The 57,671-nt window shown below is 60.5% G+C and carries 42 protein-coding genes and 2 tRNA genes; 19 read left to right on the top strand and 25 right to left on the bottom strand.

The window, feature by feature from the left end; all coding sequences use genetic code 11:
* Positions 1–184: 184 nt before the first annotated feature.
* Positions 185–2,059 carry an MFS transporter gene (locus BMY73_RS21410; protein WP_092409556.1) on the top strand — a complete coding sequence of 625 codons (1,875 nt, stop codon included), beginning with the start codon at positions 185–187 and terminating at the stop codon, positions 2,057–2,059.
* 214 nt (positions 2,060–2,273) lie between these two features.
* On the opposite strand, the gene BMY73_RS21405 is transcribed toward BMY73_RS21410, so the two are convergent.
* Together BMY73_RS21405 and rdgC are read right to left on the bottom strand one after the other, a co-directional pair.
* Complete coding sequence (locus BMY73_RS21405) at positions 2,274–3,236, bottom strand: bile acid:sodium symporter family protein (RefSeq protein WP_092409554.1); 963 nt, start codon at positions 3,234–3,236, stop codon at positions 2,274–2,276.
* Between the two features lie 142 nt (positions 3,237–3,378).
* Entirely contained in the window at positions 3,379–4,299 is a 921-nt protein-coding gene (gene rdgC, locus BMY73_RS21400; RefSeq protein ID WP_092409552.1) for a recombination-associated protein RdgC, read from the bottom strand.
* Between the two features lie 159 nt (positions 4,300–4,458).
* On the opposite strand from rdgC, the gene BMY73_RS21395 reads away from it, so the two are divergent.
* Positions 4,459–4,534, top strand: a tRNA-Val gene (locus BMY73_RS21395).
* Positions 4,535–4,553: 19 nt separating this feature from the next.
* Positions 4,554–4,630: transfer RNA gene (locus BMY73_RS21390), tRNA-Asp, on the top strand.
* A 496-nt stretch (positions 4,631–5,126) separates the two neighbouring features.
* Here the strand turns inward: BMY73_RS21390 and nirD are convergent.
* Complete coding sequence (nirD, locus tag BMY73_RS21385) at positions 5,127–5,504, bottom strand: nitrite reductase small subunit NirD (RefSeq protein ID WP_092409550.1); 378 nt, start codon at positions 5,502–5,504, stop codon at positions 5,127–5,129.
* Positions 5,501–8,059: a nitrite reductase large subunit NirB gene (gene nirB / locus BMY73_RS21380; RefSeq protein WP_092409548.1), complete on the bottom strand. Its 2,559-nt coding sequence runs from the start codon at positions 8,057–8,059 to the stop codon at positions 5,501–5,503. Before nirB ends, nirD begins: the two co-directional genes overlap by 4 nt.
* A 685-nt stretch (positions 8,060–8,744) precedes the next feature.
* Between nirB and BMY73_RS21375 the strand changes: the two genes are divergently transcribed.
* On the top strand, positions 8,745–12,521 hold the full coding sequence (locus BMY73_RS21375) for a bifunctional nitrate reductase/sulfite reductase flavoprotein subunit alpha (protein WP_092409546.1): 3,777 nt from the start codon (positions 8,745–8,747) through the stop codon (positions 12,519–12,521).
* A 47-nt stretch (positions 12,522–12,568) separates the two neighbouring features.
* Here BMY73_RS21375 and BMY73_RS21370 read toward each other — a convergent pair whose 3' ends face one another.
* Together BMY73_RS21370 and BMY73_RS21365 are read right to left on the bottom strand one after the other, a co-directional pair.
* Complete coding sequence (locus tag BMY73_RS21370) at positions 12,569–13,495, bottom strand: 2-hydroxyacid dehydrogenase (RefSeq protein ID WP_092409544.1); 927 nt, start codon at positions 13,493–13,495, stop codon at positions 12,569–12,571.
* Between the two features lie 106 nt (positions 13,496–13,601).
* A complete protein-coding gene (locus BMY73_RS21365; RefSeq protein WP_092409542.1) occupies positions 13,602–14,681 on the bottom strand; it encodes a tartrate dehydrogenase in 1,080 nt (359 codons plus the stop codon).
* 109 nt (positions 14,682–14,790) lie between these two features.
* On the opposite strand from BMY73_RS21365, the gene BMY73_RS21360 reads away from it, so the two are divergent.
* The 3 genes from BMY73_RS21360 (at position 14,791) to BMY73_RS21350 (ending at position 18,735) form a co-directional block, all read left to right on the top strand.
* The gene (locus BMY73_RS21360) at positions 14,791–15,702 is read left to right on the top strand and encodes a LysR substrate-binding domain-containing protein (RefSeq protein ID WP_092409540.1); all 912 of its coding nucleotides are present in this window, start codon (positions 14,791–14,793) and stop codon (positions 15,700–15,702) included.
* Positions 15,703–15,921: 219 nt separating this feature from the next.
* Positions 15,922–16,971: an ABC transporter substrate-binding protein gene (locus BMY73_RS21355; RefSeq protein ID WP_062390407.1), complete on the top strand. Its 1,050-nt coding sequence runs from the start codon at positions 15,922–15,924 to the stop codon at positions 16,969–16,971.
* 15 nt (positions 16,972–16,986) lie between these two features.
* The gene (locus BMY73_RS21350) at positions 16,987–18,735 is read left to right on the top strand and encodes a GMC family oxidoreductase (RefSeq protein ID WP_092409538.1); all 1,749 of its coding nucleotides are present in this window, start codon (positions 16,987–16,989) and stop codon (positions 18,733–18,735) included.
* A 74-nt stretch (positions 18,736–18,809) separates the two neighbouring features.
* On the opposite strand, the gene BMY73_RS21345 is transcribed toward BMY73_RS21350, so the two are convergent.
* On the bottom strand, positions 18,810–20,237 hold the full coding sequence (locus BMY73_RS21345) for an aldehyde dehydrogenase family protein (RefSeq protein ID WP_092409562.1): 1,428 nt from the start codon (positions 20,235–20,237) through the stop codon (positions 18,810–18,812).
* Positions 20,238–20,386: 149 nt separating this feature from the next.
* Here BMY73_RS21345 and BMY73_RS21340 point away from each other — a divergent pair, with 149 nt between their 5' ends.
* The 4 genes from BMY73_RS21340 (at position 20,387) to BMY73_RS21325 (ending at position 24,262) form a co-directional block, all read left to right on the top strand.
* The gene (locus BMY73_RS21340; protein ID WP_062390403.1) at positions 20,387–21,334 is read left to right on the top strand and encodes a LysR family transcriptional regulator; all 948 of its coding nucleotides are present in this window, start codon (positions 20,387–20,389) and stop codon (positions 21,332–21,334) included.
* A 142-nt stretch (positions 21,335–21,476) separates the two neighbouring features.
* Entirely contained in the window at positions 21,477–22,181 is a 705-nt protein-coding gene (locus tag BMY73_RS21335; protein ID WP_092409536.1) for an HAD-IA family hydrolase, read from the top strand.
* A gap of 71 nt (positions 22,182–22,252) precedes the next feature.
* Positions 22,253–23,536 (top strand): NAD(P)/FAD-dependent oxidoreductase, encoded by a 1,284-nt coding sequence (locus BMY73_RS21330; protein ID WP_175500226.1) that lies wholly within the window; start codon positions 22,253–22,255, stop codon positions 23,534–23,536.
* A gap of 15 nt (positions 23,537–23,551) precedes the next feature.
* Positions 23,552–24,262, top strand: coding sequence for a cupin domain-containing protein (locus BMY73_RS21325; protein ID WP_092409534.1), 711 nt, complete (start codon positions 23,552–23,554; stop codon positions 24,260–24,262).
* 344 nt (positions 24,263–24,606) lie between these two features.
* On the opposite strand, the gene BMY73_RS21320 is transcribed toward BMY73_RS21325, so the two are convergent.
* From BMY73_RS21320 to BMY73_RS21285, 8 genes are all read right to left on the bottom strand, one after another.
* On the bottom strand, positions 24,607–25,098 hold the full coding sequence (locus BMY73_RS21320; protein WP_062390390.1) for an Lrp/AsnC family transcriptional regulator: 492 nt from the start codon (positions 25,096–25,098) through the stop codon (positions 24,607–24,609).
* Between the two features lie 38 nt (positions 25,099–25,136).
* On the bottom strand, positions 25,137–25,823 hold the full coding sequence (locus BMY73_RS21315; RefSeq protein ID WP_092409532.1) for an HAD family hydrolase: 687 nt from the start codon (positions 25,821–25,823) through the stop codon (positions 25,137–25,139).
* A gap of 89 nt (positions 25,824–25,912) precedes the next feature.
* On the bottom strand, positions 25,913–27,202 hold the full coding sequence (gene gabT / locus BMY73_RS21310) for a 4-aminobutyrate--2-oxoglutarate transaminase (RefSeq protein ID WP_092409530.1): 1,290 nt from the start codon (positions 27,200–27,202) through the stop codon (positions 25,913–25,915).
* Positions 27,203–27,426: 224 nt separating this feature from the next.
* Positions 27,427–28,515 carry an ABC transporter ATP-binding protein gene (locus BMY73_RS21305; protein WP_092409528.1) on the bottom strand — a complete coding sequence of 363 codons (1,089 nt, stop codon included), beginning with the start codon at positions 28,513–28,515 and terminating at the stop codon, positions 27,427–27,429.
* Between the two features lie 138 nt (positions 28,516–28,653).
* Positions 28,654–30,114 carry an NAD-dependent succinate-semialdehyde dehydrogenase gene (locus BMY73_RS21300; protein WP_062390381.1) on the bottom strand — a complete coding sequence of 487 codons (1,461 nt, stop codon included), beginning with the start codon at positions 30,112–30,114 and terminating at the stop codon, positions 28,654–28,656.
* A gap of 305 nt (positions 30,115–30,419) precedes the next feature.
* Positions 30,420–31,217 carry an ABC transporter permease gene (locus BMY73_RS21295; RefSeq protein ID WP_092409526.1) on the bottom strand — a complete coding sequence of 266 codons (798 nt, stop codon included), beginning with the start codon at positions 31,215–31,217 and terminating at the stop codon, positions 30,420–30,422.
* Positions 31,218–32,144 (bottom strand): ABC transporter permease, encoded by a 927-nt coding sequence (locus BMY73_RS21290; RefSeq protein WP_062390378.1) that lies wholly within the window; start codon positions 32,142–32,144, stop codon positions 31,218–31,220.
* An 11-nt stretch (positions 32,145–32,155) separates the two neighbouring features.
* Entirely contained in the window at positions 32,156–33,208 is a 1,053-nt protein-coding gene (locus BMY73_RS21285; RefSeq protein ID WP_062390376.1) for an ABC transporter substrate-binding protein, read from the bottom strand.
* A 393-nt stretch (positions 33,209–33,601) separates the two neighbouring features.
* Here BMY73_RS21285 and BMY73_RS21280 point away from each other — a divergent pair, with 393 nt between their 5' ends.
* The 4 genes from BMY73_RS21280 to BMY73_RS21265 all read left to right on the top strand — a co-directional run bounded on the left by BMY73_RS21280 (position 33,602) and on the right by BMY73_RS21265 (position 36,119).
* Positions 33,602–34,396 (top strand): BamJ family beta-barrel-assembly machinery protein, encoded by a 795-nt coding sequence (locus BMY73_RS21280; RefSeq protein WP_062390374.1) that lies wholly within the window; start codon positions 33,602–33,604, stop codon positions 34,394–34,396.
* 412 nt (positions 34,397–34,808) lie between these two features.
* The gene (locus tag BMY73_RS21275; RefSeq protein ID WP_062390373.1) at positions 34,809–35,258 is read left to right on the top strand and encodes a YkvA family protein; all 450 of its coding nucleotides are present in this window, start codon (positions 34,809–34,811) and stop codon (positions 35,256–35,258) included.
* A 139-nt stretch (positions 35,259–35,397) separates the two neighbouring features.
* Positions 35,398–35,748: a helix-turn-helix domain-containing protein gene (locus BMY73_RS21270; protein ID WP_092409524.1), complete on the top strand. Its 351-nt coding sequence runs from the start codon at positions 35,398–35,400 to the stop codon at positions 35,746–35,748.
* Positions 35,745–36,119 carry a hypothetical protein gene (locus BMY73_RS21265; RefSeq protein ID WP_092409522.1) on the top strand — a complete coding sequence of 125 codons (375 nt, stop codon included), beginning with the start codon at positions 35,745–35,747 and terminating at the stop codon, positions 36,117–36,119. Before BMY73_RS21270 ends, BMY73_RS21265 begins: the two co-directional genes overlap by 4 nt.
* A gap of 546 nt (positions 36,120–36,665) precedes the next feature.
* On the opposite strand, the gene BMY73_RS21255 is transcribed toward BMY73_RS21265, so the two are convergent.
* Both BMY73_RS21255 and BMY73_RS21250 read right to left on the bottom strand, forming a co-directional pair.
* Positions 36,666–38,450: a bifunctional diguanylate cyclase/phosphodiesterase gene (locus BMY73_RS21255; RefSeq protein ID WP_092409518.1), complete on the bottom strand. Its 1,785-nt coding sequence runs from the start codon at positions 38,448–38,450 to the stop codon at positions 36,666–36,668.
* 132 nt (positions 38,451–38,582) lie between these two features.
* Positions 38,583–40,664 (bottom strand): carboxy terminal-processing peptidase, encoded by a 2,082-nt coding sequence (locus BMY73_RS21250; protein WP_175500225.1) that lies wholly within the window; start codon positions 40,662–40,664, stop codon positions 38,583–38,585.
* 155 nt (positions 40,665–40,819) lie between these two features.
* On the opposite strand from BMY73_RS21250, the gene BMY73_RS21245 reads away from it, so the two are divergent.
* From BMY73_RS21245 to BMY73_RS21235, 3 genes are all read left to right on the top strand, one after another.
* Complete coding sequence (locus BMY73_RS21245) at positions 40,820–41,782, top strand: zinc-binding dehydrogenase (RefSeq protein WP_062390396.1); 963 nt, start codon at positions 40,820–40,822, stop codon at positions 41,780–41,782.
* 304 nt (positions 41,783–42,086) lie between these two features.
* Entirely contained in the window at positions 42,087–44,120 is a 2,034-nt protein-coding gene (locus tag BMY73_RS21240) for a hypothetical protein (RefSeq protein ID WP_092409516.1), read from the top strand.
* Positions 44,121–44,354: 234 nt separating this feature from the next.
* Positions 44,355–46,691 (top strand): autotransporter outer membrane beta-barrel domain-containing protein, encoded by a 2,337-nt coding sequence (locus BMY73_RS21235; protein ID WP_238591822.1) that lies wholly within the window; start codon positions 44,355–44,357, stop codon positions 46,689–46,691.
* Between the two features lie 56 nt (positions 46,692–46,747).
* Here the strand turns inward: BMY73_RS21235 and BMY73_RS21230 are convergent, their stop codons facing one another.
* The 6 genes from BMY73_RS21230 to BMY73_RS21205 form a co-directional block, all read right to left on the bottom strand.
* The gene (locus BMY73_RS21230; RefSeq protein ID WP_092409514.1) at positions 46,748–47,401 is read right to left on the bottom strand and encodes an HAD family hydrolase; all 654 of its coding nucleotides are present in this window, start codon (positions 47,399–47,401) and stop codon (positions 46,748–46,750) included.
* 210 nt (positions 47,402–47,611) lie between these two features.
* The gene (locus BMY73_RS21225; RefSeq protein ID WP_062390360.1) at positions 47,612–48,601 is read right to left on the bottom strand and encodes an ABC transporter ATP-binding protein; all 990 of its coding nucleotides are present in this window, start codon (positions 48,599–48,601) and stop codon (positions 47,612–47,614) included.
* A 1-nt stretch (position 48,602) separates the two neighbouring features.
* Positions 48,603–49,400 carry an ABC transporter permease gene (locus BMY73_RS21220; RefSeq protein ID WP_062390359.1) on the bottom strand — a complete coding sequence of 266 codons (798 nt, stop codon included), beginning with the start codon at positions 49,398–49,400 and terminating at the stop codon, positions 48,603–48,605.
* Positions 49,387–50,229 (bottom strand): ABC transporter permease, encoded by an 843-nt coding sequence (locus tag BMY73_RS21215; protein WP_062390356.1) that lies wholly within the window; start codon positions 50,227–50,229, stop codon positions 49,387–49,389. Before BMY73_RS21215 ends, BMY73_RS21220 begins: the two co-directional genes overlap by 14 nt.
* Positions 50,226–51,032, bottom strand: a complete 807-nt coding sequence (locus BMY73_RS21210) for an alkaline phosphatase family protein (protein ID WP_092409512.1) — start codon at positions 51,030–51,032, stop codon at positions 50,226–50,228. The genes BMY73_RS21215 and BMY73_RS21210 overlap by 4 nt, the downstream gene beginning before the upstream one ends.
* A gap of 164 nt (positions 51,033–51,196) precedes the next feature.
* Complete coding sequence (locus BMY73_RS21205) at positions 51,197–52,261, bottom strand: ABC transporter substrate-binding protein (RefSeq protein WP_092409510.1); 1,065 nt, start codon at positions 52,259–52,261, stop codon at positions 51,197–51,199.
* Between the two features lie 384 nt (positions 52,262–52,645).
* On the opposite strand from BMY73_RS21205, the gene BMY73_RS21200 reads away from it, so the two are divergent.
* Positions 52,646–53,365: a UTRA domain-containing protein gene (locus BMY73_RS21200; protein WP_092409508.1), complete on the top strand. Its 720-nt coding sequence runs from the start codon at positions 52,646–52,648 to the stop codon at positions 53,363–53,365.
* A gap of 171 nt (positions 53,366–53,536) precedes the next feature.
* Here the strand turns inward: BMY73_RS21200 and BMY73_RS21195 are convergent, their stop codons facing one another.
* Positions 53,537–55,675 carry a mechanosensitive ion channel family protein gene (locus BMY73_RS21195; RefSeq protein WP_062390392.1) on the bottom strand — a complete coding sequence of 713 codons (2,139 nt, stop codon included), beginning with the start codon at positions 55,673–55,675 and terminating at the stop codon, positions 53,537–53,539.
* Positions 55,676–55,740: 65 nt separating this feature from the next.
* A complete protein-coding gene (locus tag BMY73_RS21190) occupies positions 55,741–57,030 on the bottom strand; it encodes a M18 family aminopeptidase (RefSeq protein WP_092409506.1) in 1,290 nt (429 codons plus the stop codon).
* Positions 57,031–57,671 lie beyond the last annotated feature (641 nt).

Below are 57,671 nucleotides of genomic sequence, written 5' to 3'. Positions count from 1 at the left end.
TATTCGTCGGAATGCCGCCCAGACCAAGCTCACTCCCACAGAGGTCTTCCGTACGCATCCATCATGTGTGACGCGAATGAATGGCCGCGCTCGACATTCACGCATTCAACGTCTTCAATGTGGCTCGGACGAGAATCCCGTCATCCAATCCGAAAGCCAACCCCGGCGTCATTAAGGACGATGTTTGATGAGTCAGTCGCAGTTCAATCTGTTAGGCAAACGGCGATTCCTGCCGTTTTTCGTGACGCAGTCCCTCGGGGCGTTCAACGACAACATTTTCAAGCAATCACTGATCCTCGCCATCCTCTACAAGCTGACCATCGACGGTGACCGTTCGATCTACGTCAACCTGTGTGCACTGCTGTTCATTCTGCCGTTCTTCCTGTTCTCGGCCCTGGCCGGGCAGTTCGGCGAGAAATACCCCAAGGACACGCTGATCCGCATGATCAAGGTGCTGGAGATCGGCATCATGGTCGTGGGTGCCATCGGGTTTCTCTTCGACCACCTGTCCTTGATGCTCGCGGCGCTGTTCGCCATGGGCACACACTCCGCGCTCTTCGGCCCGGTGAAATATTCGATCCTGCCGCAGCACCTCCATGAAGACGAACTGGTGGGCGGCAATGGCCTGGTGGAAATGGGGACCTTTCTGGCCATTCTTGCCGGGACCATCGGCGCGGGGATTATGATGTCCTCGGCGCATTACGCACCGATCGTCTCCACCGCCATGGTGCTGGTCGCCTGTCTGGGTTACCTCGCCAGTCGTGGCATCCCGCCAGCCGCTGCCGCCAGCCCGGACATGCGCCTGAACTGGAACATCTTCAGCGAATCCTGGGCGACGCTGAAGCTGGGCCTGGGCCAGACGAAGGCGGTTTCACGCTCGATCGTCGGCAACTCCTGGTTCTGGTTCGTCGGCGCGATTTACCTGACGCAGATCCCGGCCTACGCGAAAGAATTCCTGTACGGCGATGAAACCGTCGTCACCCTGATCCTCACGGTATTTTCGGTCGGCATCGCTGCGGGCTCCATGCTGTGTGAGCGGCTGTCGGGACGCAAAGTCGAGATCGGCCTGGTGCCATTCGGTTCGATGGGCCTGACGGTGTTCGGCCTGTTGTTGTGGTGGCATTCGGGCGGCTTCCCGCAAAACGTTCAGGCCAACAACTGGCTGGCGGTGCTGGGTTACGGGCAGGCCTGGTGGGTGCTGTTCGACATCCTCGGCATCGGCGTCTTCGGCGGCTTTTACATCGTGCCGCTGTACGCGCTGATCCAGTCGCGCACACCCGAGAAAGAGCGCTCGCGCGTCATCGCCTCGAACAACATTCTCAACGCACTGTTCATGGTGGTGTCGGCGATCGTGTCGATCATCTTCCTGAGCGTGGTGAAACTCTCGATTCCGCAGCTGTTCCTGGTGGTCTCGCTGATGAACATCGCGGTGAACACCTACATCTTCAAGATCGTCCCCGAATTCACCATGCGTTTCATGATCTGGCTGCTCAGCCATTCCATGTACCGTGTGGAGCACCGCGACCTGGAGCAGATTCCTGACGAAGGCGCGGCGTTGCTGGTCTGCAATCACGTGTCGTTCGTGGATGCCCTGTTGATCGCCGGGTCCGTGCGCAGGCCGATCCGCTTCGTCATGTACTACAAGATCTTCAACCTGCCGGTGCTCAACTTCATCTTCCGCACCGCAGGGGCCATTCCCATCGCCGGGCGCAGCGAGGACCTGCTGATCTACGACCAGGCCTTCAAGCGGATCGCCGACTACCTGAAAGACGGTGAGCTGGTGTGCATCTTCCCCGAAGGCAAACTGACCACTACCGGTGAGATCGACGAATTCAAAGGCGGCATGACCCGCGTGCTGCAAGAAACCGACGTGCCGGTGATTCCGCTGGCGCTGCAAGGCTTGTGGGGCAGCTTCTTCAGTCGCGACCCCGACAAGGGTGTGTTTCGCAGATTGTGGTCGCGGGTGACGCTGGTGGCGGGGCCCGCGTTGGCGGGGGAGTCGTCCGAGCCGGCTCTGGTGCGTGAGCGGGTGGCGGAGTTGCGTGGGGATGTCAGGTAAATGACCTATTGATAACTGTTGGAGCTGGCTTGCTGGCCAGAGCGGCGGGGCGGCGACGATGATGGTGAATGACACCTCGCGATCGCGGCCCTCGTAACCTCGGACGGCTCCTACACGTACTGCATCTACCCGAGAACCTGCGGCAGTTATCGAACTGTAGGAGCCGGATCCTACAGATCCTGTCGTTGATACTCGACCTGTAGGATGACGCGCTTTAACCCACCACCGGCTTGTCTTCCGTAACCACGACATCCGGCGCCATCTTCCTGAAGTACGTCGAGAGCAACGCCCCCGAAATGTTGTGCCATACGCTGAACAGCGCGCTGGGCACCGCCGCCAGTGGCGAGAAGTGGGCGCTGGCCAGGGCGGCGCCGAGGCCGGAGTTCTGCATGCCGACTTCCAGTGACAGCGACTTGCGCTGTGCCAGCGGCAGTTTGAACAGCTTGCCGGTGAAGTAGCCCAACAGGAAACCGAAGCTGTTGTGCAGGATCACCACCGCCATGATCAGCAGGCCGGACTCGGCGATTTTTGCCTGGCTGGCGGCCACGACGGCGCAGACGATCATGACGATGCTCACCACCGAAATCAGCGGCAGCACGTCGACCGCGAACTGCACGCGCGCGCCAAGAAGGCGCTGCGCGATGACGCCCAGCACGATCGGCAGCATCACCAGTTGCAGGATCGACCAGAACATTTCCATGAAGGATACGGGCAACCATGCCGACGCCAGCAGCCAGATCAGGGCCGGGGTTAGCAGCGGGGCGAGGAGGGTGGTGACCGCGGCGATGGCGACCGACAGTGCCAGATCGCCTTTCGCCAGCCAGGTCATGACATTGGACGAGGTGCCGCTTGGGCAGCACCCGACCAGAATCACGCCGACGGCGATTTCCGGAGGCAGGTGAAACGCCTGGCACAGCAACCAGGCCACGCCCGGCATGATCACGAAGTGCGCGACCACACCCAGCGCCACGCGCCAGGGATGACGCACGACCTCGGAAAAATCTTCAAGCTTGAGGGTCAGGCCCATGCCGAACATGACCAGCCCCAGCAAGGGCACGATCAAGGTCTTCAGGCTGATGAACCAGGTCGGGAACAGGAACGCCAGCACGGCGAACAGCAGCACCCAGTAGGCGAAGGTATTACCGACAAAACGACTCAATGCAGCCAGCGCACGCATGGCTTGCTCCTTTTATTATGGGTGAACCCGGTACGCAAAACCGTGGGAGCCGGCTTGCTGGCGAAAGCGTCAGTCCAGACAACTCGATGTTGAATGACAGATCATATCGCCAGCAAGCCGGCTCCCACAGTTCGAGAGGTGGTCAGATCCCCTGCGGAATCTCTTCACCGCCCAGTGCGTCGAACAACTGCGGCAGGAACTCACCGAAAGTCAGCATCATCAGGGTGAAACTGGCGTCCAGTTGGCCCAGTGCGTCGTCGCCACCGTCCTGTTCCGCCTGATCCTGCAGCAGGTCTTCGAACTTCAGGCGTTTGACGCCCAGCTTGTCGTCGAGCACGAAGGACAGCTTGTCCTGCCAGGCCAGTGACAGTTGGGTCACGACCTTTCCGGTGCTCAGGTGCAACTGGATTTCGTCGCTGGTCAGGTCCTGACGCTTGCACTTCACGATGCCGCCGTCTTCGTGGGTGTCGCGCAGTTCGCACTCGTCAAGCACGAAAAAGTTTTCGGCGGTCTGACCGGTCTTGACCCATTCGGTCATCACGGCGGTCGGTGCGGTTTTCACGGTCACCGGACGAACCGGCAGCGAGCCGACGACTTCACGCAGGGTCGACAACAGGTCTTCGGCGCGTTTCGGGCTTGAGGCGTTGACCAGAATGACGCCTTGCTTGGGCGCGATGGCGGCAAACGTCATGGAGCGACGGATAAAGGCCCGTGGCAGGAAGGCCTGGATGATCTCATCCTTGAGCTGGTCGCGTTCCTTCTTATAGACCTTGCGCATCTGCTCGGTCTCGATTTCTTCGACTTTCTCTTTCAGCGCGTCGTTGACCACGCTACCCGGCAGGATGCGTTCTTCCTTACGCGCCGACACCAGCATGAAGTCGCCGCTGACATGCACCAGCGGTGCGTCTTCACCCTTGCCGAACGGGGCGATGAAACCGTAAGTGGTCAACTCCTGACTGGCACAAGCGCGTGCAGGCTTGGTCGCCAATGCGGTCTCCAGCGCCTCGGCATCAAATGGCAGGTCCTGGGTCAGGCGATAGACAAGCAGGTTTTTGAACCACATGGGGTACGTCTCTCCTTTATACAAAGGGGGGCATTATTCGCTTCCGCGACCCTGCGGCCAACCCTGACGTAACCCTTTGGTTGGAATATAAAAATTATTTAAAAAAGTGCTTGCCAGAGGTGGGATCGCTCCGTAGAATGCGCGCCACACCGAAACGAAGGGTGATTAGCTCAGCTGGGAGAGCGTCTGCCTTACAAGCAGAATGTCGGCGGTTCGATCCCGTCATCACCCACCATTCGCTTCAAGTGTTACGCGCAGCGGTAGTTCAGTCGGTTAGAATACCGGCCTGTCACGCCGGGGGTCGCGGGTTCGAGTCCCGTCCGCTGCGCCATATTGAGTTACGAGGCCCTTGAACTCCTCGTAACGACAAAAAGAGCGACCTTAGGGTCGCTTTTTTTGTGCCTGCGATTTGATGCATGGGCGACGCAATCTGCTGTTGATTCTGGCCATAGGCCGTAGCGTGGCTTGTCCCGCGATCGGTTGCGCAGCAGCCGTGAAATCTGACTGCTTGTTTTTCACCTGACACACCGCATTCAACCGTCCTGCTGCCGCTTCGCGCCAGATCGCGGGACAAGCCACGCTCCTACCGTTCTCCGTCGTGCCGTGCGCAGATGTTGCGTCATACCGCGAACATTGCAGAGGCGCGCTTGCTCTGGGCTGTATCCAGACGAAAGCGTCGTGTCCTGCGCCATTGATGTGGCTGGCGGATTCGGGTTCGCCGAGAAGATGGAGCGCCAACTCGGCGGCCTCTACAGATCCGGGGGGGGGCGACTAAGTGAATACATGTGCTTCCGATCCCGGTTCAGCCGAAAAAAACTCTCCGCGCTTCAACCCACATCAATCTCCACCACATCCCCCGCCAACCGCGCGGGCCAGGTGCGCAACTTCAAGGTCGGATCCTCAAGACAGGTCCCGTCTTCCAGCCGGTAATGCTGCTTGTACAGCGGAGACGCAATCACCAGATCGCCTCCCAGGCTGCCGACCAGTCCACGGCCGATCACATTCACCCCCGAGACCGGGTCGCGGTTTTCCACCGCGAACAGTTGAGGCGTGCCGCTGATCGACGCCACGTAGAACAGGGCCACCTGAGACGTGCCGACCAGTGCGACGACGCCGGAGTTGAGGACCAGGTCCTGACGGTCGCACACGGCGCGCCAGGCGTGGGTTTGAGGCGTGTCCATCATGAGTGCGTTGGCTGGGCTCATCGTGCGATCTCCGCGACAGGGATAAGGTTGAGTTCATGGTCCCGCGCCGGGCGGCGCTGGCTGCGTTCCTTGACGAAATGAATGTCCGGGTCGGCGCGCTTGTCGTTGACGAAGGTGCGGAAGCGCTTGAGCTTTTCCGGGCTTTTCAGCGCGTTGGCCCATTCGCATTCATAGCGGTCCACCACCCGTTGCATCTGCTCCTCCAGCTCAGTGGTCAGCCCAAGGCTGTCGTCGATGACCACGGCTTTCAGGTAATCCAGGCCGCCTTCTAGAGATTCGCGCCAGACCGACGTACGTTGCAGCTTGTCGGCGGTGCGGATGTAGAACATCAGCACGCGGTCGATGTAACGGATCAGCGTTTCGTCATCCAGGTCGGTGGCGAACAGCTCGGCGTGACGTGGGCGCATGCCGCCGTTGCCGCAGACGTACAGGTTCCAGCCGTTCTCCGTGGCGATGACGCCAATGTCCTTGCTCTGCGCTTCGGCGCATTCGCGTGTGCAACCGGACACCGAGAATTTCAGCTTGTGCGGCGAACGCAGCCCCTTGTATCGGTCTTCGATGGTCAACGCCATCTGCACGCTGTCCTGCACGCCATACCGGCACCAGGTGCTGCCGACGCAGGATTTCACCGTTCGCGTCGACTTGCCGTACGCATGCCCGGTCTCGAAACCCGCGGCGATCAGCTCGGCCCAGATGTCCGGCAACTCATGCAATTGTGCGCCGAACAGGTCGATGCGCTGGCCGCCCGTGATCTTGGTGTACAAGTCGTATTTCTTCGCCACCGCGCCGATGGCGATCAGGCCGTCGGGGGTGATTTCACCGGCCGGAATGCGCGGCACCACCGAATAGGTGCCGTTTTTCTGCATGTTCGCCATGAAGGTGTCGTTGGTGTCCTGCAAGGGCACCAGCGATGGGTCCATGATCGGCTTGTTCCAGCATGAAGCAAGAATGGAGCCGACGGTCGGTTTGCAGATGTCACAACCAACATGCCCCTTGCCGTGACGGGCGAGCATCTCCTCGAAACTCTCGATATTTTCGATGCGCGCAAAGGCGTACAGCTCCTGACGCGTAAAGGCAAAGTGCTCGCACAGACTCTTGTCGACGGCGACACCGCGCGCAGTCAGCTCGTGTTCGAAGACGCTTTTCAGCAGGGACGAGCAGCCACCGCAACCGGTCGCCGCCTTGGTGCAGGCCTTGATTCCGGCGAGGTCGGTACAGCCGCTGTCGATGGCCGAGCAGATCGCGCCTTTGCTGACGTTGTGACAGGAGCAGACGGTCGCGGTCGCAGGCAAGGCGTCGGCGCCCAGTGTCGGCGCGCCTTCGCTGTGGGGCAGGATCAGACTCGACGGATCGGCCGGGAGCTTGATGCCGTTCTGCGCGTATTGCAGCAGCGTGTCGTAATAACTGTTGTCACCGACCAGCACCGCGCCCAGTACTTGCTTACCGTCGGCGGACACCACCAGACGCCGATAGGTGGCAGTGGCCTCATCAATGAAGCGATAACTGCGCGCGCCGGTCAGTGCGCCATGGGCATCGCCGATAGAGCCGACGTCGACGCCCAGCAGCTTGAGTTTGGTCGACATGTCCGCGCCGAAGAACGGCTCGGCTTCCTGATCACACAGTTGCGCCGCAACGTTGCGCGCCATTTGATAACCCGGGGCGACGAGGCCGAAGACGCTGCCGTTCCAGGCCGCGCACTCGCCGATGGCAAAGATGTCGGCGTCGCTGGTGCGGCAGTGTTCGTCAATGGCGATCCCGCCGCGCGGACCCAGCGCCAGCTCGCACTGGCGGGCGAGGGCGTCCTGGGGTCGAATCCCGGCCGAGAACACGATCAGGTCGGTTTCAAGGCATTCGTCGCCCGCGAAGTTCATGCGGTAGCGGTATTCCTCCCCGGCGCTGATCGACTGAGTAGCGCGAGAGAGGTGTACGCCGACGCCCAGTGCCTCGATTCGCGCCTTGAGGGCCGCGCCTCCGAAATCGTCCAGCTGCACGGGCATCAGACGCGGCGCGAACTCCACCACGTGCGCTTCGAGGCCTAGGGACTTCAACGCATTGGCCGCTTCAAGGCCTAGCAGTCCGCCACCGACCACGACGCCGCGTCTGGCCTGACGGGCGGCGGCGCGAATGGTGTCCAGATCGTCCAGCGTGCGGTAGACCAGCCGCGAATGGCCTTCGGCGCCCTCGATGGGGGGCACGAACGGATAAGACCCGGTCGCCAGCACCAGTTTGTCGTAGGCGTAGCAACCTTTGGACGTGATGACTTCGCGACGGCTGCGGTCGATTTCCAGCACCGGTACGCCCAGGTGCAGCGTCAGACCGGCGTGTTCATATAAAGAAGCGTCGCTGAGGGCCAGCGACTCGGCATCGCGACCGCCGAAGTATTCGGACAGGTGGACGCGATCATAGGCGCGCTGACCTTCTTCGCCGAACACATGGATGCGATAGCGGTCCAGGGCACCGGCGGCGATCAGTTGCTCGACGCAGTGGTGACCGACCATCCCGTTGCCAACGACGATCAGTGTTTGCACATCGTGAAGTGGGGTTGTGGTGTTCATAGCGAGTCCCGGCCAAGGCCAATCAGGTTTTTTGAAAGCAAAAAAAAGGCGCCCGGAACCTTTCGGTTCCAGGCGCCTTTGCCTGTTCTTTTGAGGGTTGCCACTCGACCACAGTGTCGGCACAACCTGAAGAGCCCATCGCCGGATGGCGCGGACGATCATCGTTGACCGACCAGGGCTGCCCACCGCGCATTCGGGTTGGGCTTGAAAGGAATGAAGCAATGGGTGTGCCAGTTGCGGACGCAGCGCGATCAGTGTAGGAGCGTGGCTTGTCCCGCGATCGGCGGGGAACCCGTCGTAAAGCCTGTGGACGCGGTCAGCCCAATACACGCTATTCATCAGATTGACTGCCGCTTCGCGGCAGATCGCGGGACAAGCCACGCTCCTACACGGGATAGCGCATGGCACGCAAACGGTGCGGTTTCGTCCGGTTTGCCCCATTGCGAGGCCGAAATGTATGCGCCTTGATCGGCTTGCTTTTCAGCCAAAACACTTTCGCACACACCACCGCCAGCCAGTCGCGTCGCCTACAGGCATCCTCCCATCAGGCTGGCCTGTCCTTTGCAATCATCCCGCTATAGGCAGTCAACGCCGATTGCCCTCTTCACGACAAAGGCGCCGTGTGCTCCCCGTTTATCGACGGAGGAGAACAGGGCGTCTTTTTTTTGGGTTCGGGAAACGGGTTATGGCGAGCAACAGCGTACGAAGCGTGTGTCCTTATTGTGGTGTCGGTTGCGGCATCGTCATGCAGGTCGACAATAACCGTGTGATCAAGGTCAGCGGAGACAAGGCGCATCCGACCAATTCCGGTCGACTGTGTACCAAAGGCACCACCTGTGGCCAGGCGATCGCCGACTCCGGTCGCATGACGTCCGCTTACCTGCGGCATCAGCGTGCTCAGGACCCGGTGCGCAGCGATATGGACACGGCGATCACGGAAACCGCCAGCCGCCTGCGCCGCATTCTTGACCGTGACGGACCGGACGCGCTGGCGTTTTATGTCTCCGGCCAGATGTCCCTTGAGGCGCAGTACCTGGCCAACAAACTCGCCAAAGGGTTCGTGCGCACCCACCACATCGAATCCAACTCCCGGCTGTGCATGGCGAGCGCTGGCAGCGGTTATAAGTTGTCGCTGGGTTCGGACGGCCCACCGGGTTCCTATGACGATTTCGACAAGGCCGACCTGTTCTTTGTGATCGGCGCCAATATGGCCGACTGTCACCCGATCCTCTTCCTTCGGATGATGGATCGGGTCAATGCGGGCGCGAAACTGATCGTCGTTGACCCTCGGCGCAACGCGACAGCGGACAAAGCCAGTCTGTTCCTGCCCATCGAACCCGGCACCGACCTGGCGTTGCTCAATGGGCTGCTTTATCTGTTGCTGGAAAATGGCGATGTCGACACCGACTTCATCGACGCCTTCACCCAAGGCTGGGACGCCATGCCCGGTTTCCTGGCCGATTACACGCCAGTCCGTGTCGCACAGATAACCGGTCTGTCGGAGCCCGACATTCGGCTGGCCGCCCGGATGATCGGTCAGGCGCCCGAGTGGATGAGTTGCTGGACCATGGGGCTAAACCAGAGCACCCATGGCACCTGGAACACCAACGCGCTGTGTAACCTGCATCTGGCCACGGGCGCGATCTGCCGCCCCGGCAGCGGTCCTTTTTCGCTCACCGGACAACCCAACGCCATGGGCGGCCGGGAAATGGGTTACATGGGCCCCGGCCTTCCCGGTCAACGTTCGGTAGGGGTCGAGGCGGACCGCGACTTTATAGAAGACTTATGGTCGATCCCGCGTGGCAGTCTGAGTCAGAGGCTCGGCGGCGGCACCGTCGACCTGTTCGAACGGATGCGCGACGGCCACATCAAGGCGTGCTGGATCATGTGCACCAACCCCGTGGCCAGCGTCGCCAATCGCTCGACGGTGATCGACGCGCTGCAGACCGCCGAGCTGGTGATCACTCAGGACGCGTTTCTCGACACCGAAACCAATCGCTACGCCGATATTCTCCTGCCTGGCGCGCTGTGGGCGGAAGCCGAAGGGGTGATGATCAACTCCGAGCGCAACCTGACCCTGACGCAAAAAGCCGTCGACGCCCCGGGCGAGTCCTTGCCTGACTGGCAGATCATCGCCCGCGTGGCCTGCGAAATGGGCTTTGCCGAGGGTTTCAGCTACGCCTCGGCCGAGGACGTGTTCGAAGAAATCAAACAGGCCTGGAACCCGAAAACCGGCTACGACATTCGCGGTGCCAGCTACGCGCGTCTGCGTGACCAATCGCTGCAATGGCCTTGCGGGCCTGACGACACCGGCACGCGCCATCCGATTCGCTATCTCGACAAAAGCGGGAATCCGTCGCAACCTCCGACCCTCATTTTCGCGACGGAGCACGGCAAGGCGGTCTTTCTGCCGCGTCCGCACATGCCGCCGGCCGAGATGCCAAACGACACGTTTCCGATGGTGCTCAATACCGGCCGGCTGCAGCACCAATGGCACACGCTGACCAAGACCGGAAAAATCCCGACCCTGAACACGCTGAATCCCGGTCCCTTTGTCGAGATCCATCCCGCCGACGCGGCGAGGTTGGGCATTCGCGACAAGGACGCGGTGGAAATCCGTTCGGCGCGCGGCCACGCAGTCCTGCCCGCCGTGGTGACCGATCGGGTAAGACCGGGCAATTGCTTTGCGCCATTTCACTGGAACGATGTTTACGGTGAACAGTTGGCGATCAACGCCGTCACCAGCGATGCCGTCGACCCGATTTCACAGCAGCCCGAATTCAAGTTCTGCGCGGTGGCGCTGCGCAAGGTTGAGCTGATCGGGCATCGTTTTCTCGATGCGTCACACGACGATCCGGAAACGCTGGATGTCGGCGAAGGTCAGCCGCTGCTCACCTTGCTCTGGGCCTCGCAAACCGGTAATGCGCAGACGCTCGCCAAACGCTTCGGCGCGCACCTGCGCACGGCGGGTATCCCGGTGCAGGTGGCGGCGATGGACCGTTTTCCGGTGTCGCGCCTGAGCGATGCGAACACGGTCGCGCTGATCAGCAGCACCTTTGGGGATGGCGATTCGCCCGACAACGGTCAGAGGTTCTGGCAATCGTTGAGCGCGTCTGAGGAACGGCTGGAGTCGCTGCGTTATGCGGTGCTGGCGCTGGGGGATCCGAGTTACGACCGCTTCTGCCAGCACGGCAAGAATCTCGATCAGCGACTGCTGTCGTTGGGGGCATCGCCATTGATGCCCAGGGTCGATTGTGACAGCGATTTTCAGGGCCGCGCCGATGGCTGGTTCAGGGCGCTGCAACAGGCGCTGGACATTCCTCCCATCGAACTCGCCCCTGAAACGTCGAGCCATCAGCCATCGCGTGCGCGCCCACATCACGCCAGGCTGTCGATCAACCGACGCCTGAACGGCGAGGGCGCGAGCAAGGACACACGCCAGGTTGCGCTGACCCTGGACGACTCGGGTCTGGCCTACGAGGCGGGCGATGCGCTGGGCGTATGGCCGCGCAATTGTCCGGCGCTGATCGATGAGTTGCTCGCGTTGACGGGCCTGCAAGGCGACCAGCCCGTCAGTGTCGGCACGCTGGGTGAGATGCCGTTGTCACAGGCACTGACCTCGCAGTTCGAGATCGCGCGGCCCAGTACAGAGGTGCTGGGTTTCATTGCCGAACGCAGTGGCAGCAGCGAGCTTGAAACCTTGCTGACCGAGCCGTTCAACAGCGAGCTGAAAGACTGGTTATGGGGGAGGCAACTGGCGGACGTGCTTCGGGAGTTTCCGCTGAGCTGTTCAGCGCAGGAGTTGCTGGATCACCTCAAGCCGCTTCAGCCTCGGTTGTACTCCATCGCGTCCAGTTCGAAGGCGTACCCCGATGAAGTTCATCTCACGGTGTCCGCCGTGCGGTATGGCAAGCGCAAAGGCGTGTCTTCGACCTTTCTCGCCGACCGTGCGAGTGACGGCCAGGTGCCGATTTTCCTGCAACCGACCCGGCACTTTCGCGTACCGGACGAGGGTGATGTGCCGATGATCATGATTGGCCCTGGCACCGGCGTGGCACCGTTCAGGGCGTTCTTGCAGGAGCGACAACTGCGTGCTGATCGTGGGCGTAACTGGTTGTTCTTCGGTGAGCAGCATGCCGCCACGGATTTCTACTATCGCGAAGAACTCGAAGGCATGCAGAAGGACGGTTTGCTCACGCATCTGAGTCTGGCGTTTTCTCGCGATCAGGCCGAGAAGATTTACGTCCAGCATCGTATTCGCGAACAGGGCGCTGAACTGTGGCGGTGGTTGCAGGAAGGCGCGCGCATTTACGTGTGCGGGGATGCGACGCACATGGCCAGGGACGTCGATCAGGCACTGCGCGAGGTCATTGCTGCCCACGGCCGGTTGAGCGCCGAGCGCGCCGATGAACACCTGCGGGAGCTGGCCGGGGAAAACCGTTATGTGCGGGACGTCTATTAAAAGCAGTCAACCGGCGACCGGACGAGGAGGGCGGGCCGGTTGGCTGCTCAGTAGCCTTGATGCCGGGCAACCACGCCATTCATCGCTTCCCCTCGCTGATGGCGACGAAGGTTGTCGAGCAACACCTCGAATGCAGTGTCGGGAGAGGTATTTGCCCCAATGTGGGGTGTCAGCCAGATGTCGGGATGGTTCCAGAACGGATGATCGGGCGAGGGCGGTTCGTCCTCCAGCACGTCGACGACGGCCTCGCTCAATTGCCCGTTGTCCAGGGCTTCCAGCAGGTCGCGCTCGATCAGATGCCCGCCCCGTCCCAGATTGATCAACTGTGCGCCTTTGGGCATCGCCGCGAAGGTTCGCGCGTTCAATAGGCCACGGGTATCGTCCGTCAGCGGGAGCAGACAGATCAGAATGTCGCACTGGGCGAGAAAGGGCGTCAGTTGCTCATCGCCGGCGAAGCATTGCACGCCGTCGACCTGTTTGTGCGACCGTGCCCACCCGCGCAGTTCAAAGCCAAACGGGCGCAGGGCTTGCGTCACCGCCACGCCGAGATTGCCCAGGCCCATGACCCCGACACGCCGTCGTCTGGCGGGCGTGAGTGCATGCTCTTTCCAGACCCCGGCCTGTTGCTGCCGCAGATACAGGGGAATCTGCCGATGCAGGCTCAGCACGGCAAAACAGGCGTACTCGACGATGCCCTGGGCGATGCCGGGATCGAGCATCCGGACCACCTGGATGTGCGCTGGCAGCGCAACCAGGTCGAACTGATCGACCCCGGCCGAGGTGGCGAAGATCACTTCGAGGTTGGGGAAGCGCGCGGGCAAGTCGTGCGGAGGCTGCCAGGCGGCGAAATAACGCACGTGCGACGGGTCCCCCACGTCCGGCCACAGACGTACGTCGATGTCCGGCGCATGCTGTTCGAACAATGATTTCCAGACGCTGCCACGTGAGTCGTCAACTTTGAACAGCAGGGCCATGGGGGACTCGCACTCGTAGGAAAAGTGTTCATACGATGCCAGAGCCCGGCGCAACAATCTCCTGAATCTTGGGGAGGAGACGGGAGATTGCGCGCTGATACCGGGATCAGACAGCAGCGGCGATAGCCTTGCCCAAGGCTTCGGTGTTGCCGGTACCGCCGATGTCCGCTGTCAGAGGCGCGGCCTTTGGTCCCATGGCCAACACGGTTTCGATGGCGGTCAGCACGGCAGCGCCTGCTTCTGGATGGCCCAGGTGTTCGAGCATCATCGCGCCGCACCAGATCTGTCCGATCGGGTTGGCGATGCCTTTGCCGGCAATGTCAGGCGCCGACCCGTGTACCGGCTCGAACAGGCTCGGGAAATTGCGCTCCGGGTTGATGTTGGCTGAAGGCGCGATGCCGATCGTACCGGTGCAGGCCGGGCCCAGGTCAGACAGGATGTCGCCGAACAGGTTGCTCGCCACCACCACATCGAACCAGTCAGGGTGCAGGACGAAGTTCGCGGTGAGGATATCGATGTGGTACTTGTCGACCTTCACTTCCGGGTACTTTTTGCCCATTTCGGCAACGCGTTCATCCCAGTACGGCATGGTGATCGCGATGCCGTTGGACTTGGTCGCCGACGTCAGGTGTTTCTTCGGACGGCTCTGCGCGAGGTCGTAGGCGAACTTCAGGATACGGTCGACGCCCACGCGGGTCATGACCGTTTCCTGCAGCACGATCTCCCTGTCAGTCCCCGGGAACATCTTGCCGCCCACGCTGGAGTATTCGCCTTCGGTGTTTTCGCGTACCACCCAGAAGTCGATATCGCCGGGCTTGCGATTGGCCAGCGGTGCCTTGACGCCGGGCATCAAGCGGCAGGGGCGCAGGTTGACGTATTGATCGAATTCGCGGCGGAACTGCAGCAACGAGTCCCACAGCGAAATGTGGTCAGGCACCACGTCCGGCCAGCCGACAGCGCCGAAGTAGATGGCGTCGTATCCCTTGAGGATGTCGAACCAGTCATCCGGCATCATCTTGCCGTGGGCCAGGTAGTAATCGGCGCTGGCGAAGTCGAACCAGTCCCATTGCAGGTCCAGGTTGTGCCTGGCCGCCACGGCGTCCAGTACGCGGACGCCCTCGGGCATGACTTCCTTGCCGATGCCGTCGCCGGGGATCACTGCGATTTTGTACCGGGCTTTGCTCATGGGATTCGACTCCTGGGATTGTTGAGGATTGCTTCGCAGTGTATGGAGTGTTTCTGGATTAATAATTAGTCTTGGTCGAAAGCCATTCTTAGTTTCAAGGAAAGAATCCGTGAGCATGATCGATGACTTGAGTTTCTTTCAGCAGGTGGCCACCCGGGGCAGCCTCACGGAAGTGGCGCGTCACCTGGGGCTGTCGTTGCCGGCGGTCAGCAAGCGGCTGAGCCAACTGGAGGCGCGCCTGGGCGTGCAGTTGCTTCAACGCACGACACGACGTCTGTCGCTGACGCCGGAAGGGACGTTGTACCTGGAGGGCGGCCGTCCGATCCTGCGTCAACTGGAGGAGCTCGAAAGTGCGCTCGACAGCCGTCAACCCCTCCTGAAGGGCCGGTTACGGATCAACGGGACGCTGGGTTTCGGGCGGCAACATCTGGCGCCCGTGGTGTCCAGCTTCGCCCGTCTGCATCCGGAGCTTGAGATTTCCCTTGAGCTCACGAGCCAGCCGCTGAGCGTACTGGATGACCAGTTCGACATCGGCGTGTGCATGGGGGAACCGCCTGACTCCCGGTTGATCGGCCTCCGGCTACTGGAAAATCCGCGCATTCTCTGCGCCTCTCCGCAATACCTTGAAGCTATGCCTGCATTGACCCGAGTGGCCGATCTGGCGCAGCACAATTGCATCGTTCTGCGGCAGTTCGGCAGCGACTATGCCATCTGGCGGTTCGGCAAGGACGGCGAGGATTATTCCCACAAGGTCAGTGGGACGCTGTCGAGCAATGATGGAGAAGTCGCTCTAAGCCTGGCGCTGGATGGCCATGGGCTGATCCTGCGTTCACGCTGGAACGTCCAGCAGTATCTCGAAAATGGGCGCCTGCAGGCCGTATTGACCGATTATCAAGCGTCCTCGGCCGATATTTTTGCGGTTTACCAGCACCGTCGGCACATTCCCCAACGCATCTCGGTATTTGCCCGATACCTGGCGCAGGAGCTGGCCAGACGCTTGCCGTTCGCGGCGATCCAGTGAGTGATGGGCCGCTGCTCGCAGGAGCGCGTTTTTGCATGACACCAGGTTATGGTCGACCTGACTATTCGTGCATTGCCCCCTGACGTCCTGCTCTTGTAACGTCGAAATGTCCCGCTCGGTCGAATAATAAAATCAAACCTGAGCAAAGCACCGCGGTGCAGGGTGTTCAGTCGAGGTTTTTAACGCTGCCGAATTAATCTACGTCCAGGATGATTTGCCATGAAAACCTTGTCTGTCGCTGCAGCTTTCGGTTCCGTCATATCCCTGTTGAGTCTGGCCGTCGCGTGCGCAACGCCGGCCGTTGCCGATGAAATCACCTTTGTCTCCCAAGGGGGTTCCTACCAGGAAGCCCAGACCAAGGCCATTCTGGACCCCGCTGCAAAAAACCTGAAAATGACCATCAAGCAGGACAGCGCTCCGGATGCCTGGCCGATGGTCAAGGCGCAGGGCGAGGCGAACAAGCCGGTCTGGGACGTGATCGATACGCCGCCTTCCAATTGCGTGCGCGGGGGTAACGAAGGGCTGATCGAGCCACTCGACCTGAGCAAGATGCCCAACGTACAGGCCATGCCCGCGGCGTACCGCACACCGTACTCGGTGGCGTATGAGTTTTATTCGTCGGTGATCGGGTACAACAAGAAGTCGCTGAAAAAAATTCCGCAGACCTGGGCCGACTTCTGGGACGTGAAGAACTTCCCCGGCACCCGTGCCTTGCGCAACGATCCGATGAGCACGCTGGAAGCGGCGTTGCTGTCCGATGGTGTGCCCCGCGACAAGCTGTATCCGCTGGATGTCGACCGCGCCTACAAACGCCTGGAGCAGATCAAACCCAACATTGCGGTGTGGTGGACATCGGGTGGCCAGTCGGCCCAATTGCTCGCCGATGGCGAGGTGGACATGTTGATGATCTGGAACGGCCGCGCCAGCGCCGTGCAGAAGAGCAACCCGGACGTGGCGTTCACCTACAACGACGGTCTTCTCCAGAATACTCAGCTGTGCATCCTGAAAAACGCGCCCAACTACGCGGCGGCCGTGAAGTTCGTCAACGAAGCGCTTTCGCCTGATTTGCAAGCCAATCTGCCGCTCTACATCGATTACGGTCCGGGTAACCCTGCTGCGTTCGGCACGGGGAAAATCACCGCTGAGCGCGCCAAAGAGTTGCCCAGCTCGCCGGATAACGCCGCCAAGCAAGCATTGATGTCGGAAGCGTGGTGGGCCTCGGCGGCTGGCATTGCGGCCAAGGATCGCTGGCTGAAGTTCGTTCAGTAACGCCCGGGTGCCGAGATGATCGATTACCTGATTCTGGGAGGGGGATCGGCGGGCTGCGTGCTCGCCGCCCGGCTCTCGGAGGACCCCGACAAACAGGTGTACCTGATCGAGGCCGGACGTGATATTTCCGCGAAGACGATGCCGCCCGCGATTCGCAGTCGGTACCCCGGCCGTGCGTATCTGGACGTCAGCAACATCTGGCAGCGCCTCACTGCGCGGATGGGCCATCGCGCCCCTACGACGAGGCGGTATGAGCAGGCTCGCATTCTCGGGGGAGGGTCGGCGATCAATGCGCTGATGACCAACCGTGGCGCGCCCGCCGACTATGACGAGTGGCAGGCGTTGGGGGCCGAAGGGTGGCAGTGGGAAAACTGCCTGCCGTACTTCCGCAAGCTGGAAACCGATACCGACTTCAGTGATCCGCAGGACGCGGCGTTGCATGGCCATGACGGCCCGATGAGGATTCGACGCACGTCTGCCGAGCGACTGTCGCCCTTTGTCAAAGGCGTGATGAAGGTTCTGGGCACAAAAGGGCTGGCGCACAAACCCGATCAGAACGGGCCGTGGGAAGAAGGCGTGTTCGTCGGGGCGGTGGGTGTCAGTGAGCACGGTGAGCGTATCCCGACCTCGGTGTGTTACCTTACCGATGACGTGCGACGACGAAGCAATCTGACCATCGTGACCCATTGTGTGGTGGATCGTGTCTTGATCAACAACGGTGTGGCGATCGGGGCCCGGGTCGTCAGAGAGAACGGCGACGTCGAATCGCTGATGGCCCGGGAAGTGATTGTGTCTGCCGGCGCCATTCACAGTCCGGCGGTGTTGATGCGCAGCGGAATCGGTCCTGCGCAGGATCTGGTTTCGCTGGGCATCACGCCGGTGGTCGATCGCCCTGGCGTCGGCGCCAACCTGATGGAGCATCCGTCGATCGCGGTGTCCGCATGGCTGACTCGCAAGGGCCGGACGGCGTTTCCCGAGGAGCATCACGAGCAGGCTGTGGTGCGGTTTTCATCGGGGCTGCCCGGCACCGTTCCCTGCGACATGCACGGTGCGATTCTGTCTCGTTCGGGCTGGCATTCTGTCGGGTATCGCCTGGGCACGATCTTTTTCTGGGTCAACAAGTCGTACTCCAGAGGTCGCCTGCGATTGGCGTCTGCCGACCCTCTGGATGAGCCAGAGGTGAGCTTCAACATGCTGTCCGATGAGCGTGATCTCCAGCGCCTCAAACAGGCGTTGCGATTTGGCGCCCAGACGTTGTCGGCAGATGCGTTGGCGGGTGAACGGAGCGTGGTGTTCCCTTCCAGTTATTCGCCACGGGTGGCCAGGGTCGCTATGCCTGGTGCGTTCAACGGGTTGCAGCGTGGGGTATTGAGCCTGTTACTGGACATCGCCGGGCCGTTGCGCGGGTGGCTGGTTCATCGTCTGGTGACGCAAGGGGTGACCGTCAGCAAACTCCTGGCCGACGACACCGCATTGACCGAATTCGTGCAGCGCAATGTCGGTGGCACCTGGCACCCATCGGGCACCTGCCGCATGGGCCGCGCCGATGATCCGCTGGCCGTGACCACGGGGGATGGTCGGGTGATCGGTGTCGCTCAGTTGTGCGTGTGCGATGCATCGCTGATGCCTTCCATCCCCTGCGCCAACACCAACGTCCCGACCATCATGATGGCCGAGCGGATGGCGGACCTGATCAAGGGCGGGGCTGTTGATTCCGCCAAAGGGTTTGGCGCCGGATTGCGCGTGACATCGCCCGGCTGTTGATTCTGGCCGGCGGCCTCAAGAGGGCACCCACTGTTCAGGTCGGTGAGTGCCCAGGGTGACTCAGTCGGGGTGTCTCAAGCGCCCCAACCGACGACGCCCTTGGTTTCCAGAAAGGCTTCCAGTCCCCACTCTGCGTATTCACGGCCGTTGCCCGACTGCTTGTAACCGCCAAACGGTGCGCTGGCGTCCCAGTTCGGGTAGTTGATGTAGACGCTGCCCGCGCGCATTTGCAGCGCCACTTTTCGCGCGCGTTCCAGGTCTGCCGACTGCACGTAGGCGGCCAGACCGAAGACGCTGTCGTTGGCCATGCTCACGGCGTGGGCCAGGTCGTCGTAGGGCTGAATCGCCAGCACGGGGCCAAAGATTTCTTCCCGCGAAATGGTCATGTCCGCAGTGACGTTGGCGAAGATCGTCGGCTGGACGTAATAGCCTTTTGGCAAATGCGCCGGCCGGCCCAAACCGCCGCAGACCAGTTGTGCGCCTTCTTCGATGCCGCTGCCGATCATTTTTTGAATGGCGTTGAACTGCCGTTCGCTGATGACCGGGCCCATGCGGGTGGAAGCATCTTCCGGTGCGCCGAGGGTGTGCGCCAGCGCTGCGCGGCGAGCGATCTCGACGGCCTGATCATGCAAGGCCGCCGGCACCAGCATGCGGGTAGGGGCATTGCAGGATTGACCACTGTTGCCAAAGCAGCTGTTCACGCCGGACGTCACGGCGGCCACCAGATCCACGTCGTCGAGCAGGATGTTTGCGGACTTGCCGCCCAGCTCCTGATGCACGCGCTTGACGGTAGGCGCTGCCAGTCTTGCGATCTCGATACCGGCCCGAGTCGATCCTGTGAACGACACCATGTCCACCTGAGGATGGGCCGAGAGGGCGGCGCCGACGAGTGGGCCGTCGCCATTGATCAGGTTGAACACCCCCGGCGGAACGCCAGCGTCGTGCATCACTTCGGCAAACAGTAGCGCGTTGATCGGTGCGATCTCACTGGGCTTGAGCACCATGGTGCAGCCGGCCGCCAGGGCAGGGGCGACCTTGCAGACGATCTGATTGATCGGCCAGTTCCAGGGCGTGATCAACGCGACGACGCCCACCGGCTCCTGACGGATCAACGTCGTGCCACGGGCTTTCTGGAATTCGAAGGTTTCCACGGTTCGCAGCAACTGTTCCAGATGGCGCTTGCCGATGCCTGCCTGCCAATCATGGGCAAGGGCCTTCGGCGCGCCGACCTCTTGAAGGATGGCGTCGGCGATCTCGTCGTATCGGTCCATGAACGCGGCAAGAATACCCTGCAGCAACTGTTTGCGCTGAGCCGGTGACGTCTCTGCGAATGAGGGAAATGCGCGACGGGCCGCGGTCACGGCAGCCTCCACGTCGTCCAGATTGCCCATGGCGATTTCGCCCAGCGTTTGCTCGGTGGCAGGATTAATCACCGGCAGACGGGCATCGCCGCAGGGGTCTACCCAGCGACCATCGATATAAAACTTCAAGGCGTTTCGCATCATCGGAGCAGTCTCGTGGGGAGTATGAGGAGGGGACGCACAACGGCGGGCCGATGGCCGGAAAGCTGCGGGCGGTCGCTCGCAAGAATAGCCGCGGTTTTTTTCAGCCGACAATTTACTAATAGTTGTGGGAGGCATAAGCTCAGGTCATGTCTACTTTACGTCGAAAGCTCCCCAGTTCCAGTTCACTGTTCGTTTTTGAAGCCGCCGCGCGTTGTGGCAGCTTCACCCGGGCGGCAGATGAACTGTGCGTCAGCCAGCCGGCGGTCAGTCGCATGTTGTCGCGCCTGGAAGAGCATCTGGGCATCAGGCTTTTCGAGCGGGTTCGCGGGGGGGCGCGGCTGACCGAGAGCGGCAGCATCTTGTACCGTCGGGTGCAGGAAGGGTTCAGCACCATCGAGTCGGCCATCAGTGAAATCGAAGCGAGAGCGACAGGTATCGAAACCGTTACGCTGTCGGTTTCGACCGCGTTCACCACCCACTGGCTGATGCCGCGCATGAGCCGGTTCAGTCAGCGATTTCCCACGGTCGACATGCGCTATCAATTGATGTCCGGCAGGATCGGCGGTCCGCTGGTGGATGTCGATCTGGGCATGCGTTATCTCGAAGCAGGAACCCTGAAACCCACGGAAAGCCTGGTCATTCCCGAAATCACGCTGCCTGTTTGCAACCCCCAATACCTGGCCGATGTGTTGCACGGAAAGGGTAAGAAACAGGCGCCGACATTGATCAGCATGGACAACCAGGACCGTGAATGGGCGTCCGCTTTTGAAACGGCGGGACGCACGGTCAACACCTTGATGTTCTCCGATTACGCGGTGGTGGTTCAGGCTGCGCTGCTGGGCCAGGGGATGGCGCTGGGATGGCTGAACGTGATCTCGAACTCACTGTGCAAAGGCGAACTGGTGCCCGCGATCGAGGCGTGTCGGGTCACCGCGCGTCGCTGCTGTCTGGTGGTGCCGGCCAATCGTCCGGTGCGACCGATCGTGGAAAATGTGCGTGACTGGATCATCGAAGAAATGCGCGCGGACGTGCTGGAAATCGACGCGCTTTACCCTCATCTCGGGCTGGCATCGACCCTGGAATCGTACCGTTGAGCACAGCTGCCGCACCCCGTGTAGAAAAACAGTAGGTTATGCCTCCAGGGCAAGGCAAAACAGAATATTGCGCGAGAACGCGGGCAGATAATGGGGCCGTCCAGTCCATTTCATCCTCACGACTTTTCTTGCGGAGCGCCCTATGTCTTTCAAGCAGTTCAAAGCCCTGACGTTTGACGTCGTCGGTACCCTGATCGATTTCGAGGCCGGCATCCTCGCCCATGTGCGCGAAGTCGCGGGTGACGCGGGCAAAGCCTGCAGCGATGACGACATCCTCAAAGCCTACCGTGAGGCGCGCGCCTCGACCGATTCCGGCTGGTGGCCCGATGACCTGGAGCGGTGCTACCACGTCATCGCTTCCAAGCTCGGCCTGCCGGATAACGATGACTACGCCAAGGGCCTGGCCCAGTCGGTGAAAAACTTCCCGGCATTTCCTGACTCGGTCGAAGCGCTCAAGCGCCTGCGCAAACACTTCAAGCTGGTGGCGACCACCAACTCGCAGATTTGGGCGCTGAATTACATGGCCGAAACGCTGGATCAGCCGTTCGATGTCCGCGTGACCGTCGACGATGTACGATTCGAAAAACCTGACCCACAGTTTTTTGCCTACACCCGTGGTGTCCTGGCCACCCAAGGCATCCTGTTCGAAAACATCCTGCACGTTGCGCAGAGCCAGTACCACGACATCGGCGTCGCCATGCGTCTCGGTTACCAGACCTGCTGGATCGAGCGTCGTTTCGCTCAGAAAGGCACGGGCGGCACGCTGGAATCCGAGCGTACCGAACCGCATTACCACTTCACTTCGCTGGCGCAACTGGCCGACGCAGTCGAGAAAGAACTGGGTTGATCCCCTCGGTGCTCCGGGCTTGCTCACTGCCGGCCCTGGAGCGCCAGTCCTCATTTAGCCGAGACGCTGGCATGACTGTTCAGAGTTTATGGGCGGCCACCGCCCAACCTGCACCTGCACTGCAATCGCTTGAAGGCGAGCGTCAGTGCGACGTGGTGATCATCGGCGCCGGTTACACCGGTCTCTCGGCGGCACGTCACATCGCTGAAAGCGGCCGCGAGCCACTGATCGTCGAAGCCAATACCCTGGCGTGGGGCGCAAGCGGGCGAAACGGCGGCGTGGTTTCACCCAAGTTTCGGGTCGGATTCTCCACCCTCATGTCGCGCTTTGGCCGCGACACGGCCTTACAGATGTACCGCACCGGCTACGCGGCGGTGGACAGTCTGGTCGAAACGGTGGAAACCCTCGGCCTGACGGCGGCGAACCTGCAGATGGGCGGTCACATCGCCGCCGCGCACAACGTCCATGCGCTTGGCGGCCTGGAGTCGACGGCTCAATGGATCAAGCGCGAAACCGGCGGCGAGTCGTCGGTGATGATTTCTGCCGATCAGGTCCGCGAGCTGACCGGCGCCACCCTCTTTGCCGGCGGCCTGCTGACGCCTCGGGCGGGGGGAATTCATCCCCTCAATTACGCTCGCGGGATCGCGCAGCACCTGGTCGACCGAGGCGTCAAACTGTTCATCAACAGCCCGGCACAGCAGGTCCGTCGCGAAGGCGACCGGGTGATCGTGCAGACGCCACAGGGACGCATCAGCGCCAGGCAGGTGATCTACGCCACCAATGGTTACTCGGATCAGACCCGTGTGACCGACACCCTGCACCGTCGACTGATCCCGTTCCGCAGCGCGATCATCGCCACCGAGTCCCTGCCGCCTCAGGTCCTTGCCACGATCATGCCCGGCGGTCAGGTCTGCGGCGACACCAAACGCATGCTGCGCTGGTTCAGGGTCATCGGGGACCGTCTGATCTTCGGAGGACGTGGTGCGTTTGGCAAAGGCGATTCACAGAGTGCTTTTGATGATCTGCAACGCAGTATGGGGGTGGTCTTTCCGGCCCTGCGTGATCAGAAAATCGCATATCGCTGGTCAGGTCTGGTCGCAATGACCCTGGACTACCTGCCGCATGCCGGTCAGCTGGACGATCGCAGTTTCTACGCCATCGGTTACAACGGTGGCGGGGTGGCGATGTCGACGTGGATGGGCAAGCAACTGTCCGCGATGACGGCGGGCGAGAAGGTCGACCTCGGTCTGCTGGCGGGCGACCGTTTCAATCCGATTCCCTTGCATGCCTTTCGTGCCCCCGGTGTTCGCCTGGCGGCGGGATGGCAGCAGTTCCTTGATGTCATCGGACGATGAGAGAGCGTTAAACGTATGTCACCGATTTTGCATTACTCCCTGCCTCGGGCTGACCGGCAGCTGCCGTGCGCGGCGTTCGCACTGCGAGGCGATCCGCTGGCCGCAGGGCGTGTGATCCACTTCCACGATTCGTTACAGGGGTATGCCGTCGGCAGCAGTGTGAGCGTGGGCGCCAACCTGGTGATCGAAGATTTTCCCTGGGTCGAACTGGGTGTGGTCGAAGCGGGCGAGCTGCGGTTGCAGGGCGACGGCTTCGACCTGCAGCTTAGCGCCGGCGATTGCTTCGTGGTGCCGCGTGGCGTTCATGTCCGCTGGCACCACCGTGGGCAGTTACAACGTGTGTTTATGGCCTTCCCGGGCCTCGAAGCCTGCTCGAACATGCCCAAAATGCCCGTCCGGCTTGATCTGTCCCGATCGCTGTCCGAAACCAGCCCGCCGCCAGCCAGCGTCCTGCTCACCCCGACGCCAAAGGCCTGGAGCGAAACGCTGTTCAGCGTCGCCAACCTGCGTATCGGCCTGTGGCAATGCGAGCCCTATGCGCGCAAGCAGGTCGAACCGTCTTACACGGAGTTGATGTTCATCCTGGAAGGAGCAGTAACCCTGAGCGCCGAGCAGGGCTCGCGTCACGTGGTAAGTGCGGGGGAAACCGTGGTCGTGCCCCGAGGCGCGACCAACGCCTGGACCAGCGAGGAAACCGTGCGCAAGGTGTTCTGCATTCTCGGGTGATTGCAGGTGCGTGTGCCTGGCCTGATACGAACACGTCGAATGGTTTGACTGGCGCGAAGCAGCAACAAAATCAGGCGACCCGGTTGTGTCAGGCACTCCGCATGCACCGGTTTTGCTGCCGGTTCCCGGCAGATCGCGGGACAAGCCACGCTCCTACGCTTCCGGCAGAAGCGGATCGGCGTGAAGTCGGAGGCTGCGGGCTGAGGGTGGCACTCAGAAGTAGAGGCAGAGGCTTTTGATTCTGGCCGGAGGCCGTAGGAGCGTGGCTTGTCCCGCGATCTGCCGGGAACCGGCAGCAAGGTCAGGCGACTCGGCAGTACCTGACACTCCGCTCGCATCAACCGTTAAACCGCCCTGACCAGACTCCTCAAAGGCACGGTGCTTTTGACCACGGGCGATTTGATCACGATGTAGCTGAAGTATTTTTCGATGCCGATGTTCTTGTCCAGGATCGACTCCATCAGCTCCTGATAATGCTGGATGCTGCTGCACAGGAATCGCACCAGGTAGTCATACCCGCCGCTGATCAGATGGCACTCCAACACCTCATCGATGTTACGGATGCTCGACTCGAACTTCACGAAGTCGGCGCGTTTGTGATCTGACAGGGTCATCTCCGTGAAGACCGTCACTGAGTTGGCAAACTTGGCCAGATTGACGTGCGCTTCGTAGCCACTGATATAGCCTGCGGCTTCGAGACGTTTAACCCGCTGCAGGCAGGGGCTGGGCGACAGGCCGACGGCTTCCGCGAGACTGACGTTGGTCATGCGACCGTCTTTCTGCAACTGCACCAGAATGTTGATATCGATACGATCGAGCTTGGTTCCAGCGTCCATTGATCAGTCCTCGCAATGTCAAATCCGGGCCGTCGCGCTCAGGCGTGCAATGCCTTTTGATGGGCATGTGCAAGGTCAGCGAGGCTGGCGTATTCACAGCGCTTGCCGTCCATCGCCTGAGGCGAATGGTTCCACGGCGGGTTATGGCCGCGGCGTAGGGTGCACACCGGAAAATCCACCCGATCGGTCCACGGGTCATCGGTTTCCGTACTGCGCACCGGTAACAATTCCGATCGCTCCAGGCCCAGGCGATGCAGCTCGCTTTCAAGGCTGCGGTGCCAGTCATCGTCGCAGGGTTCGATGATCGCATCGAACTCGACCGGCAGACGACGGCCCAGCGCTGTCACATCAATCCCGTAGGGTGGGGCTATCAGTATCAAACGGTAGAACTTGCTCAGGTACTGAAGGGCACCTGGAGCGTCTTCGAAAATAGGCCACTGGGCGGAAGAGCTACTGAATGCCACACTTTCATCCCAGCCCGGGATGATTTGCAATTGTTGCGCCACCCGTTGGTAAAGCTGGCCGTGAAAAGCGGTCGCGCTCACCTGGGTGGCCCGTGCGCCGAGCTCTTCTGCCGCCTGTCGATAAGCGCTGAGCAACTGCGCATCGCTGGTGACGGATGGACTGTGCACTGCCAACGGTCGCAGGCCTTCGAGAATGCCCCGTTCACGATCAACCAGGGTGGCGAATGACAGGCCCAAAGCCTTGTACTGCGTAACTCTCATGATCTGCTCCAGAGTGAGGCTTTTCGCGCATCCATTTATCTTCAAGCCCAAGGCCCGACACTGCGCTCACAGGTCGGGCCGACACTTCGTCAGCAGGCTGCGGCCAATGCCTTGTCCAGCATCTGCAATGCTTCGGCCACTTGTTCAGGCGTCGTCACCAACGGTGCGAGGAAGCGCACGACGTTGCGATGCACGCCACACTTGATCACCAGCAGGCCTGCGTTGCGGGCTTCGTCGATAACCTTTTGCGCCAACGCTGCGTCCGGGGTCTGACGAACATCGTCGGCAACCATTTCGATGGCCTGCATGAAGCCCAGACCGCGAACATCGCCGATTCGTGGGTAGCGCTTTTGCAGAGCCTGCAAACCTTCGCTGAGTTGCGCCGCCAGTTTCTCGCCTTGCGCCAGCAGATCCTGCTCTTCGAACAGGTCGAGCACGGCCAGTGCCGCAGCACAGGCTACTGCGTTGCCGCCATAGGTCCCGCCCAGACCGCCGGGCGTTGGAGCGTCCATGATCTCTGCGCGGCCGACCACGCCGGACAAGGGCATGCCGCCGGCCAGGCTCTTGGCCACGGTGACCAGGTCAGGCTGGATGCCGGCATGCTGGAAGCCGAACATCGTGCCGGTGCGCCCGAATCCGGCCTGGATTTCATCGAGGATCAGGACAATGCCGTGTTGGGTGCAGCGTGCGCGCAAGGCTTGCAGGAATGCCTTGGGAGCGGCCAGGAAACCGCCGTCGCCCTGGACCGGCTCGATGATGATCGCGGCCACGCGGTCCGGCGCGACGTCCGTGGCGAACAGTTCATCGAGCTCGGCCAGCGCGTCTTCGGTGCTGATACCGCGATAGGCATTCGGGTAGGTGGCGTGGTAGATCTCGGCAGGGAAGGGGCCGAAGTTCTGTTTGTAGGGCTGGCTCATGCCGGTCAGCGTCACGCCCAGCAAGGTACGACCGTGGAAGCCGCCGCGGAAGGAAATCACAGCGGTCCGGTTGGTGTGACCACGGGCAATCTTGACGGCATTTTCTACGGCTTCGGCGCCCGAGGTGAACAACACGGTTTTGTAGTGGGCGTCGCCGCCGATCATCTTGTTCAGCCGGGCCGCGACTTCGATGTAGTTTTCATAGGCAACCACCTGAAAGCTGGCGTGAGAGATCTCGCCGACCTGACGCCGCACGGCCTCGACGACCTTTGGGTGGTTATGGCCAACGTTGAGCACGCCGATACCGCCGACGAAATCCAGATAGCGCTTGCCGTCGACGTCCCACAACTCGGCGCCCTGAGCCTTTGCGGCGACGATCGGGTGCGCGGTAGCGATGCCGCGAGGTACGTGTTGCTCACGCAGGGCCAGCAGGCGCTGGTTTTCAGTCAATGCAGAATTCATCTCGATCTCCGTGGACGCCGAAGTTGGCGGTTGATGTGATCAGGATAAGGATTGGCCGGAACCACAAGCGCTGAACTTGGGGTGGGCAGCGCTGTGATCGGCTGTTTTGAGGGGGCGTCACGAAATATTTCGCTGCGGTGGTCTTTTGCCGGGATGGTGGAGACAGATGGATGACCGTGCCCACGCCGGGCGTGGGCGCGATCAGTAGGACACGGCCGCTTGCATCAGGCCCCGGCGCGCGGCACGACGATGGTGTCTTCAGGATGCAACCTCATCATCATTGGCGAGCCAATCGGCGGCAGCGACAGATTGCCTTCGTGGTGGCTCGGCTGGCGCAGGCTGACCGTCGGCCCGCCTTCCAGATCGACGAAGACTTTCAGGCTTTCACCTTGGAACACGATGTCCGAAACCCGGCCCCGCAGACGGTTCCACTCAGGGCCTGAACTGCCGTTGTCCAGCAGCAGTTTTTCCGATTGCAGCGCCAGGAACACATCCCCCGATGGCGGGATCGGGCGAGTGGTGCGCAACGCCGTGGTGCCCAGGGTCAGACCATCGTTGACGCCACGTTGCAGCGGCACCAGCGTGCTCTCACCGATGAAGCTGGCGACGAAATCGTTGGCCGGATGATCGTGCAGACGGCGCGGCGTATCGACCTGCACCAACTCACCGCCGCGCATGATCGCGATGCGGTCGCTCATGGTCAGGGCTTCGCGCTGATCGTGGGTGACATAGATCATGGTCGCGCCCAGACGCTTGTGCAGGGCACGCAGTTCGATCTGCATGATCTCGCGCAATTGCTTGTCCAGCGCTGACAGGGGTTCGTCCATCAGAATCAGTTTGGGTTCGAAGACGATTGCGCGGGCCAATGCCACGCGCTGACGCTGGCCGCCGGAAAGCGCCGCGATATTGCGGTCTTCGTAGCCCGACAGCTCGACGGTCGCCAAGGCACTTTTGACCCGGTCCCGGCTCTTGTTCGCGCTTTCGCCGCGCGCGCGCAGTGGAAAGGCTACGTTTTCGCCGACGGTCATGTGCGGGAACAGCGCGTAGTTCTGAAACACCACACCGATTTCACGCTTGTGCGGCGGCATCAACGTGACGTCGCGCTCACCGAAGAAAATGCTGCCGGAACTGACCCGGATAAAGCCGCCGAGGATGCTCAACAGTGTGGTCTTGCCCGAACCCGAAGGCCCCAGCAAGGACATGAATTCCCCGGCTTGCACCTTGAGATCCACGTTGTTCAGCGCTTTGAGGTTGCCATAGTGTTTGCACACCTTGTTCACGCTGACCGATTCAAAACCTTCAGTGAAATTCATTAAGCGTCCTCCTCTGCAGAGCCCGGGCTTGCCCGATACGTCTGCCAGTCATCTGAACACAGGCCCAAGCCTGATTCGTGCCGTTTTGGGGCGTCGGACCGACAGGATCTGCTGTCCGACGCGTGGGATGTCAGTCAATCAACCCAACCCGCCGATGTGCCACGCCTTGACTTCAAGGAACTCATCCAGCCCGTACTTGGAACCTTCACGCCCGGTGCCCGATTGCTTCATGCCACCGAAGGGCGCGACCTCCATCGAAATGATCCCGGTGTTGAGCCCGACCATGCCGAACTCCAGGCGCTCGCCAACGCGCCAGGCGCGGCGCATGTCCTGAGTGAAGTAATAAGCGCCGAGCCCGTAAGGCGTGGCATTGGCCAGGGCCAGCGCCTCGTCCTCGTCTTTGAAGCGGAACAACGGCGCGACGGGGCCGAAGGTTTCTTCGGTGGCCAGCAGCATCTGTGCGCTGGCATCGCGCAACACGGTAGGGCGCACGTAGAGCCCTTCGCCCTGAGGGGCCCCGCCAATCGCGATGCTGGCGCCTTTCTCCAGGGCGTCGTTGATGTGCCGCGCCACTTTGTCGACGGCGGCTGCGTTGATCAGCGGGCCGATCGTGACGCCGCTTTCCAGGCCGTTACCCACTTTCAACTCGGCCACCGCAGCGCTCAGGCGTTCGGCAAAACGGTCGTAAATGCCGTCCTGCACCAGAATCCGGTTGGCGCAGACACAGGTCTGTCCGGCGTTGCGGAACTTGCTCTGCATGACACCGGCGATGGCCAGATCGAGATCGGCATCGTCGAACACGATGAAAGGGGCGTTACCGCCCAATTCGAGGCTCAGACGTTTGATGGTTGCCGCGCACTGGCTCATCAACAGTTGACCGATGCGAGTGGAGCCGGTGAACGACAGCTTGCGCACGGCGGGGTTAGCGGTCATCTCGCCACCCACGCCTGCGGGCATGCCGGTCAGTACGTTGAACACGCCCGCGGGGATTCCGGCGCGCTCGGCGAGGACGGCCAACGCAAGCGCCGACAGCGGTGTCATGTCAGAAGGTTTGACCAGCACCGTACAGCCTGCCGCCAGCGCCGGCGCGCATTTGCGGGTGATCATCGCGTTGGGGAAATTCCACGGTGTGATCGCCGCGACCACGCCGATCGGTTGTTTGAGCACCAGAATGCGTCGATCAGCGGTCGGCGCAGGGATGGTGTCGCCATAAATCCGCCTGGCCTCCTCGGCGAACCACTTGACGAAACTGGCACCGTAGGCGATTTCACCGCGAGACTCGGCGAGTGGTTTTCCTTGTTCGGCGGTCATGATCAGCGCCAGGTCTTCCTGGTTTTCCATGATCAGGGCAAACCAGGTCTCAAGGTAGCGCGCACGTTCTGCCGCAGGCACTTCGCGCCATGACGCGAACCGCGCTTCGGCGGCTTCGATGGCGCGACGGGTTTCGTTTGCCTGAAGTGCCGGAACGCGAGCGATGACGCTGCCGTCGGCGGGGTTGGTCACGTCGAGGGTCGCGCCGTCATCGGCCTCGATCCAGGCGCCATTGGCATAGGCGCGTTCGACAAGCAGGGAAGGGTCACGCAATTGGCTTTTCAACATGATCGGGGCCTTGAGGGTGCGAACGATGGCTTCATTGTAAAAACGCCCGCCCAGTGACCGATGCCGAGATGAAGGGCCGGGCGGGTGATTGATGCTGAATTGCGAGGATTGACGGCAGGCTGTGCTGGGGCGAGCCCGCCGAAGCTTGTAGGAGCGTGGCTTGTCCCGCGATCGGCTGCAAAGCAGTCGTAAAACCACCCTTGCGGCTTCATCTGGCACACCGCGTTCACAGGTGTTGCTGCCGCTTCGCAGCAGATCGCGGGACAAGCCACGCTCCTACAGGAAAACGCGTGGCCAGGGTTCCGTTAACCCTGCTTGTTACGCCCCGCAATCACCACCAGGATCAGCGACGCCAGAATCAGGATCGAACTGATCGCCGCGATGGTCGGGTCGATCTCGTCGCGCAGGGCCGTGAACATCCGCTTGGTCAGGGTCTGGTTGTCGCCGCCGGAGATGAACAGTGCGACCACGGTTTCATCCAGCGAGGTGATGAACGCAAACAGCGTGGCCGAGACCACGCTCGGTTTGATCTGCGGCAGGGTCACGGCCATGAACGCCCGAAAGCGGTTCATGCCCAGGCTGCGGGCCACCATCTCCTGAGACATGTCGAAGTTACGCAACCCTGCCAGCAGCGCGATGATCACGTAAGGCAGTGCCAGCATGATGTGCGCCAGCACCAGCCCGGTCATGGTACTGATCAGACCGACGCGTGCGTAAACGAAGAACACCCCGGCCGCGATCAGGATGATCGGCACCATCATCGGCAGCAGCAGAATGATCTGCAGCGTGCGCACGATTTTCAGGCTCGAGTTATTGATGGCATACGCTGCGGCCATGCCGATCGGCAGGCTGATCACCATGGTGAAAAACGCAGTGATCAGACTGACGCGCGCGGCCGACATCCACTCCACGCTGTTGAAAAACGCTTCGTACCAGTGCAATGACCACTGCTTGGGCGGGAATTGCAGGAAACGCGCTTCGGAGAACGACATCGGGACGACGATCAGCACCGGAATGATCAGGTACAGCAGGATCGCCGCCACCACCACCGTGAACAGCAGGTGCGATAGCTTGAGGTGACGCAGGTTGGCAAGCAGGTTCATTCAGCGCGCTCCCAGAATGCGTTCGATAGGGATGAAGCGGTTGATGCCCCAGAAGATCAGGAACACCACGAACAGCAGCACCAGACCGACTGCGCTGGCCGCGCCCCAGGCGTGGTAAAGCTCGACGTTGCGTTGCACCAGCATCGACACCAGGATCGTGCGGCCACCGCCCAGCAGTTCAGGCGTGATGAAAAAGCCCAGGCAGATCACGAACACCAGGATCGACCCCGCCATGATCCCCGGCGCGGCCATCGGCAGGAATACCCGGCGAAAGGTATAGAAGGGTCTGGCGCCCAGGCTCTCGGACGCCTGCATCAGGTCCTGAGGAATCTTTTTCATCACCGAGTACAGCGGCAGGACCATGAAGGGCAGCATGACATGCAGCGTGCCGATCACCGTGCCGGTGGTGTTGTGCATCAGATTGAGCGGCTGATCGATGATGCCGAGGTCGAGCAGCGTCTGGTTGACCAGCCCGCGGCGCTGCAGCAGCACAAGCCAGGCGTATGAGCGCACCAGCACGCTGGTCCAGAACGGCAGGATCACACAGATCAGCACCAGGTTGGCCCAGAATCCATGAAGGCGCGAGGCGGCGTAGGCAATGGGAAATCCCATCACGATCGACAGAATCGTCACCAGGAAACTGATCTTGAAGGTCAGCGCGAACGTGTCCCAGTAGATCGTCTCCTGAAAGATCCGGGCGTAGTTGGCCAGCGAAAACCCTTCTTCGGTTTGCACGGACTGAAACGCCAGCCAGCACAGCGGCATGATCAGCAGCACCACGACCATCACCAGCGCTGGCATGAGCAGCAACAGCATCGAGGTGTTTTCCTTGCGCTCCTCACGTGCCAACGCGTACTCGCTGGTCGACGGTGGCGGGCGCTGATCGCTGGAGTCCGGCAGGGATTTGGCGAGGTAAGCGTTGGACATAGGTCCTCCCATTACTTTTTCTGAACGAAGGACAACCAGCGCTCTTCGGCTTTGACGCCCGCATCCGATGCCCACCATTGCGCGGAAAGCAGCGCCTGGCGTGACAGGTTTTCCGGTGACGACGGCAGCTTGGCTGCGCGCTCTGCCGGGATGATGCCGGTCTTGAACGCTTCCGGGTTCAATGGGCCGTAATCGATGATCATCGGCAGCGCGGCCTGCAGTTTTGCGTCGATGGCTTCATTGACGAATTTCATCGCTGCCGCTTTGTGTGGAGTGCCTTTGAGCACGCACAGTGAGTTGGTTTCCAGCACGCCCTGGTTGTAATCGAAGGCCACGGGCGCGCCGGCTGCCTGCACCGCACTGATGCGACCGTTCCAGGCCTGGATCATGTCCACTTCGCCGTCGCTGATCAGTTGTGCGGACTGGCCTCCCGATGTCCACCAGGTGGCGATGTTCGGTTTGATTTCTTCCAGCTTGCGGAAGGCCCGGTCGACATCCAGCGGATAGAGCTTGTCGGCGGGCACGCCATCGGCCATCAGCGCTATTTCCAGCGTAGGGCGAGGCAGGTTGCGCAACGAGCGTTGGCCTGGGTATTTCTTCGTGTCCCAGAAATCGGCCCAGGTCTTGGGGACTTCCTTGCCTTTGAAGGCATCGGTGCGATAGGCAAGAACGGTGGAATAGCTGATGTAACCGACGCTGTAGTCGTCTTTCAGCGTGGCGGGCAACTGTGCGGCATTGGGGATCAGGTTCGGATCCAGCTTTTCGAACAGACCCTCGGCCTCGCCGCGAATGCAGTCGCCGGTGGGCAGGTCCACGACATCCCACGTGACCTTGCCGCTTTCAACCTGGGTCTTGATGACGGGGTACGCCTTGGGCGAGCTGTCCTGCTTGAGCGTCAAACCCAGTCGCTTCGCTGCGGGTTCCAGAATCGCTTTGCTCTGGGCTTCCTGGTATGCGCCACCTTGGGACACGAATGTAATGTCTTCGGCAAACGCCTGAGTGGTGCCGCCGATGAGCAGCGCCAGGCCCGCCAGTCTGAAAACTTGGCTACGCGATTTATTCATGTGAAGACTCCGAATGGTGGGCAGATTTCGTAAGCGAGCTGGAGATTTTGTTATCGGTCGCTCTGCGGGACCATGCTCACTTAATGTACTGGCTTGTCCATGCGAGAAGCGGTCATAAATCCGCGGCTGAAAAGTGCTTTATTGCGAAATAGTGAACCGTGACGGCATCTCCTGCGTTTGCCGTCGTCGGACGATTCCTGCGTACGAAATGCTTTTTTCTGACAGTGGGCTGAACCAAAACTGAACGGTTTTCTCGATCCAGCAAGAAAACCTTTGGTTACCTGAACTTATCTGTCTTTTCTCCCTCTGATGCCGGTAGCCATTGATCGCGGCGGCCTGATAAGCTCGCGGCTTTACTCGTTTGCCCTATTGGCGCATGAACAAGGAAACAGGATGAAACAGCATCGGTTGGCAGCGGCGATTGCCCTGGTCGGTCTGGTACTTGCAGGCTGCGATAAGCAAGCCAGCACTGTAGAGCTGAAAACCCCGGCACAAAAAGCCTCGTATGGCATCGGCCTGAACATGGGCAAAAGCCTGGCTCAGGAAGGCATGGACGATCTGGATTCCAAAGCCGTAGCGCTGGGTATCGAAGACGCCGTTGGCAAGAAAGAGCAGAAGCTCAAAGACGAAGAGCTGGTAGCGGCCTTCGGCGAGCTGCAGAAGCGTGCCGAAGAGCGCATGGCCAAGATGAGTGAAGAGTCGGCTGCCGCTGGCAAGAAATTCCTCGAAGAAAACGGCAAGCGCAAGGAAGTCACCACGACCGCTTCCGGCCTGCAATACGAAATCATCAAGAAAGGTGACGGTCCGGTACCCAAGCCTACTGATGTCGTGACCGTTCACTACGAAGGCAAGCTGACGGACGGCAAGGTGTTCGACAGCTCGGTTGAGCGTGGCAGCCCGATCGATCTGCCGGTCAGCGGTGTGATCCCGGGCTGGGTCGAAGGCCTGCAATTGATGCACGTCGGCGAGAAGATCAAACTCTACATTCCTAGCGAACTGGCTTACGGCGCGCAAAGCCCAAGTCCAATGATCCCGGCCAACTCGGTGCTGGTGTTCGATCTGGAATTGCTGGGCATCAAGGATCCGGCTGCAGCAGGTAACGACGCCGCTGGCGGCGCTGCTGGCGCGGACGAGGAAGAAGAGGCTGCACCGGCTCCGGAACCTGCGAAGCCTGCTGCCAAGAAGTAATCGACCCGTCGATTGCCACGTTACGAAATGCCCCGTCTCGACGGGGCATTTTCATTTTTGGCGAAAAGAAATCGAACGGGGCAGCGCGGGTAGAGTCCCAATACCGTTGGCAGACCGGGCAAATGTCGAAGTTTATTGCCTGGCGGAAAGCTTTGAACCGCGCATCGGTAGCGTCAACGTTCATTCCAGTCAACGCTTTTTTGCGTCTGAGGGCATGAGTAAAAAACGCGCGATTTAAGCAGAACCCCTATGGCACGGGTGTTCCAGCGCCGAAACGCGGGTCTGTTCACAAGGTTATCCACAATTTGTGTGGATAACCTTGTGTGCCTGAGACCCTGCGTCTGGATCAGGGGTCTCCCGACCGTGGCGATTGAGCGTCAGGTCGATATTTATCGATATCGCTGGAGTGAATATGAAAGCACCCTGGAAGTTCATTCGTTACCTGCCCATGGCCAAGCGGCTCATGGCGGCGGGACGGTTGCCCGCCTTGTTGTTTGCCGTGGCGGGCAAGGCGGCCAGTGAAGGCAACCGGTTGGGTAAGCTCAAGGATGATCTCAAGCTGCTGCAGGCCCTCTGTCTCGCCTACTGGCGGGGCGAGTATCGCGCCATCAGTGGCAAGGCGATCGTGTCGGTGGTCGCGGGGCTGATGTATTTCCTCAGCCCGCTGGATGCCATTCCTGACTGGATACCCGGTCTGGGCATGCTCGACGACATCGCCGTCCTGGCGTGGGTCATGAAGAACCTTGAGGCTGAACTGAATGCGTTTCGCGCCTGGCGCGCGCGTCAGAACCCCGAGAAGCTGGCCGTGGTCGAGCGGTTGCCTTCAACCCCCACGTTGCTCGAGCAAGAGAAGAAAGACTGAGCCAAAAATCTTCGAAACGTCGCATCTGAGAAAGCCGTGTCGATCAGGTGCACGCAAGTTTCATCCATCCGCTGTTAAGATGCCGCCAATACAAAGAAAAAGACTACAAAAAGTAGTTTTTTGTCCGACAGGGGGTGGTATGGATCTTCAGGTTATTTCTCGCGACGGAGAGCCGGAATATGCGGTGCTGCCCTGGTCGCAGTATCAGGCCCTGTTGCAGGCGGCCGGCGGCGTCCAGCGACAGAATGCCGCCTCCGCCGCTCAACCTGTCGATTCGGCCGCTTGTGCTCCTGACGACTACCCCTCATTTGATCAGGTCGGCCCGCTGCGTCAGGCTAAGGAACTGACGCTGGCGCAGCTTGCCCGCGCGGTGGGTATCAGCCCTTCGTATCTGGAGTTGATCGAGAACGGCACGCGGCAGCCCGACGCTGCTATCCGACGAAGCCTGGCCTGGGAGCTAGGCGTCCCTGGCTGGCGAGGTGAGGCGTGAGCGTGCGCATCAGCCGCCAGCACTGGGAAGCGCTGCTGGCTGAACTGGAGCTGGCGCGTCGGCAACGGCATCTGGTCACTTACCGCGCGTTGTTGGAACGCCTGCAATTCCCCAGCCCGGCCATGCAAACCTTGACCGCCGCCCTCGAACACCTGGCGGCCATCGATGCACGCGCCGAACAACCGCTGCGCAGTTCGCTGGTCATCAGCCAGGGCGCCAGCCGCCTGCCACGCACCGGCTTCTTCGAATGCGCCGAGCGCCTCGGCCGTTTCTCCGGCCCCTCCGACGGCGTCGCCGCCGCCTCCTGGCATGCCTCCGAGGTGGTCCGCGTGTTCGAGTTCGAATATCCGGAAGAGGCAAAGCCGGAATAGCCCACACGCTCAGAATGCGGTAGCTCAGTCGCCGTTGATGTTGCTGATCCACCGCATTCGCCAGCAAGCCGGCTCCCACAGTATCCGCGTCGCCCTCAAGTCTCTGGACGACGCTGTCCCTGTAGGAGCCGTCCGAGGTTACGAGGGCAGCGAACGCGGTGCTTCAGTCACTGCTGATGACGCTGACCTACCGCATTCGCCAGCAAGCTGGCTCCTACACTATCCGCGTCGTCCTCTAATCTTCGGAACGACGCGGACCCTGTGGGAGACGTCCGAGGTTACGAGGGCAGCGAACGCGGTGCTTCAGTCACTGCTGATGACGCTGACCCAGCGCATTCGCCAGCAAGCCGGCTCCTACACTATCCGCGTCGCCCTCAAGTCTTTGGACGACGCTGTCCCTGTAGGAGCCGTCCGAGGTTACGAGGGTCTGGGCCGCACTCGGACGAATGCGGTGTGTCAGTCACTGTGGATGGTGCTGACCTAACGCATTCGCGAGCAAGCTCACCCCCATAGGTTCCGAATGCAGTCGGCACGTCGTATCCAGCTTCAGATCGCCTGATTCAACGCGATCATCACTTTCGCTTCCAGCGTGTCGATCACATGCACGCTGGCGCCTGTCACCTCCTTGGCGTGGTGCTTGGCTTGTGAAGCGAGTTCGGCCAGTTGGCTGGCGTCCAGAGTGCTGCAGACTTCTGGATGCAGGTGTACCACGCCCACTGACAGCGACAACAACGCAAACTCCTGACGCTGGCCCTGTCGGTTGAGCGCAACGAAGCATCCCGCTTCCAGGTGCTCGGCGCGGTAGAAGCGGCGGCACTGGTTCTGAAAGTCTTCCAGCAGCAGGTTCAGGCGTTTGCGCCAGTCTTCCGAGCCCAGCACCATCAGGAAGTCGTCGCCCCCGATGTGGCCGACGAAATCACGGCTGGGGTCGATGCGGTCGTTCAGACATTGCGCCAGACACAGCAACACCTCATCGCCGCGGCCATAGCCGTAGAGGTCGTTGAAAGGTTTGAAGCTGTCGATGTCGACGTAGCAGATCATCGACTCGCGGCCCTGTTGCAACAAGCGCGTCAGGCACTGCTGAATGGGCACGTTGCCCGGCAAGAGGGTCAATGGGTTGGCGTAGCGCGCTTGCTGGATCTTAAGCTCGGTGATCAGCTTGAGAACGTCGATCACCCGGCCCAGGCCCAGGTAAACGCCGTGCTGCATGATGATGAAGTCTTCTTCGATACGCTGCCGCGCGCGGCTGGTGATCAATCGGCTGACCTGCTGCAATGACTGGCTTAACTCCACTGCAAGGAAGTCGTCGCTCATCAGCCGGCTGATCGGCTTGCGCGCATAGAGCTCGGTGGCAAACGGCTGGAGGAGGATGTCGGACAAGGTAGACCTGTGAACAATGCCGATCGGGTGCTGCTGCTCATCGAGTACCGCCAGGGAGTTCAGATTGGCCTGCTTGCGAAAGGCTTCCAGAACGGTGGCCGTCGGCGTGGTTTGCTGCACGGCGGGCAGCAAGTTGAGAAGAGCGCTCAGGTCGCTGCCCTCTTCACTCAACGCCAGCGCCGTGGGGTCTGTCTTCGGCAGCAGCGCGCGCGCATCGCGGGGCGGGTGTTCTTGCGGGCGACTCAGCAAATAGCCCTGGACCAGTTCCACGCCCATATCGATCAAGACGGCCAGCTCTTCCTGCAATTCGATGCCTTCAGCGATAACCAGCGCTCGCGAGGCTTTGGCCATTTGCAACATGGAGCCGACGAACTCACGCTTCACCGCATCCTGATGAATGCCGTCGATGAAGTGGCGATCGATCTTCACGTAATCCGGACGCAGTTCGGACCACAATCTCAGGCTTGAGTAACCGGCACCCAAGTCATCCAGGGCAATGGAAAAGCCCATGTCGCGGTAGTGGTACAGCGCGTTGTATAACAGCCCGAAATCGTCGGTCGGTGTTTGTTCGGTGAGCTCGATCACTACCTGGCTCGGCGGAATGCCATAGCGCTGCAGCAACTGCAATGTGCGCCCCGGCGGATGCGAAGGCTCCAGCAGCGATTCGGGCGAGATGTTCAGGAACAGCTTGCCTTCCAGCTTCTGCTCGCTGAAGCGACGACAGGCAGACTCGCGGCAGGCCAGTTCCAGTTCGCTCAGGCGACCCGCCTGGCGGGCCACGGCAAACAGACTGACAGGGGAGTGCAGCGCGCTGTTGGACGGACCGCGAGTCAGGGCTTCGTAGCCGAGAATACGGCGGTCCGACAGCGACACAATCGGTTGGAACAGGCTGTGCAAGTCGCGGTGAGTCAGAATCGCACTCAAAGCGCTCAGCTGTTCGGTCACGGTCATGGCGATCTCGGGGGCAAGAAAAAGGGGCTCAACGCCTGTAGCGTCGAGCCCCGTATTTCACGACAGGTTCATGACTGTTTGATGACGATTTGCCATCACCTCATCATGTTTCACGACTCAGTGCTCACTGAGTCACTTCTTTGCCACTGAACCACTCAGGCCGAGGTAGTCGATAAGAATGCGCCCGGTTTCTGCCAGGTAGGCGTCATCCTCGGGTTTCGTCTTGTCATCTTCCGCCGGCAAGGCGTCTTCGTCTTCTTTCTTCAGCTCTTTGAGCGGCTCTTCGCCCTTGGCCTTGCGAAGGGTGTTTTCCATCGCCAGTTGCTTGCTCTCGACATCGGCATGCTCGCGGCGACGCTCGGCTTCGTTGAGGCTGACGGTTTTTTCGCTCATCAGTTTCTTGGCCAGCGCCAGCTTCTGTTCCACGAACACGAACTCGGCGTCTTTGGCCGAACGGACATCGTGGCGCGATTGCAACTGGGCCAGGAACGGTTTGAACGGATCCACCGCCGGCTTGATTGCGGGCTTGATGGTGTCGTAGGCCATGGCTTCAGGCAGCGCGCTTTCGCCGATCTCCTTGGTGTCGATGATCGACGGATACGCGATGTCCGGCAGCACGCCCTGATTCTGGGTGCTCTGACCGGACACCCGGTAGAACTTGGCCAGTGTCAGTTTGAGTTCGCCGTGGTTCAACGGCTGGATGGTCTGTACGGTGCCTTTACCGAAGGTCTGACCGCCGATGATCAGCGCGCGGTGATAGTCCTGCATGGCACCGGCGAAAATCTCCGAGGCCGAGGCGGACAAGCGGTTGACCAGAAGCGCCATCGGGCCTTTGTAGAACGCGCCGCTGTTTTCGTCTTCCAGCACATCGACCTTACCGTCTGCGTTACGCACCAGCACGGTAGGGCCTTTGTCGATGAACAGGCTGGTCAGCTCGGTCGCTTCCTGCAATGAACCGCCGCCGTTGTTGCGCAGGTCAATGACCACGCCGTCGACTTTCTCCGACTGCAATTCAGTCAGCAGTTTCTTCACATCGCGTGTGGTGCTCTTGTACTCGGGATCACCCGCGCGATACGCCTTGAAGTCCAGGTAGAAAGCCGGGATTTCGATCACGCCCAGCTTGTAGTCCTTGCCGTCCTGGTTCAGGTGCAGGATCGACTTCTTCGCTGCTTGCTCTTCCAGCTTCACCGCTTCACGCGTGATCGATACGATCTTGGTGGTCTGATCGTTCGGCGCGTTGCTCGCCGGGATGATTTCCAGACGCACCACCGAGCCTTTCGGACCGCGGATCAGCTTGACCACTTCGTCCAGACGCCAGCCGATCACGTCGACCATCTCTTTGTCGCCCTGGGCAACGCCGATGATCTTGTCGGCGGGCGCAACCTGTTTGGTCTTGGCGGCAGGGCCGGCAGGAACCAGGCGCACGATCTTGACGTTGTCGTTGTCGCTTTGCAGGACGGCACCGATGCCCTCCAGCGACAGACTCATATTGATGTCGAAGTTCTCCGCGCTGTCAGGTGACAGGTAGTTGGTGTGCGGATCGTAGGACATCGCAAAGGTGTTCAGGTACGCCTGGAAGATGTCCTCGCTGCGGGTCTGACCCAGACGCGCCAGCTGGTTCTTGTAGCGCTTGGTCAGGGTTTCCTGAATCTTTGCCGGGTCTTTGCCCGCGATCTTCAGGCGCAGAACCTCGTCCTTGACGCGCTTGCGCCACAGGTCATCCAGCTCGGCTTCGCTTTTGGGCCAAGGCGCGTCCTTGCGATCGACCAGCAAGGTTTCGTTGGTGGTCAGATCGATCTTGTCGACGCCTTTGCTCAGTTGCGCCAGCGCGAAATCCAGACGCGACTTGATGCGGTCCAGATAGCGCTTGTAGATAGTGAATCCCGGGTTCAGGTCGCCGCTTTTGAGGAAGTCGTCGAACTGATACCGCCATTTGTCGAATTCGGCGATGTCACTGGCCAGAAAATAGCTGCGCGAGGGGTCCAGCAGTTTCAGATAGCTCTGATAGATGATTTCCGAGCGCTTATCGTCCAGCGGCGGCTTGCTGTAGTGGTGGCGTTTAAGCAGCTCCACGACATTAAGACTGGCGATGACCTCGTCGCGATCAGGCTGAAGATTGTCCCAGCTGTTGGCGGCGAACGTAGTGGCCGACATCGGTAGAACGGTCAGACCGATGAGTAATGCGAGGGTGGTGCTGGGTAAAAGATGCTTCATGCTGATTCGACGCGGGGACAATTGATAACGCATATTAGGCCGTCTATAAGATCGCCGGTTCCGCAACAAATGAGCACGGAGTCGGTCGCATAATGCAAGAAAGCCAAGTCGCATTTCGGCGCGCTGGCTCAGTCAAGACTCACTATGGAGGCACCGTGAAAGCATTGCAAGGCGTTGAAGGTCACGTGGAATGGGTTGAGCAGCCGTCGCCGACGCTCGATGTGGGGCAAGTTCGCATCAAGGTCGCTGCGGCGGGGCTTAATCGCGCCGATCTGCTGCAACGCGCGGGGCTTTATCCGCCACCGCCGGGCGTCACGGAAATCCTTGGTATGGAGTGTTCCGGCGTCATCGCCGAAGTCGGTTCCGGCACGTCCTGGGCGGTCGGAGACCGCGTCTGTGCGCTGGTTGCGGGCGGTGCGATGGCTGAAGAAGTGGTGGTCGACGCGCGGCATGTTTTACCCGTACCAGCGGGTATGTCATTGCACGAAGCAGCCGGCATTCCGGAAGTCTATGCCACGGCCTGGCTGAACCTCTTTCAATTGGCGGGTCTCACGCCCGGGGAAAAAGTATTGCTGCACGCCGGCGCAAGTGGCGTTGGTTCAGCCGCCATTCAGCTGTGCAAGGCGTTTGGCAACCCGTGCTGGGTCAGCGTTGGCTCGGCGGAGCGGCTGGCGTACTGCGAGGCACTCGGCGCGCAGGGCGGTGTGATTCGTGGTGAGGGACTGGACGGCTTGAACGATTTCGCCCCGTTCAACGTCATTCTCGATCCGGTGGGCGCCAATTACGCCGCGCTTAATCTGAAAGTGCTGGGCACTGACGGGCGTCTGGTCTTGATCGGTTTGATGGGCGGGCGCAAGGCCGAACTGGATTTCGCGCAAGTACTGGGCAAACGCATCCAGATCCTGGGCTCGACCCTGCGCAGTCGCGACGATCAGTTCAAGGCAGACCTGCTTCTGGATCTGGGTCAGCATGTCTGGCCGCTGTTCACCGAAGGACGGCTCAAGCCGCAACTGGCGCGCAGCTTCCCGATACTTGAAGCAGAAGCGGCCTATGCCGAGCTGGCGACCAATCAGGTGTCAGGCAAAGTGGTGTTGGTGATCGATCCGGCGCTGAGCTAATTGTTGGGCAGCCTGCGTCATGGTCGGTAGACCGGTCAGTGACGCAGGCCTGTCAAACATCCTCATTTTCTTGTCCTCCCCTTCTCGTAGCCCGCAGTCCTGCGGGTTCGCAGTCTGCGCTGCCTATCAGTTCTGATAGTAGGCACGTTCGTTAATTCGACGCTCAATAAGCACCTGCCCGCCCGTCAGGTTGGTCGGTCCTTGGTAAGGGGCTCGGTGATGACCTGTCAGCCAGCGTTGCGGATCAAAGGTGTTCAGTTGGTCGAATCACCTCGTCGTGACCCATATCAAGGAGCGTTTGCGCATGAACACGAAGGTTTCGAAAAGAAACAGCATTGCAAGGGCCGTCGCGAATTACATCAGAAAGGCCGGTCGCCGGAGAAACGCTGATTTGGCTGCACCGACCATTCCGGATTGGTGGTTGGGTGATCTTGAGTTCGCCGGGCTGGTGCCACGAGCCCAGCAGGAAGAGGATATGGAGGTCATGATCAACATCTGGCCAGGGTATTCGACCTACACCGATGAGTACGACATGTTGTATTTCGAATGGTGCCTGGAGTCGACCGAGGACTGGAAGGTCTTTCAGGAGGAAACAGTTATAGGTGGTCAAGATCCTGGTGTATTTCCCATCCGCATTAGCCTGACCCGCGACATCTTCAAAGACGAAGGCAGATTTCTGCTGCGTTATCGAGTGCAAACCTACTTAGGTATCACCAATACGTCGTTAACCGCGCGATTCATCATTGATAAAACGCCCCCCAATGACAACATGAGCCCCAATCCTTTGGCGTTTGTTGACGCGATCGTCGGAACTGACGGTATTACCGATGATTATCTTCAGGCCAATGGCGGATTGAAGGTGACGATCCCTCCCTATTCCGACACGAAAAACGGAGATCGCATCTGGGTCTATGCGTATACGGCCGAAGAGGAGGCGGTCAACCCTGTATATGACGCAGAATTGACAGGTAATCCAGTAACGATTCGCAGCGATGCGTTTAATGCGCTGACCGATGGCAAGATTGACTTCAAATATCGGTTGTTCGATAAGGCCGGCAATAAAGGCCCTGAGTCTGACCTCACCGAAACAAGTCTATTGATCAAACCGCTGCCCACGGGGCTGGATAAACCGGTGGTGCCATTGGCGAGTGACGGGTTGCTGGACCTTGAGGATATCCGGTCGATCCTGCCCCCGGCACTGCGGGCTCTTTCGATTCCGGTGCACATCAAACGTTATGACGACTGGCAGTCCAAAGACACCGTGATCCTGACGTGGGGCGGCGCGCAACCCATTAGCCATCTGTTGGGGCCCATACCTGGTGACCCCATCGTGATCCAGGTCCCCTATAGCTTCATTGAGGCAGACTACGGCAACGACACGGGCGTTAAACCAACGACCGTATCTTATGTCGTTCAACGCGGAAACAGGATGTTCCCTGCTCCTTCTGAAACCATCAACGTGAACCTTTTCGTACCCGGCCCTGTCAATCCGGACCGGCCCGACCCCATCAATAAGCAGTTGCCGCCGGTGACGGTGAAGGGTGGGAGCGGGACTTCTCCGGACAACGTGTTGACGGCGGATGATATAGGGCTGGACGCCGCGGTATCGGTCAAACTGTACGACCCGATCGGCCCAGGCGAACGGATGAAGCTGTATTGGAACTCGACTGATAAATCCGTGGCGCGGCACCTGCCAACCCCAGGTTCGGAAAACACGGATTACGTGTTCACCGTGCCCTGGGCTGACATTGAGGCGCATCCCAGCGCCGTGCCGTTGCCGGTCTTCTACACGGTGGATCTGGAGTCGGGTGAGGGTAACAAGGAAATGTGCGAACCCACCTTGGTGGATGTGTCGGCGGCGGTGACCGTGCAACTGGCTGAACCAGAGTTTCCCGACGCAGGCAGCACCCTCCCGGGTGACCCGATACTCAACTGCTCTTCCTTCATCGGGCCCGATCAAGAGGTCGCCGTCTTCATTCCCGGCAACAGCCCCCATCTGAAAGGTGGGGAAACACTGAGTTTTACCTGGCAGTGCTACGACAAGCGTGATGGATTGCCTGGAGACGAGGCTGGACCGCCACAGACGTGGGACAGAATGGTGACGTCCACTGAAGTCGTTGACGGTTTTGAATTTAACGTAGGCCCTTTTGCAGTCTACATCTTGCCCGTAGACAAGAGCGGTTCGGTTCGGTTGACCTACGTCTCGGATACGACCCCTCCACTCTCTGGAGAGGCGTTCATTCGGGCAGCGGCGTGGGATGCGGCCGGTATATGTCCGATAAACACTCGCGAGGCCGAGCATCAGATGCAGTTCGGTGCGAGGAGAACGTGCAGATAAGGGCGCTGCCCAGCCAAAAGAAGACCGCCATCAGGCGGTCTTCTTTATTCCGTGCTCCGCCTGACGGGCCACTCGGACGAATGGTATTTCTCCCTCATTGTAGGAAGCTACGCTCATAAAAAAAGGAAACGTCCTACAGAGTTGTGCGCCGAGCGTGAGTAGTCTTCACGGCCCTTTCCTTCGGCGGCATCAGCAGTACCGTGGGATTTTCCTTTAATGCCATGGAGCGTTGCGATGAGTGGATCACTTGTCTGTGTATCAAGGATATTCAAACCCTCACGTTTTCTATCACTGACCATGTGCGTTAGCGCCGCCAACGCGGCGGTTGTCAACCCTGGCGACTCAGCCGTGGTCAATCCGGGCGATGCCGTGGACAGCTGGTCCCTCCTTGCAGGCTCCACCCTGACCGTCAACGGTGCTCAAACCCTCTCCATTAGAGCTTCAGCGGCAGCCGCTACGGTCACGCTCAACCCGGGAAGCACTACGCAGGCAATCAGTCTGGGCGAAGGCTCTGTGGTCACCATCAGCGACTCAAACGTTGTTGCCGCCCCCGGACAGACGTTTGGTCTTGCGATGACGGGCAGTTCAGTTGCAATCAGCAACTCCAACGTCAGTAATGCCAACGGTGTCGGAATCAGTGGCTCTCAGAACGCCACCACCAGTATTGGCAGTCGCTTCAGCATCCTCGGCGGGACTGTCAGCGGCAGCCTGGGCGGGATCACGCTTTCTGAGCAGAGCTCCCTGGACATGGATGGCACTCAGGTGACCGGGACAGGTGCAACCAGTTATGGCGTGCTCGCGTTCGGGTCAGACATGACCCTGCGCAACAGCATCATCGCCGGTGGCCGCAACGGCATCGTTTTTCGCGGCACCGGGACCACCACCCGAGTTGGCACGACCAACCTGGATGGTACTCATGTCGAGGGGCAAAGCGGTGCGGCGATTCTTCTGGATGGCAGGGGAGAGCCGGTGGAGGTCAACCTCAACCTGCTCAATGGCACTACACTGACCGGCAGCAATGGCAATGTGCTGGAAGTGATTGATTCGGGCACCGCCAATGTTCGGGTTCAGAATAGCGCTATCGTTGGCGATGTGCAGGTCACCGAAAACAGCACCGTCAATCTGGCCGTCGATCAAGGCTCCCTGACCGGCGACATCGTGGTCGATGGTACGAGCCAGGGCGCCTTGTCGCTGCAAAATCAGGCGACGTTCACCGGCAACCTGATCAATGTCGAAAACGTTGCCATTGGCGATCAATCCACCTGGAACATGGTGGCGTCCAACACCGTCGGTGCCCTGGCGATGAGTGGTGGTGCCGTCAAGTTCGGAGGCGCCGATCAGTTCTACCAACTGAACGTGGCGAATCTGTCAGGCAATGGCACGTTCATCATGGACGTTGATTTCGCGACCAATCAGCACGACACATTGAACGTGACCGGCACGGCGACGGGCAGCCATACCTTGTTGATTGCCGGCTCCGGAGTGGACCCGGTGTCGCCACAGCAACTGACGGTCGTCCAGACCGCCGCAGGCGATGCCACGTTTGCACTGGCCGGTGGGCGTGCGGTGGACGTGGGGACGTTTTCCTATGACCTGGCCTCGGTGGCCAACGGCTCGGGTGGCACCGACTGGTTCCTCGACCCAACGACTAAAACCATCAGTCCCGGTACCGCCTCTGCACTGGCGTTGTTCAATACCGCCCCCACCGTCTGGTATGGCGAACTCACCTCGCTGCGCAGCCGAATGGGCGAGTTGCGGCTCAATAAGGGCGATACCGGCGTCTGGATGCGCACCTATGGCAACAAGTACGACGTGAGCCAGTCATCCGGTCTGGGCTACAAACAGACCCAATATGGCTTCTCGCTGGGTGCGGACGCGCCATTGCCGGTCGGCGACGGTCAGTGGCTGGTGGGTGTACTGGCGGGTCAGAGCAATTCCAGCCTTGACCTCAACCGTGGCACGTCCGGTTCTGTCAAAAGCTACTACGCGGGTGTATACACCACCTGGCTGGATCAAGACAGCGGTTATTACTTTGACGGCGTACTCAAATTCAACCGTTTTCGCAACGATGCGAAGGTCAGCATGAGCGACGGTACCCGCGCCAAGGGCAACTACGATAACTCGGGTGCCGGCGCTTCGCTGGAGTTCGGACGTCACATCAAGCTCGAGGACGGCTACTTTGTAGAACCCTTCACTCAACTGTCCGCTGTCGTGATTCAGGGCAAGAGCTTCACCCTCGATAACGACATGCAGGCCGATGGTGACCGCTCCCGCTCATTGCTGGGCAAGGCCGGTGTGACGGCGGGGCGCAATTTTACGCTGGACAACGGCAGTGTGGTGCAGCCTTACGTCAAGGTGGCGGCTGCTCACGAGTTCGCCAAGAACAACCGGGTGGCGGTCAACGACAACACTTTCAACAATGACCTCTCGGGATCGCGAGCCGAGTTGGGTGCGGGGGTTGCCGTGGCGTTCTCGGAGAACCTGCAGGTGCATGCGGATTTCGACTACGCCAACGGCGAAAACATCGAGCAGCCGCTGGGCGCCAATCTCGGTGTGCGCTACAGCTGGTAAGTCGCGTCATCGTCTCCCCGAAGGCCCCTCATCCGTGAGGGGCTTTGTTTATCCACTCACTTCCAGCTGTGAATCGGCCAGCCTGCCTGTTTGGCCGCTTCAAGCAGTACCGGATCCGGATTCACCACGTGAGGGAAATCGACCTTCTGCAGCAGCGGCAAATCATTGCGTGAGTCTGAATAGAAACTGGCGCCTTCGAGGTTTTCACCTTCCTGATCCAGCCATTCCATCAAGCGGGTGATCTTGCCTTCGCGGTAGGTCAGCACACCCTTGGTCTCGCCGGTGTAGACACCGTGAGCGATGTCCAGATCGATGGCGAGTACTTCGTCGACACCGATGCGCTCGGCAATGGCTTTGACCAGGTGCACACCGGAGGCCGAGATGATCAGGATACGGTCACCGGCAGCGCGGTGTTCGGCGATGGCTTTGGTGGCGTCGCTGAAGATGATCGGTTCGATGACGTCCTCGACCCAGGGCCCGACCAGAAAATCCACTTCTTCAGGCGTACGACCGATCATGGGTTCGAGGCTGAACGCCATGTAGTCTTCCATCGCCAGATCGCCCTTGCTGTAGGCCTCCATCAGTTCATGGTCTTTTTTCATGAACGACTCGGGATCGACCCAGCCCAGCCGGCCCATCTGCTCGCTCCAGAGACTGGCGCAGTCGCCGTGAATCAGGGTTTCGTCCAGGTCGAAAATTGCTAAAGCCATTACCGCTGTCCTCTTTTTTGATACTTACGCAATCACTTGTAGGAGCGTGGCTTGTCCCGCGATCTGCCGGGAACCGGCAGCACATCCCGACGGACACGGTCTTTCAGCGCTAGCCGCTTGTCAGGTTTACGGCGGGTTCCCCGCCGATCGCGGGACAACCCACGCTCCTACAGGATCGCGGTCGTCGACAAAGGTCGTGCAACGCTGGATTCACGCCACTTCGCAGAGTGCCGACGCTTCGATGTTCAGGGTGACGCGCTGACCGTTCGGGTGCAAGTCGCTGGCCGAGCGGTTGAGCACATCGACCACCAGTTCCACGCCACGTGCTTCGACACGGTAACGGATCACATTGCCCAGCAGGCTGTGGCTGCGCACTTCGCCTTCCAGCGAGCCGGTGAGGCTCAATTGAATCGCTTCCGGCCGGATCGCCACGCGGCTGTTGATCGGGCGCTGCATCAGGCGGCTGGCGGCGTCGGGTTCGAGCAGGTTGTAGTTACCGATGAAGCCTGCGGCGAACGCATCGACCGGTGCGGTGTACAGCGTTTCGGCATCTCCGCTCTGCACGATCCGGCCCTGGTTCATCAGGAAGATCCGGTCGGACATGGTCAGCGCTTCTTCCTGATCGTGGGTCACGAAAATCGTGGTCAGGCCCAGTTCCTGCTGAATCGCGCGGATCTGTTCGCGCAGGTGTTTGCGGATGCGCGCGTCGAGTGCCGACAGCGGCTCGTCAAGCAGCAACAGGCGGGGGCGCGTGACCAGCGAACGCGCCAGCGCCACACGTTGGCACTGACCACCTGACATCTGATGGGGATAACGTTTGGCAAGCTCGGTCAGTTCCACCAGCTTCAGCACCTCAGCCACACGCTGTTTCGTTTCACCGGCGCTGACCTTCTGCATGCGCAAACCAAAGGCAACGTTCTGCTCCACGTTCATGTTGGGGAACAGCGCATAGCTCTGGAACACCATCCCGATCCCGCGCTTCTGTGGCGACACCGGCACGATGTTCTTGCCATCGAGAAAGATCCTGCCGCTGGTGACCGAGGTCAGCCCGGCGATGCAGCGCAAGAGGGTGGATTTACCGCAGCCGGACGGGCCGAGCAGGGTCACGAACTCGCCTTTGTTGATCACGCAGTTGATGTCGCTGAAAACGGCTGTGCTGGCGTAGTTCTTTTGCAGGTTTTCGACACTGACGAAGCTCATATCAGTCTTTGTCCTTGTTGAGTCGATTGGCCGCCCAGGTCAGCAGCAATACGAAGAAGAAATAAGAGATCACCAACGCGCTGTTGAAGTGGCCGCTGCTGTTGCGCATGTTGTTCAGGTACACCTGCAGCGTTTCGTAGCGCGTGCCGACCAGCAGGTTGGCGAACACGAACTCACCGAACAGGAAGGAGAACGACAACAGCAGCGCAATCATCAGACCCTTGCGCAGATTGGGCAGCACCACCAGAAACGCCGCCTGAAAGGTGCTGGCGCCGAGCAACTGAGCGGCGTCCATCAGGTCGACCAGGTTGATCGCCTGCAGGTTGTTGGTGATCGCTCGATACATGAAGGGCAGGGCGATGGTGAAGTAGCAACCGATCAGGATCCACGGTGTGCCGACCATCGCCAGAGGCCCAGAACCGTAGAGCTGCAACAGTCCGACCGACGACACCACCGGCGGCACGGCGAAGGGCAGCAGGATCAGGATGTTCATCAGCGCGTCGAGTTTCGGAAAGTGGTAATGCACCACGAACAACAGCGGCAGGATCAGCACCACTGACAGAATCAGTGCGCCGACACACACCAGCAGCGACTGAGCGAACGCCATCAAGAAGCGTGGGTCGCTCCACAGCGCCACGTACCATTTGTAGGTGAAGCCTGCGGGCAAAATAGTCGCCGACCAACTGGTCGCGATCGAGTAGACAAAGGTGCCCAGCAGCGGCGCGAGCAGGATCAGAAACAGGATGTACACCACCACGCGGTGGTAGAGCCCGGCCGGGCCACGTTCAACGCGAGACATGGTAGCTCCTCTTCAACAGCCACTGATGAACGATGGTCACCAGGGTCATCATGCCGACCAGAATCATCGCCAGGGCACTGGCCATGTTCGGGTCCAGGGTGATATCGCCTGCGACCATGGCGGCAATGCGGATCGGCAGCACGTTGAAGTTGCCGGTGGTCAGCGCGTACACGGTCGCGTAAGCACCCAGGGCGTTGGCCAGCAGGATCACGAAGGTCCCGAGCAGTGCGGGCGTCAGCACCGGGACGCCGATGTGCCGCCAGAAATCCCAGGTGCTGGCGCCCAGCAGAGAAGCCGATTCGCGCCAGTCTTCGCGCAGTGCGTCGAACGCGGGGTAAAGCAGCAGCACGCCGAGCGGAATCTGAAAATAGGTGTAGAGGATGATCAGCCCGGTTTTCGAGTACAGGTTGAAGTCATCGATGATGCCGGCCTGCTTCAGAATCAGCGTCAGCGCGCCGTTGAATCCCAGCAGGATGATGAACGCGAACGCCAGCGGTACGCCGGAGAAGTTACTGGTCATGTTGGCGAAAGCGCTGACGAAGTCACGCAGCCGCGACGGCACCTTGCGCAACGAATAACTGCCGAGAATGGCGATGATGATACCGATCAGGCTCGACCAGAAACTGATCTCCAGGCTGTACTGCATGGCCTGTCGGTAGAAACGCGAGTTGAAGGCTTTTATGAAGTTGTCCACCCCCCAGCCCGCGTCCGAATACAGGCTGTTGATGGCAACCCAGGCCAGCGGCGCGATCTGGAACGCGATGAAGAACAGGGCAAAGGGCACCAGACACAACAGGCCCAGCCATTTGCCGCGACTCTGTGAATTCACTTGAGTACCTCTCTGCAGACAGGTTTGTCGTGGGGCACGCCGAGCAGCTCGCAAACCGTCCCGCAGATATCGGTCTGTCTGGGCGACGCGCCGGGATCGAGGCTGAAGGCATCGCCGATCACGAACAGCGGCACCTCACGCTCCTCGGGCAGGGTGCCGTTGTGCGAGCGGTCGTTGTTCATGCCATGGTCAGCGGTGACCAGCACCTGATACCCGGCGTCCAGCCAGCGCTGCAGGTAGTCGGCGAGGATGACGTCGGCCGAGCGCGCGCTGTTGCGGTATTGCGGCGTATCGAGGCCGTGTTTGTGGCCGGCGTCATCGATGTTCATCGGGTGGATGAACAGGAAGTTCGGCTGATGCGCCGTTCGCAGATGCTCGGCATCGTCGAACAGGTGAGAGTCGGGGTAGTGATCGACGTAATAAAAATGACCGTGCTGGATCGGCAGGTTGGCGTCGTCGATGTGGCGGTCGCGGCTGGCGATGAACGGGCTGCGGTTATACAGCTCGCTGACCCAGTGATAAGCGGCGGCGGACGTGGTCAGACCCGCTGCGGCGGCGTAGTGAAACACGCTGCGCTGGTTGGACAGCCGTGAAACATGGTTGTGCACAATGCCGCTGTCGATGGGGGCGACACCCGTCAGGATGCATTCGTATAGCGGTCGGGAAAGCGCCGGCAGTTCGCATTCGAGCTTGTACAACGCGGCGCGGCCTGCGTTCCGATACGCCAGCAAATGCCCCATTGCATGCTGCGCCACGCTGTAACTCAGGCCGTCCAGCAGGATCAGAATCACATTGTGTTTCATGGCCTCTCCGCGAGGTTGACAGCACAATCTGTAGGAGCGCGCTTGGTCTGGGCCGCATCCGGACGATCGCGGTGTGTCAGTCAAAATGGCTGTCACATTCATACCGCAATCGTCCGGATGCGGCCCAGACCAAGCGCGCTCCTACAAAAGGGCGCGCAGTTTGTTTACTGCATTTCTACAATGACTTGCTCGTTCCACTGCTGAGGCAGGGCTTTCGAGGTTTTTTCCCAGGCCGCGGCGTCTTTGATGGGCGTCACGTTCTTGTACTGCTCGTTAGGCAGCAGTTTGGCCTGAACTTCCGGCGGCAGCTTCAGGTGTTCGGCACGGATCGGGCGGGCATTGCCGTTGGCCAGGTTGATCTGACCAGCGTCGCTGAAGATGTACTCGCGTGTCAGCTTGGCGGCGTTCGGGTGTTTGGCGTATTTGTTGATGATGGTGGTGTAACCCGAAATCACTGAGCCGTCAGACGGGATCAGCACGACGTAATCGTCCGGGTTGGCCATCTTGGCCTTGTAGCTCAGGCCGTTGAAGTCCCATACCACGCCGACTTCCACTTCGCCTTTTTCCATGGTCTGGATGGTCGGGTTATTGATGCCCAGGCGTTTCTGCTTGGCCAGTTCGGTAAACAGCTGCAGGCCTGGAGCAATGTTGGTTTCGTCACCTTTCATCGCAATCGCCGCTGCCAGCACGCCGTTGGCCGCTTGCGCCGCGGTACTCACGTCGCCGATGGTGACTTTGTATTTACCGGTCTTCAGGTCAGCCCAGGATTTCGGCACATCGGAGCCGTGCAGCAGCTTCTTGTTGACGATGAAGGCGATGGTGCCGGTGTAGGCCAGTGCCCAGTGACCATCCTTGTCCTTCGCCCAGTCGGGGACCTGATCCCAGGTGGTCGGTTTGTAAGGCTGGGTCACGCCCTTGGCCACGGCGATGGGGCCGAAAGCGGCACCCACGTCACCGATGTCAGCGCTGGCGTTGTCTTTTTCCGCATCGAACTTGGCCACTTCCTGCGCCGAACTCATGTCGGTGTCCATGTGCACCAGGCCGTACTTGGCGGTGAGGTCGGTCCAGGTGCCTTTCCAGTTCGCCCAGTCGTCGGGCATGCCCACGCTGTTGACCGCGCCTTCGGCTTTCGCGGCCGCTTCCAGATCTTTGACGGAGTCGGCGGCCATGGCCGAGGTGCTCAGCGCGATGGCCGAACCCAGGAGTGATGCCAGCAAAAGGTGTTTCATTCGAAGCTCCTTTGGTGCACTTCACGACGTTTTATTGAAAGGGCGGTGAAATGCTCGTTGCGGGTTGGAATGTCTGGTGCATTGGTCTAGATCAGCAATACCTGAGCCAAGTTAAGCCAGTGTCATGACACTTTCGTGTATGGACCGACTTTTGCTGGGGTAAGCACAAGTACAGGGTATGGCTGTGGGGTAAGCGTAGACCATGGCCAACTCACTGATATAAAACGCCTAATGTGTTTTTCCAGGCCGGTTTTCGACATGGATCGCGCTGGATTGTCATGTAACAGTCATCTACGCTGCCTAGGCTCTAGAGCACTGAAACGGGCCATCAAGCTGTGGAACCTGCCCCCATTTAGCGCTGGTCTAGTCCAGATAGGTAACGCAATGCGCCAGGATGTGCCACGAGCGGTGACGACCATCTGTAATGCCCTGCAGGAGCAGATCGAGCATGGTTTGTTGCTGCCAGGTAGCAAACTGCCTGCTGAACGCAAGCTTAGTGAAGTATTCGACACCACGCGCATTACCTTGCGTGAGGCGCTGGTGCAACTGGAGGCTCAGGGGCTGATCTATCGCGAGGAGCGCCGTGGCTGGTTCATCTCGCCGCCCCGGCTGGCCTATGACCTGATGCGCCGCAGCCACTTCCACGCGATGGTACAGGCGCAAGGCCGTGTGCCCGCGACCCAGGTGATTTCCGCTCGGCTTCAACCGGCGTCTGCGGCGATCTGTGGATTGCTTCTGCTTCCGGCATTGTCCAGCGTGATCCAGATCTGCCGTGCGCGGCGCATCGATGAGCGACTGGTGCTGTACGTCGAGCATTACCTGAACCCCGAGTATTTCCCGCAGATTCTGGATTTCGACCTCAACCAGTCACTTACCGAGCTGTACGCCACTCACTACGGCATTCGCTATGGTCAAGTGCGTTTCGAAATGGTGCCCACGGCCCTGCCAATGGACGCGGCGGCGGCATTGAAAGTCTCGATCGGCAGCCCCGGCTTGCGCATTGCCAGGGTCAACCACGATCAGCGCGGCAGGCTGATCGATTGCGACCTGGAGTATTGGCGGCACGATGCGATTCATGTGAGCGCGGTGGTGGCGGACGTTTGAGACGCGTCCTGCTGACCTGATCATCAGTGCCTGACTCGCCGCAGTCATTGCAGGAGACGTCGCCGGTTACGAGGGCATGGGCCGCATTTCGGATGAATGCGGTGGTTCAGGTGATGTTGACTGACTTGACGCCTTCGCGAGCAAGCTCGCTCCCACAGGTTATGTGATGGATCAGTTAGCGGGTGCGCCATCCTTCTTCCCGCGCAACTCACTGACACTGCCGCCGCTGGTGCTGACCTGCACATTCAGACGCGGTGTCGCCAGATCCATCCCGGCTTCATCCAGATAACGTTTGAGCGACAGGTTGAACGCCCGGGAGACTTCCCATTGCTTGATCGGCGCCGTCTTGAAGCGTGCCCGCAAGATGGCATTGCCCGACTCGAAACTTTCGACACCCTGAATCTCCAGCGGCGACCAGATGTTGCGGCGTTGCAGCGGGTCGGTGCGCATCTTCTGGCCGACGTCGCGGATCATCTTCAGCGCGTCGTCGATGTTCATGTTCGACGGAATGGCGATGCGGAAAATCGCGTAGCCGAACTCCCGCGAATAGTTCTGGATGCTCTTGATCTCGCTGAACGGGATGGTGTGGACAATGCCGTCGATGTCCCGCAGCCGGACCGTGCGGATGGTCAGCCCTTCGACCGTGCCCAGGTGTCCGCCCACGTCCACGTAATCGTCAATCGCCAACGAGTCCTCGATGATGATGAACAGGCCGGTGATGAGGTCGGCCACCAGCGACTGCGCGCCGAAGCCGATCGCCAGACCGATGACACCGGCACCCGCCAGCAACGGCGTGACGTTCATGCCCATGTTGGCCAGCGCCACGATCACCGCAATGATGAAAATGGTCACGAACAGCACGTTGCGGATCAACGGCATCATGGTCTGCGCGCGGGCGTTCGCCAGGCCTTTGCGCGAGCGGGTCAGCGCGTGGTGGATCGCGGTGTCGGCGAGAATCCACACCAGCCAGGCGAACATCAGCGTCGTCGCAAGGCCCGCAACGCGCACACTGATGTCGTGACCGTCGCCTTCGGAAAAACGAATCAGCGACAGGCCCCAGACCCGCAGGCCCAACTCGATGAACACCAGCCAGACCAACAGATGCACCACGGTGTAAAAGAAGCTCTTCAAGCGGTCCGAATAGAGCGCATGACGCTTGTGGCCATGAGAGGGTTTCTGCGAATGGCGACGCACCAACCCATTGAGCACCATGCACACCACCAACAGCACGGTGCAGATCAGCGATTGACGCAGGGCAGTGCTGGTGTCGCCCGCTGAAAAGAAGGTGGCGAACAGCGAGACACCTACCAGCACCAGCGCGGGCAGGTACCAGAAACTGCCGAGAATCTCGATGGTGTCGCTCAGCGCCCGGCGTTTGAGGCGACGGGACAGTGGCTGATTGCGGATCAAGTGCCCGATGGGGCGACGGAAGCGGATGATGAACAGCCCTGTGGAGACCGCTGCCATGACGTTGGCCAAGGTGGCCGCGGTATGCGCCAGATGCACGCCAAGGCTGGCGACCAGCCGTGGATCACTCAGCGCTTCGCCGAAGGCCGCGAAGCTGCCGATCCACCACAGTGGACGAAAGGCCTGATGGCGCAGGATATGCAGCGCCTGGTGCCGGTGCGGACCGTCGAGCAACGAGAACGCAATCACGCAGATCGCCGAGAACAGCGTGCCGACCACCAGCGCGTAAGCCAACACCATCGCCAGATCGCGACCCAGTGACGGCGGCAAGGAGTAACTCAGGTAAACCGTGATGACCAGCGCGATCAACCAGGGGCCGAGTTTGCGCAGCGCAAAGCGCAGCATGTCAGACGGGCGAGGGTGTTGCGGCAGTTCCTCCGACAGGCCGAAGCGTACCCGCACCCGGTGGCTGAGCCAGATCAGCGCCGCGGCCAGCAGGCTCCACAATGCAATGACCACGGCAAAGCCGAAGATGATCGGCCACCACTGGTTGGCGGGCAGCATCAGGTCCATCAGTTCCTGCTCGGCCAGCGACACCTCTTCACCCCATCGGCTGAGAGGGCTGTCTTCGCCCGTGAACTGTTTCTCGAACCCCGACAGCGTGCCGCCGATCAGACCCAGCACGCCCTGTTCGGCCGTCGGCTGGGCTTTCCTGGTGGCGTCGCGGAGTTTTTTCAGGTCATCGAGCAGCTTGCTGCGTTGTTGGTCGTTCTCCAGTGAGGTAATCACCTCGTCCAGTGACTGACCCAGCGGCACCTGTGCCTGTGGCTGGGCTTTCTGACCGCTCAGCAGGCTGGGCAGGCCTGCGGCCTGCGTCAGCGCGAAGGGAAACAGCGTCAGCATCACAATCAGCAGCAGACGTGACAGGGTGCGGGAGCGGAAGGGGGCGGTCACCGGGTCATCAACCTCTATGGCAGCTCGGCGCTGGCGTAAAACGCGCTGAGTACCTTCACCAGGTGTGCCAGGTCCTGGCTGCCTGCCAGTTCGCGGATCGAGTGCATGGCAAAGGTCGGCAAGCCGATGTCGACCGTGCGCACGCCCAAGTGACCGGCCGTGATCGGACCGATGGTCGAGCCGCAGGCCATGTCGGTGCGAACCACGAAGCTCTGCACCGGCACTTCTTCGGCCATGCACAGATGACGGAAAAACCCGGCCGTTTCGCTGTTGGTGGCGTAGCGCTGGTTGGTGTTGACCTTGATCACCGGGCCGGCGTTGAGTTTCGGGCCGTGGTTGCCGTCATGCTTCTCCGCGTAGTTCGGGTGCACGCCGTGGGCGTTGTCGGCAGAGATCAGCAGCGACTTCTGGATCGTGCGCACATAGTCGTCGCCTTCAGGCAGCAGACGTTGCAGCACTTGCTCCAGCATCGGGCCGTCAGCGCCGCAGGCGGAGGTGGAGCCGACTTCTTCGTGGTCGGTGCAGATCAGCAGGCACGTCTCGTCGCCATCGGCATTGAGCAGCGCCTGCAGACCGGCGAAGCACGACAGCAGGTTGTCCAGTCGCGCCCCGGCGATGAAGTCGCCATTGAGGCCGATGACGGCGGCGCTTTGGGTGTCGTAGAAACTCAGCTCGTAATCGAGCACCACGTCGGCGTTCAGGCCGTGCTCACGGGCGAGCTGGTCGGTCAGCAGCGCGCGGAAGTCAGCACGCTCGTCGCCGGCGACTTGCGCGAGGATCGGCGGCAGTTCGTTCTGCGGGTTGATCGGCCAGCCTTCGTTGGCGGTGCGATTGAGGTGGATCGCCAGGTTCGGAATGATCGCGATCGGCAGCTTGAAGTCGATCAGCTGGCTTTCGACCTTGCCGTCGCGGCGGAACGTGACACGGCCGGCCAGAGACAGGTCGCGGTCGAACCACGGGGCGAGCAAAGCGCCACCGTAGACTTCGACGCCCAGTTGCCAGAAACCCTGACGCTGCAGTTCAGGCTGCGGTTTGACGCGCAGGCACGGGCTGTCAGTGTGCGCGCCAACCAGGCGGATACCGCCGATTAGTGGCGACAGGCGGCCGAGCTTGAAGGCGACGATGGAGGAGTCGTTACGGGTGACGTAGTAGCGGCCGCCGGCTTCGGTGTGCCATGGCTCCCGTTCGTCCAGGCGCTGATAGCCGGCGCCTTCGAGGCGTTGTACCAAGCTTGCGGTGGCGTGAAACGGGGTGGGAGAAGCCTTGAGGAAATCGATCAGGCCTTGGTTCAACTCTTCGCGCATAAGTTACTCCAGACAGCAATGGCGGGAGTTTACAGGCCTATTACTGTAGGCGCGAGCGCGCTTATGGTGGTCTGTTGTTGATGCTGGGATGGGGTGAATATCTGACTGTTCGCGTAACGCGGATTCGTCACTGGCGCTGGGTTTAGGTGTATATCCATTTTCTAGGGCGCCCCGAATTCACCTTTGCGCCCTCCCGGCGGGTCACTTTTCTTTCGGGAAAAGTAACCAAAACCATTTGCTCCTGGCTTGGCCCTCGTTCCTCGGGTTCCCTCACTTCGGCGACGCTCCGTGGGCCCGCGCTGAACGGACATCCATGTCCTGGCAGCGCTCTCGCGGCATCCCTGCCGCTCGGCCCACTGCGCGTCGCCTGCGTTCAGCCTGCCCCCAAGTCGCGTATTGTGTCGTCCAAACGTTCTCGGTATGAAGGTCAAAAGCAACGGCAGAAACAAAAATATCAGGCTGATGCAGTTCCTGTAGGAGCGCGCTTGCTCTGGGCCGCACTCGGACGATCTACCGCGCAGCGGTAGCAAAACCAGACGACGCGGCTATGCCTGACATATTGCATGCACCGGTGTTGCTGCCGGTTCCCGGCAGATCGCGGGACAAGCCACGCTCCTACGCCTTCCAGGCAGAAGCAAGGC

Source organism: Pseudomonas sp. NFACC02 (assembly GCF_900110765.1).
Lineage (GTDB): Bacteria > Pseudomonadota > Gammaproteobacteria > Pseudomonadales > Pseudomonadaceae > Aquipseudomonas.
The sequence above is the reverse complement of the archived record's forward strand: the minus strand, read 5'-3'. Positions and strand labels throughout refer to the sequence as shown.

Coding starts and splice junctions, on each gene's coding strand:
- BMY73_RS21405 (WP_092409554.1), bottom strand. CDS start 3,236: ATGCGTGCGCTGGCTGCATTGAGTCGTTTTGTCGGTAATACCTTCGCC.
- rdgC (WP_092409552.1), bottom strand. CDS start 4,299: ATGTGGTTCAAAAACCTGCTTGTCTATCGCCTGACCCAGGACCTGCCA.
- nirD (WP_092409550.1), bottom strand. CDS start 5,504: ATGAGCCCAGCCAACGCACTCATGATGGACACGCCTCAAACCCACGCC.
- nirB (WP_092409548.1), bottom strand. CDS start 8,059: ATGAACACCACAACCCCACTTCACGATGTGCAAACACTGATCGTCGTT.
- BMY73_RS21375 (WP_092409546.1), top strand. CDS start 8,745: ATGGCGAGCAACAGCGTACGAAGCGTGTGTCCTTATTGTGGTGTCGGT.
- BMY73_RS21370 (WP_092409544.1), bottom strand. CDS start 13,495: ATGGCCCTGCTGTTCAAAGTTGACGACTCACGTGGCAGCGTCTGGAAA.
- BMY73_RS21365 (WP_092409542.1), bottom strand. CDS start 14,681: ATGAGCAAAGCCCGGTACAAAATCGCAGTGATCCCCGGCGACGGCATC.
- BMY73_RS21355 (WP_062390407.1), top strand. CDS start 15,922: ATGAAAACCTTGTCTGTCGCTGCAGCTTTCGGTTCCGTCATATCCCTG.
- BMY73_RS21350 (WP_092409538.1), top strand. CDS start 16,987: ATGATCGATTACCTGATTCTGGGAGGGGGATCGGCGGGCTGCGTGCTC.
- BMY73_RS21345 (WP_092409562.1), bottom strand. CDS start 20,237: ATGCGAAACGCCTTGAAGTTTTATATCGATGGTCGCTGGGTAGACCCC.
- BMY73_RS21340 (WP_062390403.1), top strand. CDS start 20,387: ATGTCTACTTTACGTCGAAAGCTCCCCAGTTCCAGTTCACTGTTCGTT.
- BMY73_RS21335 (WP_092409536.1), top strand. CDS start 21,477: ATGTCTTTCAAGCAGTTCAAAGCCCTGACGTTTGACGTCGTCGGTACC.
- BMY73_RS21330 (WP_175500226.1), top strand. CDS start 22,253: ATGACTGTTCAGAGTTTATGGGCGGCCACCGCCCAACCTGCACCTGCA.
- BMY73_RS21325 (WP_092409534.1), top strand. CDS start 23,552: ATGTCACCGATTTTGCATTACTCCCTGCCTCGGGCTGACCGGCAGCTG.
- BMY73_RS21320 (WP_062390390.1), bottom strand. CDS start 25,098: ATGGACGCTGGAACCAAGCTCGATCGTATCGATATCAACATTCTGGTG.
- BMY73_RS21315 (WP_092409532.1), bottom strand. CDS start 25,823: ATGAGAGTTACGCAGTACAAGGCTTTGGGCCTGTCATTCGCCACCCTG.
- gabT (WP_092409530.1), bottom strand. CDS start 27,202: ATGAATTCTGCATTGACTGAAAACCAGCGCCTGCTGGCCCTGCGTGAG.
- BMY73_RS21305 (WP_092409528.1), bottom strand. CDS start 28,515: ATGAATTTCACTGAAGGTTTTGAATCGGTCAGCGTGAACAAGGTGTGC.
- BMY73_RS21300 (WP_062390381.1), bottom strand. CDS start 30,114: ATGTTGAAAAGCCAATTGCGTGACCCTTCCCTGCTTGTCGAACGCGCC.
- BMY73_RS21295 (WP_092409526.1), bottom strand. CDS start 31,217: ATGAACCTGCTTGCCAACCTGCGTCACCTCAAGCTATCGCACCTGCTG.
- BMY73_RS21290 (WP_062390378.1), bottom strand. CDS start 32,144: ATGTCCAACGCTTACCTCGCCAAATCCCTGCCGGACTCCAGCGATCAG.
- BMY73_RS21285 (WP_062390376.1), bottom strand. CDS start 33,208: ATGAATAAATCGCGTAGCCAAGTTTTCAGACTGGCGGGCCTGGCGCTG.
- BMY73_RS21280 (WP_062390374.1), top strand. CDS start 33,602: ATGAAACAGCATCGGTTGGCAGCGGCGATTGCCCTGGTCGGTCTGGTA.
- BMY73_RS21275 (WP_062390373.1), top strand. CDS start 34,809: ATGAAAGCACCCTGGAAGTTCATTCGTTACCTGCCCATGGCCAAGCGG.
- BMY73_RS21270 (WP_092409524.1), top strand. CDS start 35,398: ATGGATCTTCAGGTTATTTCTCGCGACGGAGAGCCGGAATATGCGGTG.
- BMY73_RS21255 (WP_092409518.1), bottom strand. CDS start 38,450: ATGACCGTGACCGAACAGCTGAGCGCTTTGAGTGCGATTCTGACTCAC.
- BMY73_RS21250 (WP_175500225.1), bottom strand. CDS start 40,664: ATGAAGCATCTTTTACCCAGCACCACCCTCGCATTACTCATCGGTCTG.
- BMY73_RS21240 (WP_092409516.1), top strand. CDS start 42,087: ATGAACACGAAGGTTTCGAAAAGAAACAGCATTGCAAGGGCCGTCGCG.
- BMY73_RS21235 (WP_238591822.1), top strand. CDS start 44,355: ATGAGTGGATCACTTGTCTGTGTATCAAGGATATTCAAACCCTCACGT.
- BMY73_RS21230 (WP_092409514.1), bottom strand. CDS start 47,401: ATGGCTTTAGCAATTTTCGACCTGGACGAAACCCTGATTCACGGCGAC.
- BMY73_RS21225 (WP_062390360.1), bottom strand. CDS start 48,601: ATGAGCTTCGTCAGTGTCGAAAACCTGCAAAAGAACTACGCCAGCACA.
- BMY73_RS21220 (WP_062390359.1), bottom strand. CDS start 49,400: ATGTCTCGCGTTGAACGTGGCCCGGCCGGGCTCTACCACCGCGTGGTG.
- BMY73_RS21210 (WP_092409512.1), bottom strand. CDS start 51,032: ATGAAACACAATGTGATTCTGATCCTGCTGGACGGCCTGAGTTACAGC.
- BMY73_RS21205 (WP_092409510.1), bottom strand. CDS start 52,261: ATGAAACACCTTTTGCTGGCATCACTCCTGGGTTCGGCCATCGCGCTG.
- BMY73_RS21200 (WP_092409508.1), top strand. CDS start 52,646: ATGCGCCAGGATGTGCCACGAGCGGTGACGACCATCTGTAATGCCCTG.
- BMY73_RS21195 (WP_062390392.1), bottom strand. CDS start 55,675: ATGCTGACGCTGTTTCCCTTCGCGCTGACGCAGGCCGCAGGCCTGCCC.
- BMY73_RS21190 (WP_092409506.1), bottom strand. CDS start 57,030: ATGCGCGAAGAGTTGAACCAAGGCCTGATCGATTTCCTCAAGGCTTCT.